Source organism: Ruegeria lacuscaerulensis, assembly GCF_013031245.1.
Taxonomy (GTDB): Bacteria; Pseudomonadota; Alphaproteobacteria; order Rhodobacterales; family Rhodobacteraceae; genus Ruegeria; species Ruegeria lacuscaerulensis_C.
In genome coordinates this window covers 227701-282275 of the sequence record NZ_WPZL01000005.1, presented here as the reverse complement: position 1 = coordinate 282275, position 54575 = coordinate 227701, and the positions used below count along the sequence as shown (strand labels likewise).

The window sequence follows — 54575 nt, the reverse complement described above, 5'->3', positions numbered from 1 at the left end:
GCGAATGGGACGGCATCGGATCGGGGCGTTGATCGTCGGCTTCGCGGGCGTTTTGATTGCCATGGCGCCGGGGCATGGCAGCTTTCAATGGGTGGCTGTGTTACCTCTTTTTTGCGCGTTGTTTTATGCAGCTTCTATGGTTCTTACGCGGCGTGTGGGCGACGGCGAAAGTAGCCTGACCATGAGCCTGTGGACCATCGGGTTTTCGGGAATGCTGATTTGGCCGATTGGCTGGTTGGTAAATACGCTGGTGCCTATTGGACCAGAGTTCCATCACTTGCGGTTTGAGTTCGTGATGCCCGAAGGGACACAATTGGTGAAATTGGCGCTTTTGGGCTTGGTGGGGATGGTTGGGTACATTTTACTGAATCGCGCATATCAAGTGGCCAGCGCCAGCCTGATTGCGCCCTTCGACTATTCGTATCTGCCTTTCGCTGCAGTGGCTGCCTGGCTTTTCTGGGGCGAGGTGCCGGAACTACGCACCTTGGCCGGTATGACGCTGATCGTCGGCGCCGGATTGTATCTTGGCTATCGCGAACTCCGCGCGACTCGACGAGCCAAAGTACCTGCGCCTGTAGCCGAAACCGTGTTCGCAACTGGCTTCCCGGCGATAGGGGAAGAAGCCGAAGACATCCGACCACGAGACCCAAGTGGGATCAGTAATCGAGCCTAACCAGTAGCGCGACCGACCCAAAGCGCACCAATCCCATTTGAATCGGATGCTGCGCCCGATATCCGGGCCTGATGAGACCATTCTCCGCCGCGATATCGGAACGAAGGCCGTGCCCTCGAGTTTCTCGCTACGCGGGAACGGGGTGCGATCATATGGTGACTGCAACCAAACGTATTACGTCATTGACGGTTGAGGCAGAAGCAATTGCCCCGTTGAAATACTTTGTATCCTACGTATCAGTTGTGGCCGCAGCAGTATTTTTGAGGGTGTCTCCGAGATCCGACAAATGAATTGGGCGGAAGTCACCAACCACTTCAGTGTCGACCAATAATCTTTCGGTCCATACTTCGATTGCATCGCTGCTGAGTTCTCAAATTCGTGAGCGTCATTCCGTGGACCCAACCAGCACTTGGGGTTAGCATCAGTAATCACACAGCACGAAGGGAGACACACATGTCGAATTTCACCAATACCACCGCCGCTCGCGGAGTCGTGGCGCTTGTAATCTGCTGTTTCGCGGCGACCGCACAGGCGCAATCGGGAAGCGAAGAGATGTCTTTCTTCATCACCAGTGTGGGCAAAGGGGACGGTGCCAATCTAGGCGGGCTCGAAGGCGCGGATGCTCATTGCAATGCGCTTGCTTCGGCCGCTGGTTCCTCCAAAACCTTTGCTGCCTACCTGAGCACCTCCATGAGCATTGACCGCAGCACCGACCCGATGACAATCACCAATGGCATTTCTGCACGCGATCGGATCGGATCGGGCCCCTGGCATAATGCCAGTGGAGAGCTCATCGCAAACAATCTCGAAGACCTGCACAGTGACGGCGTGAATATTAACCTGCAGACCGCGCTCGACGAAAACGGCAATCCCGTCAACGGGCGTGGCAGCCAGCCGAACAAACATGACATTCTGACTGGCACCGATTCCGCCGGATATTTCTCGACAGCAGGCGGCGATACGACATGCGGCAACTGGACCTCGAATAGTGAGGACGGATCCGCGATTGTCGGGCACCATGACCGTGTAGGGCTCAACGATGCCAGAAACATGGTGTCCTGGAACTCATCGCACGGCTCGCGCGGTTGCGGCGAGGAGCATCTGCCGCGTTCTGGTGGGGCAGGCCTGTTTTATTGCTTCGCAACGGACTGACTAGGCGGCCAGGGTAAGCGCGCCACCCGATTTGCGTCTTGTATTGCCGGGACAGATTTAGAAACCACGTTCCGGAAGCGGACCGATAAACACGCTGTGTGACTGGTCGCTTTCTGCCGTTGCAGCATCATTCGTTTACCCTCCGAATGAAACCCAAGATTTACCATCACGCTCGTCGCTAAGTATTCGACAAGCTGCGGATCGATTGTGCTTTACTCGCGGTAACTGCACAGCTCGCAACAATGCAGATTCCGAACTGCATTTTATCCACAGGACGCGCAGCCTTAGAGTTATGGGCACAGCCCGTTAAATAATAACAAAGTCCAGGAATTAATATCACAATCACGAACTGATTTTACTCAATTTGTTGAGGCGAATGTCCAGTAAATTAAAACCCAGCCACATTCAAAGGAGGCTTCTTAGATCTCGACAAAAGTGGGACATCGCATCAGAGAAGAAATTTACTTGCGTATCGTTTAATTTCGGATCTCGAATAGACGTTGTTGGAATAAGACGTGTCTTTGAATATTCGATCGTATGATTCTTCGTCAATTTTATAAGATGCAACGAAATTTCTATAAATTGAGGCATACCACTTCTCTGAACCTATATTTCTTTTCTTGAACCCATCTTGAATTTCCATTTCCGGAAAATAGTTGAAAAAGGCCGCACCGAAATCATCAAACCTTTCAAGTTTGTAGCCGAAGATCTCCAATTTTTTGGATGCTGCAGTGAAACCCCAGTCATTGTCACGAAGTTGAGTGCGATCTACCCCGACACTTTCCAGAAAGTTCTCGAACCACGGATTAACCACTGATTCTAAATGCGGTATCATCTTTTGATTGAAGGCATCAATTAACTCCGAAGTGGACAAATTCAACACATCAGCCTTGTCTCCCAGAAACCAATGGCTCTGTTGATTGTCTATATTGTGGAAGAAGGCGCTAATTGTCCTGGCAAGAGGTTCTCTGAATCCTGTTATCACAACAAGCTTGCACTCTGCGTTGCTAATGATGCGCCGCGCTTCAGCATGGCTATGTGTATGATAGGACACAAACTTGGAGTCCAATAGGGTATGGTATATTGTTTTCGAGCCGACCTTCCCCATTTGATAGATAAGAAAATTCATTTCCTCAGCACTTTCCCCGCTATCCTTTCCCCTATATTCGGGTGTTTTTAGAAATTGAAAAATTCGTTTCTTCAAAATTCAGCCTTTATTTGCAGTGCTTTTATCGAACAAAACCAGTTTATTCCTTGAACTTGGTTTGAGTGAAGAAGTGCGTTCTGAGCCTCCCCACCCCGAATTCACCAGAACTGGTGTGTCAAGGCACGAGCCAGCGATGTCGTGTATACGCTTCGCGGAAAGAACAGTAAATGTGTTGCAGGACTCCCGTTGCCGACCTTCCAGAGCTAGTCCTTGGGAAAGGTGCCTAAATAGTCTTCAAGCAATGCACCTGGTTCAAGCTTGTCCCAGTTTTGAACAAGCGCATACAAGCCCTGTTTGCGAAACTCGTCCAGCTTCGCTTTCGCGTCCTTCGCCGAAAAGTGGTGTTTTGCAATGACTTCGCGCTCGAGCGCGGTGGGATCAGGAATTCGCTGCACCAGTTTATGTGGCACGAGATCAATGGTTATCTGCTCTCGCGTACATACTCCGCGCAAAGTCTCTGTCCAGCACGGGAAAGTGCTGTTGCGGAACCTCAACCGGTAATCCGGAGTATCTGATCGGTCCCAGACCGTTTCAGCGGAAAGCAGTAATTCGTTAACAGAGGCCTGATCATCCTTTGTGTGTTCAACATGCTCTGCAAGTTTTCTGAGAAACTGACTGCCACCAGCTCCGGGGTTCACCCGAAACAGGCCGCAACAAAGAACAAACCCAAGTTTTTCGTGGACAGAAGCCGGATGAATAGTTCCTTGTGAAAAGATTAGATCCGCTCCGCTTCCAAACCCGTTGAGCAGTGGATCAGCCAACCAGATGCAATCACTGTCCGTGTGAACAATCGACCGCCCCTCTTCGACCAAGTCGGCCAGGATGCGCAGCCGAAGAGCCCAGAGATTCTCAAAAGAACCATCCCAATTGACCGATTCAACTCCGAGCCCGGCAGCTTTGGCGAAGTCCTCTGTCTCGCGATCAAGACAATAGATACAGATATCGAAGTTTCCGACACGGCATGCAAATGCCAGCCAGTTTGCAAGAACCGGAATGTAGCGTTTGTCGACGAAAGTGACGACCAGTGGGTTACCATCAGACTGCGAATATGGCATCTAAAACCTCGATTGAGGGAAGGTAAACATATGATCTCGCACAAACATCGTTGCCTCTTTGTCCATGTTCCCAAGACGGCTGGCAAGAGCGTCCTCGATCTTTTTGGTTTGCCTGTGCTTGGTGCCGATTACGATGGGTCCAAAGATTGGATAGAAGACCCCTACGGGCACATACCTGTGCATTCATACGAGAAGCGAAAATGGTTCAAGTCCTATTATAAGTTTGCGATAGTTCGGCATCCGCTTGACCGGTTGGTCTCAGCCTTCCACTTCCTTGACAAAGGTGGCTTGAATGAAGGCGACCGAGCCTTCGCGAAAGAGCATCTTTCGCCCTACAACGGCGACTTTCAGAAATTCGTGACCGAGGGCTTGGAAAGCGCGAAAGTCTATCCCCACTTTCGCCCTCAATCAGACTGGCTTTGCAAACGGTGGGGTCGTACCGATTTGGACTATGTCGGCAAGTTCGAAACGCTTGAAGAAAGCATGAGTGAAATTGCTGGCCAAATCGGGCTGGAATACTCTGGCATGAGGCGCCTCAACACCTCCACTCGGGCTGAATGGCCTACATATTTTGATCGACGCACGCGAAAAGCAGCGATCAAAGTCTATCGCAAGGATTTTTGGTGCTTCAACTACCGCTCAAAAGTGAGTTAACTCAGTAAGTTGTAGCCTCGACGTTTCTAAAACTCATATCCGAAAAGTTTGATGTCTTTCTCATAGAGCCGCCCGACAATGCGTCGCGACTCTGAGTCGTATTGGTCTCTGTAGTTTGCACCGCGTTCGGTTGCCCTTTGCAGATGCAGCTTGCCCAACTCTGGCAAATTCAACCTTTCGGCAACTTTGGCCAGACCCTGGTCCCGGTCCTCGAAGCGCACGATTTGGTCCACTAAAACCGTGTTATCTTTATCGAGCAAGAAGTCAGACGCGCCGTACCGATGCCCGTGAAACTTGAAGCCGGGAGTGTTTTCATCTGCTTTCTCCAGCGCATGAAGAAACTGGGCAAAGCTCCATTCCATAGGAATATTTTCACTTCTCTGCAAATAGTTGAATAGCGAGAAACACCGATCCCACGGATTGCGTACAACCGAAAAGGTGAAGACAGAATCCCAAACTTCTTCACCCAGAAACGAGCGCATTACATGGGCGGGCACATGATCGAGGAACAACTGTTCAAGGGCTTCGTCCTGTTCAAAGAGATTGCTCTTGCCGTATGCCGGCCCAAAATGTCGCCCCAACTCTGTCCGAATGGAACTTGAGGAGGTACGAGGTATATCCACGAACCAGACGCCAGACTTTTTGATTGCCGCCCGAACGGCCTCTGCGGCCTCCTCCGATATTTCCATGCCCATTATTTGTAGCGTCGCGTCAGTTGGCTCGCTTGAATCCTGGATTTCAACTTCGGGTTCTTCGGGCACAGGGGTATTGACCGGGCGTGTATCAGACTTCCCAAAAATATTTCGCAGAATTCCCCTAACGCCCATATCCCGACCCCCTGTTTCCACTTGTTTTGTTTGCAATCCAGATAGGTTTTGACGGCCTATTTCAGAACCAAGCTTCCAAGGCCCCTCTTCGACTCGTGCATGTGAGCCAGAGCAAATAACTCGTGTCAAGCTCAGACAACAGAAGCCTCGGCGTTTACAATTTCTGATGCCACTACATGCACTAGCGCCTTGTCACAATAGGTCTGGCGCAACCCCTGTCTGCGGCTCCGTGACAATCTATGAGTCCTTTAGCAGAACCAAATGTTGTGTCACATCTGGATAGCCGGACGCGGACGGCCAAAGCACGTAATCTGCAAGATTAGGCAGTTTGGTCCATCCGGAAATAACGTCCTTGGCCCTGCGACAAAGATCAATTAACTCGGCGTCAAAAGTTACACGTAACTGACCATCGCCGCCGGAGCCATCGCGGGCTCGTCCAATCGGGCTCGGCCATTCCACGAAGTCACCTGGTTCGAGATCATCGACATGGACAATGAAGTACAACGTGGGCATTGAAGGCCAGTGCCGCTGGGATGTTCCGGTCAGACCGCAGGAATCGTCAAACAACAGGTGACGGTAGCCCTTTTTTTGTGCCTCCAGAATTCGCTGCGCGGTGTTGATATGGTCATCAAAGTAGACCAGCGCTTCGGCTCCATGGGTGTTCCTTGGCGCGGCTTTGCTGAAATCCTCTTCAACCAAGGTTGCGCTCACATGATCCGGAAAACCCGGCAGCGCCAGATTGTTTGGATTTGGGTCAAAGCCATGAATCTTTCGAAGTCGCGAATTACTTAGCGCAGCAAGAAGCGATGATCCGCGGTAATACCCGGATTCCAAGTAATGCTGCGGGGCCAATAGGTCATGCAGGATACAAAGGCCAAGGAAACTCCATGGTGGCACGCCGCCTGGGCGAAGAAGACGATACTTTTCGGCAGCGGCAAACGATTCTTCTAACCGGCGAAAGGTATCCTCATCAAAAGTGTGACGAGAGACGTCAACTCCCAGGGATGAAAGCGTTTCCTGCAGTTCCAGAAAGGCCTTTTCATAACCATGTCGTCGAATGTTATCACTGACTGCGTATCGACCTTCGTCTTCCTTTGTTCGAACGACGATGTCTGAATATTCCATTCCCGCCAAAAATATTCTCCGTTTTGAAAGACCGTTGCCGTTCCTTTGGCCAGTTTGAGCGCGCATCTATCGGAAATCGAAACTTGCGCAATCAGCTCTAAATTTTTCAACCTCTCCGACGTTTTACGTGTTTCTTCCACAAGCGATAGGGTACTCTCCAAATACTGGCCTCTCGTTTTGCGATTATCCGGTCGTACTCTTGGGCTTTACCTTCGTTCAAAACTCGCAGTTTTTCTTTTTCAACTTCCTGCGCCTTTCTTACAGCTTCCTGCTCTTTTCGTGCAGCTTCTTGCGCCTTTCTGGCCGCTTCTTGCGCCTTTCTGGCCGCTTCTTGCTCAGCTTCCATAGCCTTTTGTTCAGCAATCTCTTGCTGATAATCATTCAGGCGTTCCGGGACTTTTCTGGAAGCTAAGTATAATAAGCTAAAAGATGTTTCAGGTCGCTGACTCCTTCGGAATTCACCTCCGTTTCCACCAAACTCGAGGGTTGGAGTATGGAGATTATCACTTTGCAAAAGAGTTCTGTGGCGCTCGATCCTTTCGGACCGCCCAACTATACTGTCGATTTCGCGAGTGTAACCTTCCCGACCTTGACTCAGTTGTCCGTTGACTCGCGAAAAACGTCCAGTCGCCATATTGTTTAACTGATACAAAGGTGCATGAGCCGCCATTAGACGCCAAAGGTTCCAGTCTCCTGCGAAACGCAACTCGCCGAAGGCTTGAGTCTTGTCCACTGAATCCCAAAGCCATCGCCTGAAGAAGGTACCTTCTTGTTGAACAGTCGGCGCCAGCAAACCATCAGCGACACCATTTGCTATAATTTCTCGAGGTAACGGCGCAGCCCATAATGGGGTGGGGCAACCATCAAGATGAGCGGTATTGTGCATGCCGGTAAACCACGCAACTTCGCGCTTTTCAAACTGCTCATCCAACGTTGCGGCCAGAGCGCATGCGCCGGGCAATAGGATGTCGTCGTAGTTTATCCATGTCAAAAACGCGTCAGCGGGTGCGTCACCAAAGACGTTAAATCCTTTTTCCAGAGCATCGTACATGGATGCGTCTTTTTCTGAAGAAAACGAAAACTCTATGTCACAGCAAGATATTGGAATTGAGCGGTTTTTAACTCGCTTCTTCCATGCTTCCAGTGATTCAACCGTGCCGTCGTTGGAACCCCCATCCTGTACATGATAGCGGATACGAAAAGCACCGGATTGGGATAGCACACTTTGTATACAACGGTCTATGAATGTCGCGCCGTTGAAAACGGGAGTAACGATGTAAACTGTTTGCATCGGGCGATTCTGCTGGGGGTCTTTTTCAATTTAATGGGCTGTTCCGAATTACACGGGTTCTCGGCGTTCCTATGTATCACCATGTTAGCGTGTTACAAGCTCAAGTGAAGCGAAAGATCGTCTGGTGGAGTTTGATCCTCGCCTACTGAAGTGGTCCACCGGGTGTTATCACGTTAACCGCTGTTCGGTTACCCATGATGGAATTTGGACGTAGGTGACTGTCGCCTCGTTAGAATCCGGTTCGATCTCGACCAGGACACCCGCCGCTGCTACGGTCGAGCCGTCTTTGAAATTGATGGGTTTCACATATCCGGGGACGCGCGCAATCAGGGCGACACGGATCACCGCCTCGACCCTGCCAGTGAACACTTCAGATAACGATACTGGCTTCATTTCTGCCGCCGTCACGGTCACTTTGGCCTACGTTTGGCTTTGCCGTGCCATGACAATGGAAGGTGTCAGACCGGAGTGCAGAAACAATGCGGCGACTAACAGCCTTACTGGCAAGGTTCATCCTCCTGTGAAATTTTGACAGTATGCGCTTTGATTACACGATAACGTAATGCAGTTGAAATTCCAGTAACTGACTTTGAGTGTCTTGCCCGCCACTTCAACCAGGTGATAGTTGGCGCGGGTAAAGCAATACTGTTTTGTCTCGCTCTGCCGTCTTTCACATTTCAAAATTGTTGCGCGTTTCATCAGGACCCGGTTTGACGGATTGCATCGTAGAATCGAGATGTAGTAGCCGTCGGCAGGTGTGTGCCGGATCCGAGGTCCGGGATGCGCCTAACCTGTGAGTTCGATTTTCTCGCTGCGTGAGCTCGCTGCGGGAAACTTTCTTCGAATATGCAGCTTTCGGTTCTGCCTGGCAGCGTGAGTATCGGCCAATGCTGCAGAGTACAGCGAAGTTTCGACGGTCAACTCACAAATTGCGGACTTAGCTGCCATGTCCCCCCCTTGCCCTTAAATCTCAGCTGATGCAAACTTGTTTGCGGATGAGGGATGTCTTTTTCACCGCTGGATCTAATGGCAGACGGACCAGCGCTGTGCCATGCTTTTGGAGGAGTGTGTCATGACGTCCAAGACCGAAGGTTCCACACCACCGGACAATCTGACGCCGCAGCAGCAGGCCATGCCCAAGGTCAGAAAGGTGACTGCTGATGATATCACCGCGTCGCTGAAGGCCGGGTTTTCCGACTTTCTGGCTCGTCCCTTCATGAGCGGCTTCTTCGGCCTGTTCTATGCGGTTTTCGGAATCCTGTTTGTTTGGAGCCTGATCTGGCTCGGCAAGATATGGATGATCATTCCCGCCGTTGTAGGATTTCCACTGGTCGCGCCTTTCGCCGCCGCCGGGCTTTACGAAATGTCCCGCCGGTTGCAGGCGGGTGAGAGTTTCGGCTGGTCTGAAATCCTCACCGTCATGGCCAATCAGCGCAAGCGGGAACTGGGCTGGATGGCCTTTGTCACCCTGTTCATTTTCTGGGTGTGGATTTACCAGGTTCGGCTTTGGCTGGCGATCACCCTGCAGAATGCATCTTTCTCGGATATTGACGGGTTTTTAAACACCGTATTCTTCACACCGCAGGGCTGGACCTTCCTTGCTATTGGCACCTGCGTAGGCGCATTTCTGTCGGCTGTTCTGTTCTCGGTGACTGTCGTCGCCATGCCCATGCTGCTCGACCGGGAAACAAATTTTGTTTCCGCCATGTTAACTTCATTACGTGTCGTCTCGGAAAGCCCTTTGGTCATGCTCACCTGGGCGGCGATCATCTCGGTCACCATGCTGTTGTCTTTGGTTCCGGCGTTTCTGGGCCTGATCTTCACCCTGCCGATCCTTGGCCACACCACATGGCATCTCTATCAGCGGGCTGTGCTACCAGCGGAGGGGCAATCTACTCGGCCATCACCTTGAGCTGCTGCGTGCTTTTTCGTCCGCAGGGAAAAAAGCCCAATTTTCAGGTCATCAAGGAGCATGTCCTCGGGCGTACCGAATTGAGCAATGGTCGCAAACAGCGACGAGTCTATATCGCCGATCCTGAAGATGGCCGGAGCATCCGGACCGAACGATTCAAAAGATCCCATTATTCTGGCTGGTCGGGGAAGGTTGATTCTCTGTACGATTGGCTCGAGAAGCCTGCCCGCCGCAGAATTTACTTTGCTCTTATTGGCCGATTGGTTTTGCTCTGGATCACCGACACTCGTTCACGAACGCGGTTATCTCTGACAAGATCGGACACAGCAGCCCGATCATTCCCTTAGGTCCCATCGATCATGACGGTCTTCTATTCGCCGTGTTCGGCAGCCAGACCCACCATGATCCGCGCAAAGATGCACCTATCGCTTCATCGCATCCAACGGTTGAGGGACCGGGAGAGACATTGTTGATGTTGGGCCGTTCCGCCTGCCCCATCAGCACCTCAACCTGCCGTAACTTAGAGACAATCTCTTCGGGCTTCGGTCGCTTGTTTGCCATTCTTGGTCCTCCGTTTCCTAAACATAGGCGTGGACCAACTCAGTTGCGGAGGTTCAGACCAAGTGGCACCAGAATGGGTGCTCTTTTCCATGGCGGGTAGTGTTTCTGGCTCTCAACGGATGACGTGCGCAAGTGGGCGGTGCGTAGGCAAAGAAGAAGCGCCTGCCAATGGCGACTAAAAATGCGATCACAAATATCAATGTCACCTGTCGTTCCCTTTGAAAAGAACTTCGCTTTTTGCGCTAGGAGAGTATCTGGTGGACGATAGCTGGTCGAAAGTTTCAAAGTCAAAGTCGCGGTTGTGGCTTCGAATTCAGGACTGGACCTAGAGGATTTCAATTAATTTATTTTGGAAGCGTGCAGCAATTTTTTTGAAACCTTCATCAGTTCCGTGAATCTCATCATTCCAGTCATTGAGGTCCGTCAGCGTGTTTCGACAATCGATCACATGTACGGGAGAACTGCCGGGATCATTCGCGACGTCATTCAACATGCCGTAGAGTCGGTTGATCATCACCTTTAGTATGTCGCGCTTGAGTGTGAAATGCGCTTGGGTCTCCTTCGGGAAATGCCGCTGATCGAAGGGTTCTCCGAGCCATTCATTGTTGTTGGCATAAATCGGGTTCCGGTGGTCATTGGGCCAGGCCGGATAGGGGAAGGGGTAGTCGTAGCCATGCACGAAGATGGGAAGTTGTTTGAGTTCCGGCACTGAACGGATGTTCGAGATCACCTTCTTGTACGCGGTTTTCAACTCATCCAGCCGGTTCTCTAGTTCGTCGATATCAATGTGACCATCGACATCGCTGATATTGCCGTTGAAGTCCCTCAGGATGCCGTAGAGCGCGGATTTTTTCGTCTGGGGGTCCTCACCGATAATGTCGTTGCCGGCTGCTGAGAACAGGAACGCCTTTACGTGCTTCTTTTGAGCCTTCAGGTTTTCCAGATATTCGGATTTCCGCGGCGCCAGGTCTCCGTGAACCATGTTCGCGGCCGTGTCGCCCGCTGCACCGAGAGAGAGGACGGCGTAGTGAGGGCTCAGATGATCGATGATCTCGTCGATCAGGAAGGGGAATTGGTGCCAGCTGTCGCCCTCTTCGACAATCACAGGCTTCGATGGGCTGGTAATTCTATCAATAATAAAGTCGAACCTGCGCGCAGCACGTTCGGCATTGTTTCCGATCTGCATAGCATTTTCCAACTCATAGTCGGCAGCGCCCATTTCGACTTTTTCCGGATCCGGTATGATCCGGAAATCGAACCCGCCTTCCCCCTTCTGAACCGTTGAAAACTCCTTAAAAATACTGCGTTTGCTGGGATCGGAAGCGAGCTTTACCCATTCCTCAAAGCTGATCTTCGCCATTCGTTTCTCCTAAATTGCTTGATTGGACTCACCTCTGAAATAGACTGTCAGGGTACCAATTTTGCACGTTTTTAGCGAGAATTATGATGGCCGTTACTCTTAATGACATTGGTTTACCCGTAACTGAGGGCAGCATTGCGCGCACCCATGCGCGCCTGGAGAAGATCCGACAAGCCGAACAGTTGATCGCCAAACGCATGGGGCACGAAGCCGAAAGTGAGCTTCGCCGACTGCGGGCCAGGCTACGCGAAGACGATCTGGCCGCACATGAATCCCATGAGGAACCGCGCCTGATTGTTGCAAGGGAATTGGGGCAAGAGGCATATATCGGACCGCGTACCAATATCCTCTCTGGCGAGTTCTTGGAAATAGGCCTGCTGACGTCGCGTGCAGTTTGCAAGATTACAGATGGGGGTGTCGAAACAGGAACTGGATTTTTGGTGGGTGATGGTATCGTTTTGACAAATCACCACGTCATCTCTGACATTCCTGATCTTGACGATGTGTTTTTCGAGTTTCTCTTCGACGACAACACCATAGGCACCCCGGTCAATCCAGAATACTATGTCGCCGATCCCGACCGGTTTTTCGTGACGGACGAAACACTCGATGTCACCTTTGTTGCTCTTCAGGAAAATGGAATTCAGCTTCTTTCCTCTTTGGGATGGCTGCCGCTACTCGGCCGCGAAGGCAAGATCCTTATCGGGGATCCAGTGAATATCATTCAGCACCCTGAAGGAGAGCAGAAGCGGGTAGTGGTCCATGACAGCACTTTCCTGCTGGTGGAAAACAACACAGACGCAGATGCATTCTGTTGGTACAGCGGGGACACTCAAAAAGGCAGCTCAGGCTCACCTGTCCTAAATTCCCGCTGGGAGGTTGTCGCACTTCATCATGCGGCCGTCCCGGCAACGGACAAAAACGGTAATGTCCTCGACGTGAACGGCAAGACGATCTCGCTCGATAGGCTCGGCGATGCGGACACAAGGATCAAATGGATTGCCAACGAAGGAGTCCGAGTTTCCCGCATGGTCCGACACATCGAAGAGGCAAGTCTCACCGCCGCGCACGATGCCGTCCGTCAGAGCCTTCTAAAACTTTGGGATACCCCGCTGGCCACAAGAACGGCCCGACTGGCTGCTCTACACGGTATGACATAGGCACCGCTTATACAGCATCTTCTGACAGTTAGGTTTTGTAGGTTTTCAGAAATTCGCTGATATGAGATGCAAGTTTCTCTGAAAAACTGTCGATATCCGAACTTGCCATTTTGGGCATACTTTCTTCAAAGTTCTCTGCTTGCTTCGATTTGATTAATTCACGCAGATGATCGCCGACTTCAATCGGATGGCCGGGTTTCACCATGCCTGGAAGCCAAGTGATATCCCACTTTCCTTTCTGTTTTACGTCGTGTGTGATTTCGACTTCTGCATGAGACAAGATAGTCTCTCTGGTAATGTCAATGTTGTAAGTATCGGCGTATTCGGCAACCATTTCAACAAACACGTTGAGTTGAACGGGCGTAATAGGATACTTGCCTTTTTTAAAAGGTCTTTCCTTTGCTCCGCTCATCGCGGCCATTGAAAGACCAATCGCGCCAGTATTGAAGGCCCTGGTGTGCGCCGCATAGCGGCCGTCCGCGGTCGAATTATTGGCTTCAGGCAGATGATCACCTTCAACGCGATTACCATCCCCTTCAACGATTTCATGGTAGTGTCTTTTGTCTGAGGAGTTTGCCGTATGGCCTCCAGCCGACCAATGCATCACAATTCTTCTTAACGACATGATGGAACCTCGATAACTGAAATATGAGTTCAGCATAACACAAATTCAATTTAACAAAGACGGGAGCGTGCAGCGAACGCTGAGACAGGGTTTGATCCTGATCCGCCCCGCCAGAGTGGTCCAATTTGAATGTTAGTGCATGATCGGCCTCGGCTCCATCGGGACAATGGTTTCCGGAGCCACTAGGCGTCCTCCCCAAACACAATCCTATTAAAGAATTGGTGTTTATGACTGCTCTTCATCCACAGGCCGATGGAGAGTTTTCTGAATCTGTGACGCAAGCCAGTGGCCTCCCCTGGCTGTTGGTACGCCAGAAGTATTCAGCACGTCAGCAATAGCCCTCAGACTGAACCCTTGGCGTCTCAGAGGCAGGATTATCTCGGAAACCTACGGCCCTTCTTGGCAGCATCCGTGAGACTCTTGGTCTTGAGAGAAAAATATTAATCACCGCGCTTGCTAAGGCTCGGATAGTGCTTCCGCAATTCCTCCGGAACTCGCTTCCGAAAGTAGTAAACACCACCCTCTTTCTTCCGCGTGACGTGCTTTGCCAAGACCATGATCGCTCCAAATTCAGCGATGACTAGAGGCATGGCGTCACCTCTTGTGTCACCTTCGAATCAAGCGAATGCGCTTTAACGCATTGATATTTAAAGAATTTCATGAGTTTTGTGGTGCCCACACGGAATACAAAAATAGTAAGGGTATGTTTTTAAATCAAAAAATATAAATTCAAACCCAATGATACCCCGACTGGTACCCCAGTGGCGAAATTGCCTCGCTTGCACCTGCAGCGAACTTACCGCGATTATTCACCATGTAGAGGCCAATTTTGGCCTCGAATACAACTACGCCCTCAAAAACTAGTCGTTCGTATGATCCGAGCATTGCGATCAATCTGACAACGAGCCAGCTTCATAGATTTGAACATTAAAGGCAAAAATCTGGCCATTCGCTGATGCATGCTTAAGTGACCGCTTTGTCCGCACAGCCGCCTTTGGTCAGGTCGGGACAGGTCGCAAGCCAGACAAAATGCTTCGGATGACCGGCGTGAGCTCGAGCCAACGGATCGGCTGCACATTGCAAATCGGTACCGCAGTCGATGCAAAGGTTGGGGACTATCTCAAGCGTTGTCAGCACTGGGATGGGGTATAGGAGGCACGCTAGCGACATATGATTTTGGCCAAATCTGTGGCACGCTTCCCAAACTGTGAACAGGGGGAATAAGATGGCAATCCGAAACACAAAGGGGCGTGGGCGCCTATTCGACAGCGTTCTTGATACGGTAGGCGATACGCCATGTATCCGCATTACCAGGATCGCGCCGACGCATGTGAAAGTTTACGTCAAGTTCGAAGCGTTTAACCCGGCTGGGTCTGTCAAAGATCGCTTGGCGCTTAACATCATCGAGGCAGCTGAGCGCGAGGGTCGACTGAAGCCGGGTCAAACCGTCGTCGAGGCGACTTCGGGTAACACCGGGATCGGCCTCGCTATGGTATGCGCGGCCAAAGGATACCCGCTCGTGGTTACCATGGCCGACAGTTTCTCGGTGGAACGAAGGAAGTTGATGCGATTTCTAGGCGCGAAGGTCGTGTTAACGCCGCGGGCCCAGAAAGGTTTCGGCATGTATACCAAGGCAAAAGAACTGGCGGAAGAGAATGGATGGTTCCTCGCCAGCCAGTTCGAGACGCCCGCAAATGCCGATATTCACGAGAACACAACCGCCCAAGAAATCCTGGGCGACTTCAAAGGGGAACAACTCGACTACTGGATCACCGGCTACGGGACCGGCGGAACTGTTTCGGGCGTGGCACGTGTTCTACGAAGAGAGCGTCCCGACACCAAGATCATTCTGACTGAACCGGACAATGCGGCTATTGTTAGCTCGGGCTACGTAAATACCCGCAACGAGGCCCATCAGCCGACCGAGAGCCATCCAAATTTCGAGCCGCATCCGATCCAGGGTTGGACGCCGGATTTCATCCCCTGGGTGATGCAAGAGGCCATTGATCTGGCTTACTTTGACGAATTGATCCCAATACCAGGCAATGAAGGCATAGAGTGGTCTCGCCGCCTCGCTGCTGAGGAAGGCATCTTTACTGGGATTTCCGGGGGCTCCACTTTTGCGGTTGCGATGAAAGTCGCGGAAAAAGCGCCCGAAGGATCCGTCATGTTGATGATGCTGCCTGACACAGGCGAGCGCTATCTCTCGACACCTCTCTTCGAGGGAATAGAAGAGGAAATGACAGGAGAGGAACTGGCGATTTCAATGTCCACGCCCTCTGCGCAGATGGTTGCTGAGTAGCTCGGAAATATTCCGGTGTGATATACCCGGTAACTGAGAATACCCACGTGTGTTTCACGCGCAACTTTATTGACCGGCATGCTGCTCGACACTTGCCTGTATTCCATTTGGGCACTTAGTCGAAACAATGCAAAAACGATGATAACGAGCTTCGCGGCAAAAAGCGCGAGGCCGACCTGTAGAGTGCAATTCAACATCTACCCAAAGAAAGTGAAACAGCCTGATGTTTTGGTTCCTTCTGATCGTCGCAACCCTCATTGGCTACACCGTAGCTGGCCTGTTGGGTGCCACTCTACTTGCTGTTGGGTTCGTCTTTTTCTGGGGTGTCTGTCTTGCCTTGGCGTCACTTCTGCAACTCCTGCTTGGCGAACCCCGTGAATAAATGCCCAACGTAAATTGTACGTGTTTGGTCATTAGGGGAATTGTTCTATTCATGCCAAATTAATGAACAGTTGACCGCTGCGAGCCTAAAGCAGCTGCAATATTTTCACCGAAAGCTTGGGCGGGGGAGGCATAAGTTGTTAAGTTGTTTCGAATATGCAACCGGCCAGTCCTGCTTTTGCGTACTTCCGCAATTCAACATTATTCAACGCCAGCTTTTGCCAACCTTACGATTCCTTAACATGCGCCAAACAGTCAAGCAGCGCGCAAGCAAGGGTGGATTAATGGGTGGATAGTAAGAGAGGTAAAATCGAAAATATCAAATAAATCAAAATGTTGTTTTAATTTAATGGTGCCCCCACACTGATTTTTTCCAACTTTTAATTCTCCATAAGTATCTGTTTTTTATTGCGTTATCAAGATTACAACTCCCCTCAGCGGCCCCGTTTATGTCACCTCTTCTCAAGCGTTGTCTCTGAGGCCGTCGACAACATAAGCGATCAGAAGAGCCTCAATTTCCTCACTTTGGCACAGGTCCCAAACTGGCAAAGAAGGAGCGCCTGCCCACAACCGGCTCACGTGAATTTCTGATACAGGGCCTGTGGAACCATCGGTTTGATTTGGTCCGGTGGCTGCGGTATTTTCGAGCAAATGCGCAAAGCCTCCTGTGGTTTCTGGCCGTGCGCCGTCCGTCATAGGTAGAACTTCTTACTGTGGTGTGAATTTCGCAGGCTATAGGACACTGGGTCAGTTTCCTGCATGGTACTTAACTGACGTTCTTTACTGGACTGGATAAAATTTCTTACCATCCTGCAATAGATTTGGCATACGCTCTCTCTAGGGAGCAACAGATCGTAATCTCGTGGATGAAAACTACCTAAAACGGCTGATGAAATTTGTCGCAGAGTTGGCTGCGATAGCCATAACTGTCGTTCTGCTCCAACTATTTGTCGAATGGGTCGGATTTGAAACTGCGTGGCCTGTATTATTGGGTGTTCTGATCATTTTGGTCATCGTCATCGCTTCCATGCGAAAGCAATAATTCTGCTTGTTCTGCGTTCTGTCTCCAACCATGTACTTGAACTACAGCAAATGAATTGTTGTGCCAAAGGCCACCCCTTTTCACCTGTGTGGTTTCAAGGGTAACGTCCAGAATTACACCGCCAGCAAGCTTGAGGTCTGTCGTTCCCTCCAAGACTTGCTGCTTGAAGTGTTCGTCGAGCATTTTCGCCCCTTTCTCCTGACCATTCCAGAAGAAGCGCCATTGCCTGTTGCTTTCTATCAAAGGGGGTTGGACCAAGACGACTTCCGTCCGTTCCGACACAACACGTTGAGATTCTATTTCTTCGATCAACGTTTCGATGGCTGGCCCAGCACGGTCATTGAACTCAGCGCGGGGAACCACCACTGCAGGCGGAGCAGCCTTTTCCGAGGGCGCAGCGCCGATACCGGTGATAGCTTTGTCCGGCTCCACAGCGCGATAGAATTCGCGACGCGGCTGAGTTACGGTTTCGGACCGCTCAACACTTCGCACTGCTTCAGCAATCCGTTTGATGTCTTCATCTGTTAGCGTGTTTGCTTCTGCGCCAGCGACGGCTCTAATGGCTTCATCCATTGCTTTGCCTTGAATATGCGATAAGCCGTTATTCACAAGAGTCGTTGCGATGATTATCGCGAGCGTTGACAATCTTTCCTTAGTTACCAATCCACGTAAGCCAGCGATAATCCGAAGGCTACCGGGCGCGGAATACTGGTAGACCAGCGAAAATTCTATGCCGGGTTCCATCAGGAAAACAGTTTCCCCAGCCATACGCTCGAATTGCACCATTGCCTCACCTACGGCACCGATTGTCGGGCGCGCATCCGGGGACAGATCGAAGTAAATTGTAAGTGGTTGTTCAATCATAGTTTCTTTAGGAAATCTACCTGTAGGCTGCCGTTGTGCCAATAGGACCACTTCAACCAAGAATTGCAATCAAAATCACTGATCAAACCAATTGAAAGGACAACACACGTTCGCGGAATGTGATCGTATTTCGTGACGCTCTTTAAAGCCAACGAGTCAAAAATACTGTGAACGGATCACGACTAGGAAGGGTAACTTTGATCTTGAAGGTAAAGCCTGACTATGCCAACCTCGCTAGCGGTCCACCCAGACCACCTCCCTCCAATCGGGAAAGCACTGAGCGTGTAGGGTTAATCGATCATCGAATTTGCCATGTGGGCATTCGCATAAGGAGGGATTGTGAATTCGGCTCACTTGGAGGTTCGATATGAAACTTTCTAAACCTATTCCGGTCCTCAAAAGCGAGGCCAAGCAACTGGCGAAAGCTGACAACATCACTCGCACTGAAGCGCTGAACCGCATTGCTGTTCGAGAAGGCTTTCAAGCGTGGAGTGACCTATCCGCAAACGCGGAATCCAAGCCGGACGAAGAACTGCCTCCTGAAATCACAGCAGTGCCGTTAACGGGTGCATTGCGCCGCGAGGCAATCAGGATAGCAAATCATGCCTTCGAACGAGCACTTTGGCGCATGGAAGCCGAAAATCCAAAGCTTGCAATGAAACTCTGGGACGTAGAATCTTACGTGAATAACACCATCACAGAAGACATGCTTCCCATTGAAACAGACTATGGTCTGTCATTACTGGAAGCTTTCATGATCCATACGGCCTTGGACATAGCTATGGAAGCTGATCATCAAGCGGAAAACGAACTTGGTTAATGCATCTTGCCTTTCTATCGCCATGACCGGCCAGCGCTGGTAATACAGTGTCATCAGAAAGTTAAGCGAAACAGTAGCCAAACTGCTGTTTCGCGCTTTTCTGGTTGATGCCGAGTTTCGAGCATACCAATGCCGTTGCGCCTGTCTCATTATTTGCCGTGAGCGGGTAGATTTCGATCCAGCCCCCAGCCGAACTAGCAGTACCCGGCCCACACTTCCTTGCTCTGGCTTCAGGCGTTTCCAGACGGCAGTAGCGGCCCTCTGAGCACCGGCGGCAATTGGCAAGCAAAGGTAGTAAGTTGTGCCCTCACTTATGAACCAAAAGAAAGCGTGGCTAACTAGTGTTGTTCAAACGCACCATGTACGTTCCAGTTCATTGACAATCCTGCCGAAATCTAAACTGTACACATATCCCTAAACGCGCGTTTGAGTCAGCCCAATAATACCTATGCGAGAGTAAGCGTTGAATAAACCGATACTAAGAACCGACACTTCCATCGGAAGTGTACAGGCAGAAGAAGACACAACATTTCTAATAAACTGTTATGTCGACAACGAAGCACTTGCCACCGTACGAGACCTCAGCAACTCAAAGATGTTCGTGCTGGGGAGTACGGGTTGCGGAAAGTCAGCCTTGCTCCAAATGATTGAGCATCACGAAGAAAAAGCTACATTTCTTGATCTAGACGATATGGCTATGAATTACATAGCCAATAGCGACAACATTATGTTTCTCAAGAAGATTGGCGTCGATCTTTCTTTCTTTTTTAGATACCTTTGGATGCACGTCATGTGCATAGAGCTACTAAAAATGGCGAAGAATTTTGACGAACATGACGACCGGCAGAGTACTTTTTTCTCTCGGCTGTTCCAAGGAAACTCTGGAAACCAAAAAATATTTGAAGACTTCGTTGGCTCTCATAAAAATCAATTTTGGAATACAATTGACAGAACGATAATCGAGGAAACGGAAAAACTAGAAAAGAAGGTTGAAGCAGAATTCGGTGGTGAAATTCATAAAGCCAAAACGCGAGCGGCATACGCCAAGAACCTTGGAAAAGATAAAACAGAGCATTTTCAAGAGCGAGCGAAGAAGTTTGTAAACTCCGCGCTTTTGTCAGACTTGGCAAGAATTATCTCAGCTATTTCAAGCGAGTTATCGAACCAGTCTCGAAAGTACTTTTTGCTTATTGATAGGATCGATGAACATTGGGTGGACCCGGAACTTAAGAACGTGTTGATCCACTCACTATTCGAAGCTTCCAAAAAGATGAGGAAGATCAGAAACTTCAAACCCGTGATCGCGTTGCGCAATGACGTGTATGAAAAAATGAACTTGGAGCATCCTCCCTCAAAGACACAGCTAGAGAAAAACGAGGACTATATTGTTCGCATCCGGTGGAGCAAGGATCAGCTTTGGCAATTGGTGGACACAAGAATAAACTACCTTTTCAGATGGAAATACACTTCTGAAAATGTTCACTTCTTCGATGTTTTTAAGAAGTCGTATTCAGGGAAAGAATCCTCTTGGAATTACATCTTTGAAAGAACTTTGATGCGCCCTAGAGACGCGATTAAGTTTGTTAACGCGTGTTTTGGCGTGGCAACTGGGAAGACCGAAATAAGCAAGTCCGATTTCTCGACAGCGGAAGGCGTTTACTCTGAAGACAGATACGAAGCATTGATCCATGAGTGGGAGAAAGTGTTTCCAAGCGCTGAAGTAATACTTTCTCTTCTCAAAGGAAGGCCAAAGCATTTTTCCGCTTCTGAATTAATGACCTCCCAATTAACTGAGCACTTATTCTACCAAGTTGGCTACACTGAAAAAACGCAAAGTGACCCGCTTTGGGTGAAAATAAACTCTTTGGTGGACGGTGATAACGGCGATGCACACTTTGCCTTGGGTCAGGAAGTTCTTCATCGTCTTCACTTGATGAGCGCAGTTGGGATAAAGCCCGACTCATCAACGTCTTGGCAATGGTTTCACAGGTCCCAAAAACCTATTTCTGTCGACGCGATTGACTTGCAAACAAAAGTAAATGTTCACCCTATGCTTTGGAGGAAACTGAGTTCGGCTTAATTCAGCGCAAGTTTGCGAACTAGCAATGCCTGCCGTCTAACTTGAGATATAGAAGATGGCAGGTAGTGTCTTGTGTTTTTATCGATGGTACAACGCTCAGCTTTAAATTCTTTTGTTTTTGAACGCTTTTCTATATTAACGCCGCACCATTACGGTTTCATGAGTCCACAACTCTCTTCAAAGTTCTCTGAACCTGTGAGGCCTGCCAGGCACCTCCCCTTGCCGTTGGCACCCCAGAATTGTTCAGAACGTCAGCAATGGCCCTCAGGCTGAACCCTTGGCGTCTCAGAGGCAGTATTATCTCGGAAACCCTCTCGGCCCTCTCTCTGGCCCTTCTCTGAACTTCTGCATTCCGATTGTTTGTCTTGTCCCTCAAGCCACCAAGTTTGACGCCCTTAGCCTTGGCCTCAGCCAAAGCAGCCTTGGTGCGGATGGAGATAAATTCCCGTTCCTGCTCTGCCAGAGCGGCATAGATGTGAAGTTGGAACTTATCGGCGCTGGGCATCGAGGCCACCCTGAGCCTGACCTTGGGGTCATCCATCAGTGTAGCTACGAACGAAACCTTCCTGCTCAGTCGATCCAGTTTGGCTACCAACAATTCAGCACCAGTCTTCTGGACCAGTCTCAAGGCCTCCTGAAGTTCCGGCCTATTGGCATCTTTGCCTGTCTGAACGTCGATGTATTCCCCGATGACCTCAAATGGTTCCTCTGAATAGGTTTCAAGGAATATCCCAATGTCCCTGTCCTGAGCGGCAAGACCCAAGCCTGAGCGTCCCTGTTCCTCTGTGCTGACCCTTTTGTAGACGACATATCGCTTCATAGGATTCCCCTTCAGGTGGCCTCTGATACCGACATATCAGGCGTCGTTGCTAAGGACAACGTTGGTTGTGAGTGTTACAAAAGTTCAATTCATTTCATTGCAACGCCTTTGCGGTTCCTTCTTAGGTGTTTCTGCCTCACCAAGAAGGGGGCGTGGGTTTGAGAAACCGACTTCAAAAAACAGGGGATTTACTACTATTCTTATTGTTCTTCTTGTTGGGGTCTCTCCCCTCAACCCTAGATGGCTCGGAGAACGCCGAAATCCCCCTCATTATGCCTCTAGCGCCACGCAATGGTGCTTCATGACGCTAAGCACCCAACGGAAGCATTGAGGTTAAAAGACGGCCATTACGCCCAGAACTCAGCCCCCCCTGAGAGCCACGGAGGACTCCACAGAGGGCCTTTAGGTGACTTCAGAGGGTATACCACCCAAGAGGTCATTAGGTGCGCTCTTGAGAGTCCAATTTGCTTTAGATCGATCCAACAGACAAAGCATCCAGAACCGGAACCATCAGAACCAAAGCCATTCCTTAGCGTTCATAGTAACCCGATAGGTAGGCATATGATATATCCCTAGGTAGCAGGTACATATGCCCCCCAAGGAACCTTAGGTATTACATATGTATGCTTATCAGCGGTGATGCTTAAACAGTCATGTATATGGGTATCTATGTATAGCCCTAGACATCCCTGAAACTGCCCCCCATCACCGCTCCACCGTCATGGTCGGTCTCACATCTGAATGTTCATAGAATACGTCACCAAAGACTTCCTGAGCGCTATCAATGTCTCTGATACGGACGATGAGGCAGTCATGAACCGGAAGGGCGGGAATGTTGTATTCCCGTTTCAGTGTTAGAAGGGTTTGGTTCATGATAGTGGAGTCGATTGCTTGAAGCCGTAGAGAGTTCAGACCTCTATCCTCTAGGTCGTATAGAAAAGGGTAGCGGTCCAGAACCTTATCTTGGACGGGATCGCTCCGACTGCTGACCCTGCCATTTCCGACGATGACATTGATTGTCTGCTTAACGTCGTCCCGGTCAGTTCCTTCGATTTGGTATAAATCGGTTCCGACTTCATAACCGACACCAAACAGACCATGCAGCAAAGTAAGTTGACAAGCTTGAATGTCGATTTCAGCGGTTGCTTCACCGCCTATCTGTATGCCCTTTCTGCCTTCAGATTTCCAGTTGAGGTAGGTTGACGCAGAGCCATAAAACCGGCCTCCCATATCCCACTGATAATCCGCTGTATCCCCGTTGTTGAATAGCCGGTACAACACAGGCGGAGCGCCGAAGCTGTATTCCCACTCACTCAGAAACGCATTGATTTCCGTAACATCGGCTTCAAGCGCCTCGGACACCGCCGTTTTGGGGTATTGGATAACTCTAGCCTTGGCTTGACCCTTTAGCTTTGTTGCTCTGAGGGTGAGCGGTTTGGACTTCTTCAAGTCCTGTCTGAAATGCAGCGTTACCGTTTGGGGGGTGATACCGTGTTCAGCAAGCACGTTCAGCAACAGGGGGGTAGCTCTGAGGCGTGTGGCCCACCGTTTGTGCGGCATGTCCGGATAGTATTTCACACCATCCCAATCGGAACTGCCCCTGAAGCCGGGAACAACATCCATCAGCCCCATCAGGTGCCATTCTTCCTTTAGGGTCTCATAGTGCCGACTGGTCGCTAAGGTGTTTTTGAACTTTCCCTTGTCACTTTCTCGCCAACAGTAACCATTTGCCTCAGTATTCAGGGCTGCATCCAGCAGGTCGCCAAGCAGGGCGGCGATGGTGGCTTTTAGAGACCGGGCTGAACTAGCTGTCAGCCCTCTTTCCCTTCTCCCCTGTTTACGTTGAAACGAAATGGTTTGGCGGAGAATGGCCTCCACCACCGAATGGGCGTCTTCCGAAAAGGGCAGCATCACCAAGGACGCCATGTTCGCCACCCTCAATTCTTCGGGTTCAAAGTCTGGTTTAACAGTTGCCATGTTTTGCCTGTCATCTTGCATTTTCTGATTTCATCGCCGCCGGATAAGTTCAGGACCTAGGGCGGTTGGTTAGAGAACAGGCCGGCATGGACAATTTTCTGTAGGTGTTCAGCCAGAACACTAGCCGAGTAACCCTGACCGTAGTTCGCCCCCATTCCCTTGGTTTGCCAGCCGCAGATTGCGTCTTGGATTTCCTTTGGTACTTGGGCGTCCCTCAGCCTGTCTTGAACGGTGTGGCGGAACGAATGCGCCGACTTTTGATCCTTCCTGTCCAGCGAGAAAGACCTCAACCACTTGTTGATTGTGTTTGAAGCGTAAGTGGCCTTGTTCGCGTATGGTGAAACTCGAAAATCGATGTAGCGTGGGAACAAAAAACCGTTCTGGGCATGGTCTATGGCCCTTTTCACAGCCCACAGCCCAGCGCCGACGAGCGGCACCAGTCTTTCTGACCCTTTTGTCTTCAGGCTCCGTGCCTCATTTGGGCGCAACATCAGATAAGGGGCGGGTTCGTTCAAGAAAACGTCTTCGGCCCTCAAACCTACTGCCTCGGCACAACGCATTCCGGTGTCAGAAAGCAGGGCAATAATCCACCTAATGTCGTCATCTGCTTTGAGGCATTCGGACTGGATCAGGCTTAATTCTTCGGCGGAGAAAGGAAGCCTGTCCTTGCTGTCTTCACCTAAGTTTGGGATGTTGATGGCGTCGAAAATTCCCCGGTTCTCGATTTCATGTTCCCGACTGATGGTATTGAAGATCGGCCTTATGTCATTCAATCGCCTCTTTACGGTATCGGTCTTGTTTTTCTTCTGAAGTAAGTGGTCTCTGAACTGGTTGGCGTGGGAGCGTTTGTACTGGTCAATTGGCAGGTCACCACAGATGGAAATGAACTCCATAACCACAGTGGCACGGGTTTTTCCCTTCTTTGCCTCCGGGTCTTCCCCCTTCAGTTCCTGAAACTGTTTCAGGGCCTGAGAGAGAAATACAGGTTCCTTCGCCCCATAAAAAAACTCAGCGGCCAGTCGGTGAACAGGTGGCAAGTGTTCCCGCCAGTCAGGCGTTAGGTCTTCCGATCCAAACACACCGGCTTGGAAGAAAATTTCATCCAGAAAGGAGTCAGGCTCCAAACCGTGTTTTTTGTACTCGTCATGCTGCCCGGGTTTCAGCCCGAAAGAATCTAGAAGAGCGATGGCAGCAGAAACTGTCTCTGGCCCCGCTGTAACTTCCCCACTCCGAAGGCTTTTCCACAAGGCATCCTGTTGCATTGCCAGCCTGTGAGCCTTTGTGGCGGCCTCTTTGAGACTCTTAGTCTCCAGAGACTTGAATACTTCACCCCGTTTACTGAGGCTTGGATAGTGCTTCCGCATATCCTCCGGAACTCGCCGTCGAAAGTAGTAAACACCACCCTCTTTCTTCTGAGTAACGTACTTCGCTGAGATCATAATCGCTCCAAATTCAGCGATGACTAGAGGCATAGCGTCACCTCGTGTGTCACCTTCGAATCCAGCGAATGCGATTTAACACTTTGATATTTAAGAGATTTCATGAGTTTCGTGGTGCCCCCACACGGACTCGAACCGCGGACCTACTGATTACAAATCAGTTGCTCTACCAGCTGAGCTATAGGGGCACTTTGTGTCGATTACTGTCTCTTGTTCGCGACTGCAAGCCCATATTTTTATCTTCCTGTGGGGTTTCCAGAGTTTTCTCTCCAAACAAAGACCCGCCTCTGCATGGAGGTGCGGATTTGACTGTTCAGGTTCCAGACTGTAACCCGGCGTGTATGGCAAGAAGCAAGGACAAGGGCCGAAAATGCAGGTTGCTATCCACGCGGGGGCGGCTTTTGCCGACGAAGGGCGACTGCTCAAGTCGCTGCAGATAAACTCAAGGGCGCTGGAAAAAAACGGTGTCGCGCTTATAGGCCCACGGCGATACAGACAGGTGTTCAAACCAGCATTTGATGAGCTGGTACACGAACCTGCAGTCACTGGCTCGCATGAACGGTTGAGGGACGTTTTACCAACAGGACCGAATACCCGGCGCGTCATATTCTCAAGTGGAAATTTTGCGGGTGAAACGACCACTGCACTTCAGGAAGGGCAGTTGTATCCGCTGGCAGGTCGTCGAATGGCACTGCTGGAACAGGTATATCACGACCATGAAGTCGAACTGTTCATGGGCCTGAGAAACCTGGGAGGCTTTATCCCCAAGATTTTGATGTCATTGCCGGAAGAGACGCGGGAAAAGATTATTCAAGATACTGACCTCAGCTGCCTCAGTTGGATCGGCATGATAGAAGACATCCGAGATCTTGCGCCGGGGGTGCAGATCACACTTTGGAGCAGCGAAAACACCCCATTCATTTGGGGCGATATTGTTCGCGCCCTGGGCGATCTGCCCGAGGATACTGATCTCGCGGACGAATATGATCTGCTTTTATCTTTGCTTGACGAAACAGGGCAGGAGAAGGTGCAGACGCTGGTCAAAGAGGACGAGAGACAGGACAAAGGGGACCTGCGAAACTATCTTGCCCAAGTTTTCGAAGATCATGCCCAGCAGGACAAAATCGAAGAAGAACTGGACCTTCCCGGTTGGAACACCGAAATTGTCGACGCGTTTTCCGAGCTGCACGAGCAGGATCTGGCAAGGCTTGCTACTACGCCCGGCGTTCGGATATTGACGCCCTGAACTCTGCGCGTTTGGCGAGCGTGAAAAATTGCACCGTGTCGATTCTGACTATTCCGAAAATCGTGGTCTCGCGCCCTGCCCGGCTGAAAGACAACTACCTGCCTTCGTAGTACTGGAATAAGAGCACTTTTTTCAGGTAGGACCCAAGGCAGGCTGGCACACCTATGGGATCGAGGAGAGATTTGGGGCCAGCCTGGATCGGACGGTTGTTCCTAGTTCATTCCCAGCGCTTCTTTGTACATTTCCAGTACTGCTTCTTCTTCGGCGATATCGTCCTTGTCGCGTTTGCGCAGAGCGATCACCTTGCGCATAACTTTGGTGTCGTAGCCTCGGGCCTTGGCTTCGGCCATCACTTCCTTCTGCTGTTCCGCCAGGTCTTTCTTTTCGGCATCCAGACGTTCAATCCGTTCAACGAACTGGCGCAGTTCACCAGCAGTGACACGGTAATTGGCAGAGGCCTGATCTTCGGTCATGTCATCCATTTTTTGTCTCTCCCAGAGGTGGATTACTGATGCTTTGGCAGCGGGCAATATGCCGGATACATCGCCAGCGCACGGGCCGCAAGCGCCCATTCCCGGCCAGACTTGTGCGAACAGGGTCTATCCGTTAAGCGCAGGTAAAAATGCCAATCAATGTGAGGATTCATGTTCGAACTCATCACCTGGGGCGGAGCCGCCCTGTCGCTTGCCGGACTTGCGGGTCTGGTCTGGTGTATTCTACGAGTGATGAGGGCGCGCAAATCCGGCCTGTCGGACGACGAATTGCGCGCGGTTGTTCAAGGCGTTCTGCCGTGGAACCTTGCCTCGCTTTTTCTGTCAGTGATCGGTCTGATGGTTGTTATCCTCGGGATTTCCTTCGGATAACTACCAGCTTTAAATCGGCAGGTTGTCGAAACGCGCTTCCATGGCGTCTTCGCACAATGCCGCATCCAGCCGACGAAGGCGCGACGGTACATGCATGCCCTCTTGCCGCATGCGCTCAATCACTTTGGTCACGCTCGGCTGAAGTTCCAGCCGTCTATCGAGACACGCACCCTTTAGCTTTTTTTCCAGTTGTTCGGCTTCGGAATATAAATTTATTGCTGACATCGCCATCCTCCCTAATGCCATCACTTTTTCAGAAATAGGTAACTGTTTTAAGACCCTCAGAGATTAACCCGAATTCACGCGGAAATCCGCCTGCCTTTTGACCGCCTTTTGGGCTGTCAAACGCGATATGATGAAATTTTACTCTGATTACGATTATCCTGCATTGACCAGTATCAAATCACGCAGTGTTGATTCTGTCATATTCCGTAATTAATATATGAAATGACTGCACCGGCGGAGGGCCTGATGACACCAAAAGTGAAAGCATTTTTCGACCCCGAGACCTTTACGGTTTCTTACCTGGTGCAGGAACCCGAAGGCGTTGCGTGCGCGATCATCGACAGCGTTCTGGATTTCGATCACGCGTCAGGCCGCACAGGCACAAGTTCGGCGGATCAGATCGTTGACTACGTACGTTCAAATGGGCTGAGGGCCGAATGGATATTGGAAAGCCATGTCCACGCCGACCACCTGTCCGCAGCCCCGTACCTGCAACAGGAACTTGGCGGCAAGATCGGAATCGGTGATCAGATCGTCACCATTCAGGAAACCTTCGGCAAAATCTTCAACGAAGGCACTGAGTTTCGACGTGATGGCAGCCAGTTCGATGCCCTGTTCCGAGAGGGGGACAGTTTTCACGTCGGCCAGATGCGCGGCGACGTCCTGCACACACCCGGGCACACTCCGGCGTGCCTGACCTATGTGATCGGCGATGCCGCGTTTGTTGGTGATACGCTGTTCATGCCGGATTTCGGCACTGCGCGCTGCGACTTTCCGGGCGGGTCGTCCGAAATGCTTTACACGTCGATCCAGAAGATTCTGTCTCTGCCGGACGAAACCCGTATATTCGTCGGCCACGACTACAAGGCACCGGGGCGCGACGAGTACGCCTGGGAAACAACTGTAGGAGAACAAAAAGCGCTGAACGTTCATATCGGTCAGGGCCGTTCCATTGAGGAATTCGTTGAAATGCGCGATGCCCGGGATGCTACGCTGGCGATGCCACGACTGATCCTGCCGTCTCTGCAAGTCAATATGCGCGCGGGTCAGATGCCGCCAGCCGACGAAAAAGGCGATGTTTTCCTAAAACTTCCCGTAAACAAACTTTGAAAAGCCGAACCCGGTTCGGCAAAGGACAAAACATGCAAACAGAATACCTGTGGGGGCTGGCCGGAGGCCTGCTGATCGGTCTGGGCGCTGCCGTCTACCTATTGGGGAACGGGCGCATCATGGGGGCCAGCGGCATTTTGGGCGGGTTGGTCGACAAAAGCGACAGAACAGTTGAACGGCTGAGTTTTCTGGCAGGCGTGATTGGAATGCCGTTCTTGCTTCGACCCCTGCTCTCACCACAACCCGAAACACATCTGACCAGTAATATTGCTGTCGTGATCGCCGCGGGGCTGTTGGTCGGTGTCGGGACACGCGTTGCCAACGGATGCACTTCGGGCCACGGGGTTTGCGGAATATCCCGCTTTTCCATGCGCGGCATTGTGGCCACCATCGTTTACATCGCTGCAGGAGGGGTAACGATTGCCCTGCTTCGCCATGTCTGGGGGTTGATCTGATGCGCATCTTCATCTCTCTGTTTGCGGGGTCTTTGTTCGGTGCGGGATTGCTGATCTCAGGCATAACGGACACCACCAAAGTGCAGGGCTGGCTGGACGTGTTCGGGAATTGGGATCCAACCCTTGCCTTTGTGATGGGCGGAGCGATCCTGCCCATGCTGATCGCCTGGCGGCTGACAGGCAATCGCCAGCCTCTGACCGGGGGACAGTTTCCGACGATGTCGCAGTCCGATCCGGACCGTCGCCTCATCCTCGGCTCTGTCATGTTCGGAATGGGTTGGGGATTGGCCGGGTTGTGCCCCGGACCCGCCATCGCCTCTTTGACCTATGGCGGATATGGCGGGGTCGTTTTTCTGATCGCCATGATCGCCGGAATGTATGCAGCCCCGACCCTGGGCGCGAAACTGGACAGAACCGCAAACGCGGCCTAAGCAATTGCCATGGAGATTCGACCAATTACCCCCCGCTACGCCGTCTCGCCCCAAATCACGGTCGAGGACGTGCCGGCCATTGCCCAAGCCGGTTTTGTCAAAGTCATCTGCAACCGCCCGAATACCGAGGTCCCGGCAGACATGCAGTCGGATGCGATCGGCGAGGCCGTGCGCGCAGCGGGAATGGAATACGAAGTTCTGGAACTTACGCACCAGACCATGACGCCCGAAAACGTAGCACACCAGCGTAATCTGGCGGAAAGCTGCAGCGGACCGGTTCTGGCTTATTGCGCCTCCGGCACGCGCTGCTCGGTCGTTTGGGCCTTAGGTCAATGCGACAGGATGAGTACCGACGACATTCTGGATGCGACTACAAAGGCGGGCTATGCGCTGGAAAACCTGCGTCCAACTCTCGATCAGATTCGGGACACCGCCGACTAACTTACGCGGAATTAACTGATACTGTTCGTGTCATCGTCCTGGGGCGTTAGACCGGCCAATTGCGAAATCTCGGCCACAATCTGATCTGAATCGGAGAAATTCAGGTCCGTCGTTATCTCGTCTGTCGCGTTTGGATCGAATGGGGATGCCGCCAGAGAAATTTCCGTCGGTGCGGGCGTGCCCGATGTGCCATGCGACGAGGCAGGTGAACGAGCTTCAAGAAACTCCTCTTCCGCAGGATGGGATAGCGCTGGCAGCGGTGTGTCTTCATTTAACCGCACCGCCCGCATACCGCCGCATTGGCCCAGACGACCAATCGCAGCGCGGGTCCGGTCAATCGCCAGAATTTCCGCTCGATCCAGTCGTGACCCGGTTAATGGCAGAACGTCTCCAACGCCCAAATGGGACAACGAGGCCAACGGCAACGACATCCGGCAAATCACCGTGTTCAGTTCAGCACGTAAAACACCGGACGCCTGTTCAAGATTAGGTCCGATATCCTCCTGCCTTAGATCGGTGTCATCACTCTCAACTGGTCGATCCGGCAAGAAAACCGAAATAAGCCCCTGCCGCAATCCACCACCCAATTCCACGGTCAGGTCAAAAGCCCGATACGCGTCTTCGACCATCGCCAGAGACAGGGTCCGCAGATCAGCAAGGCGAGCAGTAAACTCATAGCCTGACATGTTGGACTGATCCCCCGGCGCATCCACCAGCGACGCGGCACGCGCCAATGCGTCTTCAGCCAACGGCGCCACCATTGCGGCATCTGTGTCCGTAAAGGCGCGAGGTGCAGGGGGCTCTGGCATCAACTCACCAATGGTCTGCACCTGAACCACCGCCGATACAACGCTCAGATCCATGCAAATAGCTGCTGATGCTCCATCACTGTTCGAAAACTGCAACAGGAGCCGCTCTTCCCCAACATTTCTCGTCAGGGCGTCCGGCGTTTGACACGATTGCTTTGCGCCAATGATGGCCAGCGGCAATTGCAACTCATCCCCGGCCGCCCGGGCAAAGGCAAGTCGCAGCGCGCGCAGGACGGAACGCGGCTTGTCGCTCTGCTCGTCCTGTCCTGCTGAAAGCTTGCGCACCAAAGCTGCGCTGACACTCTGCGTCATGCCCGAAACCGTTATTCGTTGCTGAACCTGATACCCGGTCTAACCCACCGCAGGTTACGAATGTCTTTACATCCGCGTCACTGAGCGGCCTGCTGATACGCCAGCGGTAACCTGACACGGAACGCGCCGCCGCCCTGGCCAGGCAGATAGCTGATCTCGCCACCCAGGCGTTGCATGATCTCGCGGCAGATCGCCAGGCCCAGCCCTGCACCACCCGCCTTGTCCACCCCGACGCGAGCAAACTTTTCGAACACCATAGAGCGGGCCTCGGGCGGGATGCCGCTGCCATTGTCGGCAAAATCGATCACGACCTGCCCGCCGACATCATGCGCGGAAATCGTCAATACCGGGTCGTCGGCATCGCAATACTTCTGCGCGTTCGAAATCAGATTTATGAACACCTGGCCCAGCCGATCCAAATCCGTGCGCAGCGGAATGCGTTCCGATGCCTTTGACCGGCGCACTGTAAGTGTCTGACTGGTTCCGGCCAACGCACTTGAGACCGCCCTGTCCAGAACCGAGCGCAGCGTGTCTCCGCCCATATTCAGGCTGACCCGACCGCTTTCCAGTACGCTCAGGTCAAGAAGATCGTCCAGCAATCGGGTCAGGCGCAGTGCCTCGTCATGGATGATCGCTGCATAGCGGGTTTGCTCCTCGCTGCTCAACCCGTCCGTGTCGCGCATAATCTCGGAAAAGGCACGGATCGAGGTCATGGGTGTACGTAATTCATGGCTGACCTGACTGAGAAAGCTATCCTTCTGCTCTGAAATCTGCGTCAGCTTGGTGTTTGCCTCACGCAGTTGTCGCGCGGTCCGGCTGAGCTCGGCGGATTTCACCTCCAACTGGCTGGAATACTCCAGCATTTGGGCAGATTCGTCGGCCACAGCTAACAGGTCCTCGACCGAGACCGAGGACCCTCCAACGATCTGGCCAATCATCGCGTGGGCCGTAGCCGCGCCGACCGAGCCGCTCAGTTCGCGTTCCAGTCGTTCCAGAAACGCGGGCGTCGGTTCAGGCAGGCTGGAGCGACCGCCCTGCTGTTCGGCTTCGGCCTGAAAGAATTCCTGCGCCGGGCCCGCGCCCAGAATGCGCTGTGTCATGATCATGAGGTCTTCGCTCTGCGCCACTGAGCCGGTCCAGCCACGCAGCGCAACCGAGTGGTCGAATACGTTGACAAATTGCGCCCCCTGCAGGCGCTCCAGCGGGCTGGGAAAGCTCAGCAGCGACGCGACGCAAAAGGCCACCGTGTTCAGGGACAGCGACCACATCACGGTGTGCACCATCGGGTCCATCCCTTCGATCCCGAACAGTGCTTGCGGGCGCAGCCAGCCCCAGCCAAACGGGCCGTTTTGCAGGACGGAATCGGGCATTAGGGCACCACCCATCCCCGGCAGCAAGAGTGTATAAATCCAAAGCAGGAACCCGACCGTCAGCCCGACAAGCGCGCCGGTTCGCGTGGCACCCCGCCAGAACAATCCGCCGACCAGCGCCGGCAGAATCTGGGAAATCCCGGCAAAGGCCACCAGCCCGATCGAGGTTAATGCGGCCCCACCCCCGGACAGGCGATAGTAAAAGAACCCCAGCGCCATGATGACCGCAATCGACACGCGGCGCGCCATCAGAACGACGTTCCGGACGTCGCCTGAAACCGAGCCGGACCCCTCTTGTGTGCTCAGCCAGATCGGCATGACCAAATGGTTGGAAACCATAGTCGACAGCGCCATCGCCGTTACGATGACCATCGACGTAGCCGAGGAAAACCCACCGATAAAGGACAACATTGCCAGCCAGTCATTGCCCTGAGACAAGGGCACGGTCAGAACGAACAGATCCGGGTTCGACCCCTCTGGCATAAGATCCAGACCGACAACCGCGATCGGAACCACGAAGAGGCTTATTAGCAGAAGGTAAAGCGGGAAAGCCCAGGCAGCTGTTCTCAAATGGCCTTCATCCGCGTTTTCCACTACCATCACCTGAAACATGCGTGGCAGGCAGATGAAGGCCGCAGCAGACAGAAAGATCAACGTCGTCCAACGCCCTGCATTCACGTTCCATTGGCCGATCTCCGACGCGTCGATGCGATCCATCATCGGAGCGACGCCACCGGCGATACCCCAAACCACGAAGATGCCGACGGCGAGCAAAGCAAACAGTTTTACAACCGATTCCAACGCAATGGCGGTTACTACTCCATGATGGCGCTCATTGGCGTCCAGATTGCGCGTTCCAAACAGAATGGCAAAAACGGCAAGTCCTGCGGCCACCCAAAACACGCTGGACCCTTCGCGGTAAAAGCCCGACGGATCGGCCTCGGCAAAGATGGAAAATGACAAGGTGATGGATTGCAATTGCAACGCAATGTACGGGGTTCCACCAAGCACTGCCAGAATGGTCACACAAATCGCCAATGTGTTGGACTTTCCATACCGCGATGAGATCAGGTCGGCGATAGACGTCACGCGTTGACTGCGCCCAACCCGCACGAGTTTGCGCAGACCCCACCACCAACTGATCATTACCAGGGTTGGCCCCAGATAGATCGTTACGAACTCCAGCCCCGACCGAGCAGCGTTACCTACGGCACCATAGAAGGTCCAGGCCGTGCAATAGATCGACAGAGAAAGCGTATAGATCAGCGGCGACCGCAGCCACGCCCCCCGCCCTGCCGCAGCTATTCGATCCGCGGCGAATGCCACCCCGAACAGCAACACCACATAACCAAGGCAAACCAGGATCAGGACGTTCAGCGTTGCCATCGGTCCGACTCCGCCTCGGAATCGTCACGTGCCACCATACGTCTGGCGGCAATCCCAAAAATGAGGCTGGCCACGATCATCGCCGCCCAGCAAGTGAAAATATAAAAGATCGCCGACGACAGAGGAACGCCGTCCTGCGTGTCTTGACCACCCGGCCACAGGAGCGGAAGCGCAAGCAGGGCAGCACCAAGAAACGGAAGCAGGCGCGCAGCGTCGGTCAACCTGCGCCGACGATAGCTCTGCCGCTCAAGAAACAGCGAAGGCCGGGCGCCCGATGGCTGGTGGTCTTCGTCCGGACTCATGACTGCGTCGCCTGCGCGTGCAGGTCACGTACCGCAGTCAGCATCTCAGTATTCGAAAAGGGTTTGGTCATGAAACGACTGACCCCAGCGTTTTCGGCCATTTCCCGGTCCCGCGACTGGCCACGGGCCGTCAGCATCAGAACCGGCAGCCCCTGCATGTCTTCCAGTTCACGCAGATCACGCAGAATCTCCATGCCGCTTTTGCCCGGCAACATCACATCCAAAATGACAAGATCAGGGTTCGCTCCCTGAATGACCTGAACCGCGTCCGTTCCATCGGCATGCGTGTCGACCTGCCATCCTTCGCGCGTCAACAGGAACCGAATGGCCTCGGCTATGTTCGGCTCATCCTCGATTAACAGAACCCTACGGCTCATGATTTTAAGTCCTCCCCGTGACGGGTTGCATACCCACCAACCTGTCGCCTCCAGCTTACGCGCACTGTCAGGAAACTGTCAAAAACCTTCGCTTAGAATCGATGGCTCGCGGCGCGACTCACAGTCGCTGTTGGGGCACACCCGACAACTGGGGCCGACCCGGGATACAGCCTGATCGTCCTGCGCGACATCCTCGACCGAGCGCACCAGCATGACCGAGCGATAGACAGGCCCCTCATCATAGCCGGATATGGCCTGAGGCCAAGCGTGCGCGTAGCAGTCGAACACTGCCGCCGTTCGGCCGAGCTGCACAACGCGCTTGCGGATGGGCACCAGAGGCCTGTTCAGCGCCTGGAACAACGGCCACAGTGGACAGGCTTCGCCAAAGCGGGGCATGGCGAAACCTGAAACGGATTTGCTGAACAATATACTGCCAGAGGCATCACAGACCACCAACCCGGTCGGCCGACCCAGATACCCATCCGGCAGCGCAGCAAGACGCCTGAGCACCGTCGCCAAATCCACCGAGAATTTTGCCGCCAACTGTAAAGGGTCAAGCCCCGCGCCATCCAACGCCGCCTTCACTTCAATCAGAGGCATTGCCCTTGCGTCAGAGGCATAAACGTCCAGAAAATCCCGGGTCAATGTCTTTGCGGCACTCGAATCCAGTTCTCCCAGATCGATATCCGCACCATCCCCGCCCTCTTCGATTTGGGGAAAATGGTGGCCATTGGAGTCAAAAAAGGCTTCGACATCCTCCAGCGGAACACCGCGGCGGTCCTCGGCAGAATCGCTGTCATCCAAATAAGCCACCAGTGACTTGGAGCTGTCCGCCAGCCGTTCTGCATCCTGATGCAGGTTGCGGTGGAACTTGTCCTGCCACTCGGGCTCGATTTCTTCCGTATCCGCAAGGATCGCCGCCGTCGAGCGAATCGCAGCTGCAGTCGACAGCACCTCATGCATGGATGCCGCCAGATGCGGATCGTGGGTCAAACGGTCGGATAATGTCTCAACGGTGCGCTCCAATGACACCACACGGCGGTGCATCTGTGCCAGCACGCCGGCCCATCCGGGAAACCGCCCGGCAAATTCCTCAAGCCCGTCCAGTTCTGCTTGCTGTCCGACCGCATCCGCGGCGGCCTCACGCAATGCGGATATCAGTGTGGCCTCGATCCCTTGCGTCAGCACCGAAGGCTCAACGACCAGCGCCGCCGCAATATCGACCAGCAACTTACCCCCAATCCGACGGCGGTTGTGTTCGATCAGGTTCAGGTAAGACGCGGAAATTCCCACCTGACGCGCAAGTTCCGCTTGCCTCAGACCGGCAATCTGGCGCCTTTCCCGAATTCGGCTGCCTGTCAACGTATCGCGCATGTCCTCGCCCCTCCCAAGGCGGAACCTTCTTAGTGAAAGTTCTTCCTATTTTCAGAACTTCTGATGTATTTCTATTAGTTAAGTCAGAATTTTCAAAGGCTGTTTACAAACTTAACAACAAAAAACCGCCCGGCGCATTGCAGGCGTAACCAGAATCTGTCCATCACCCCTTCTAATTTCGCTTAAATCCCGGCACGATAGCCGGATGAGCGACCCCGCGTTTGAATATGCACCAATTGGCCTGGTCGAATTGGAAAACCGGATCATCCGGCGCTGCAATCTGCAGTTCGCCCGCACGTTTGGCGGTGGCGAAGAAGACTACCGGAACATGCCGCTTTTGCATCTTTATCCTTCAGTGGCCGATTGGGAGAGGATTGGCGCGCGAGGTTTGCAGGTGATGCGGGCGACCGGGTATTACACGGACGAACGCGTCATGCGTCGGCGGGACGGTGATCTGTTCTGGTGCCGTGCGCGTGGCCGCTCGCTGACTCCGGACGACCCTTTCCGGCACGGAATCTGGAGCTTTTCGGATATTTCCGAGGAACGCCCCCTGGTCGAACTGACCGCACGTGAGCGCGAAGTGGCGATCCTGTCGTGTCGCGGCCTGTCCGCAAAGGAAATTGGCGTGGAACTGGGCCTCAGCTATCGCACGATCGAGGCCTACCGTGCGCGCCTGTTAGAGAAATTCGGGGCACGAAAATTGCCCGAACTGGTGGCGAAACTTTCTGGAATGCCGCTGTAAACCCCTTTCCCCCTCGTAATCTCGGGTAAAACCCCCATCTGACAGGCCGAGACGCGCTTTTCATGACCGGGCGCATGGCTTATAACGCTGCGTAATCAGACCAAAGCCCGCGCGATACAGACGGGCCAAAGGGGAACCGTCGAGGACACTCATGACAGACACCAAACACGAAGCGGATGTGGCATTCATCAAAGCATTGGCTGAATTGCTGCGCGACAACGACCTGACCGAGCTGCAGGTCAAACGCGAATATGGCGAGGAAGACAGTCTGAATGTGCGCGTCAGCCGCATGAACCAGGCTGCGCCCGCCCCCGTGCAGGTCGCCGTTCCAACCGCAGCTCCGGTTGCACCTGCCGCCGCCGCTGCCGCCCCTGCCGCCGCCGAGGCACCTGCTGCTGCAGAAGATCCTGCCAGCCATCCCGGTGCGGTGACTTCGCCCATGGTCGGTACCGTCTACATGCAGCCGGAACCAGGCGCGCCCTCTTTCATTTCGGTCGGTGCTTCAGTGTCCGAAGGCGACACGCTGCTGATCGTTGAAGCAATGAAAACCATGAACCACATTCACGCACCCAAATCGGGCACCATCAAACGCATCCTTGTGGGCGATGGCGACGCAGTGGAATTCGGCACACCTCTGGTCATTGTTGAGTAAGGCGGGCCCATGTTCGACAAGATCCTGATTGCCAACCGAGGTGAGATCGCGCTGCGCGTGATCCGCGCTGCGCGCGAGATGGGGGTCAAGACGGTCGCCGTCCATTCCACCGCCGACAGTGACGCAATGCATGTGCGCATGGCGGACGAATCGGTGTGCATTGGCCCTCCACCCAGCCCGCAAAGCTATCTGTCTGTACCCGCGATCATCTCGGCCTGTGAAATTACCGGCGCGCAGGCGATCCATCCGGGTTATGGCTTTTTGTCCGAGAATGCCGAGTTTGTGCAGATCGTCGAGGACCACGGCATCACCTTCATTGGCCCCACCGCGGAACATATCCGCATCATGGGCGACAAGATCACCGCCAAGGACACGATGAAAGCGCTGGGTGTGCCTTGCGTTCCGGGTTCGGACGGTGGCGTGCCAGATCTGGCAACTGCCAAAAAAATTGGTGAGGAATTCGGCTATCCCGTCATCATCAAAGCCACCGCAGGTGGCGGCGGTCGCGGCATGAAGGTCGCGATGAACGCCAATGAGATGGAAAGCGCCTTTATGACCGCGCGCGCCGAGGGCAAGGCCGCCTTTGGCAATGACGAGGTCTATATAGAGAAATACCTGACCACGCCGCGCCATATCGAGATTCAGGTCTTTGGCGATGGCAAAGGAAAGGCCGTCCATCTGGGCGAGCGCGACTGCTCTTTGCAGCGTCGCCACCAGAAAGTGTTTGAAGAGGCCCCTGGCCCCTGCATCACCCCTGAAGAGCGTGCAAAGATCGGCAAGGTCTGCGCCGACGCCGTAGCCAAGATCAACTATATCGGCGCGGGCACCATCGAGTTCCTGTATGAAAACGGCGAGTTCTACTTCATCGAGATGAACACCCGCCTGCAGGTGGAACACCCGGTGACCGAGGGCATATTCGGCGTCGATCTGGTTCGCGAACAAATCCTCGTCGCGGCGGGCGAGCCGATGTCATTCGGTCAGGATGATCTGGTAATCAATGGCCATGCCATCGAGGTTCGGATCAACGCCGAAAAGCTGCCAAACTTCTCGCCCTGCCCAGGCAAGATTACGGCCTACCACGCGCCGGGCGGTCTGGGAGTGCGTATGGATTCGGCGCTCTATGACGGATACTCGATTCCCCCGTATTATGACTCGCTGATCGCCAAGCTCATCGTTCAGGGCCGCGACCGCGACGAGGCCCTGGCCCGTCTGAACCGCGCATTGGGAGAGTTGATCGTGGACGGCATCGACACCACCGTACCCTTGTTCCATGCCCTGTTGCAGGAGCCCGACATCCACAGCGGCGACTACAACATCCACTGGCTGGAGCGCTGGCTTGCGGAGAACATGGCTGAATAAAACAGAAAGGTCGAAGGGCCCACGCCCTTCGACCTTCGGGCATTCTGCATGAGCTTATCTCCGGAACTCTTACTCCACGGCTATTCCATCGGCATCTTTCCGATGGCCGAGCACCGAGACGACCCGGAATTGTTCTGGGTCGATCCCAAATTTCGTGGTGTGTTCCCTCTGGACGGCTTCCACGTTTCCCGCAGTTTGGCGCGCCGCATCCGAAATTGTGGGTTCTCCGTCACCATCAACCGGGACTTTAGCGGCGTAGTCGATGGCTGCGCCGATCGTGCGGACACGTGGATCAACGCCGAACTACGAGACCTCTATCGACAAATCCACCACACTGGCCACGCGCATTCGCTGGAAATCTGGGACGGCAATACACTGGTCGGAGGGGTATATGGTGTAACACTGGGCGCTGCGTTTTTCGGCGAAAGCATGTTCTCGCGCCGGACGGACGCCTCGAAAATCGCCTTAGCGTATCTGGTGGATCGCCTGCGTCAAACCGGATTTCAGCTGTTTGACACACAGTTTCTGACGGCACATCTGGCCTCGCTGGGGGCCATAGAAATTCCACGCGCACAATATCGGCAGGAGCTTACAGAGGCGATCGACGCCAGCGCAGATTTCACCGCCGAGGTGGCTCAGTCGCCGGAAGGCGTGATACAGCGGATCACCCAGACATCATAGCGGGCGTGATCCAGCGCGTTCAACGCCGGAGATGTAGCGATCATCCATCCGTCAAACAGTTGATCTGACTTGCCTTTTTCCCAAATCGTCAAATATGCAAAGGCATCACCTGTCGGGTTGTCTGCCGGGTAGCGGCAATCCCCCAGCGCGACGTCCAGCCCGAAAATCTCTTCGGTCTGCCCGTTTTGCATTTCGATATCAACGGTCTGGCCGCTGACCTTGTCCAGCCCCCTTATCATCGCTCCGGGACCGGAATGGACTTTTTGCTGGGCCGCGGCCCCCGTGGCAGCCAGCAGCGCTGCAATCAGGGCGAAACGCTTCATTCGCCGCCATCCCCGGCCACGAATTTGACCAACAGCGAGATCAGGCTGACTGCGCCCTGTGTGTCTTCGACCTGATCTCCTGCCTCAAAGAAAAACGGAGAACCGCCCGGCATAACCTCGACGAAGTTTCCACCCAGCAATCCTTCGGAAGAGATCACGATGGCGCTGTCATCGGGAACCAGAATACCGTCCGCGATCGAAAAGGTGGTATCGGCGCGATAGGTTTCAGGGTTCAGTGTTACACCCGTTACAGTGCCGATCTTGACCCCAGCCAAGCGCACATCCGTGCCCACGCCAACGCCTTCGAGCGAACGGAAAGACGCCTCCAACTCATAGCCCGCGCCACCTTGCGACAGGCCGGTGGATTGGCTCGCATAGACGCCAAAAGCAACGGCACAGGCCAGAACGGCCCCACCGACGAGAACTTCGGTCACGTTATAGGTCGACATTACTCGCCTCGTTTATTCCGGGCTCCAGGCCTCATAGTCCGTGCGCTCAACCGGAACTGGTCGGCGCAACGATCCCGCAGGCGTGTAAGCCAACGCAGTACCTGTCAGGTTTTCCTGGTGCGGTTTTTCCCAGGTCTTGTGCTGCAACGGCTTGTCGGTCGGCGGCTCATCCCAAGTACGGTGCAGCCAGCCATGCCAGTCGGGGTCGATCCTGCTGGCCTCGGCCTCGCCGTTGAAAATCACCCAGCGTTTGCTGTCGTCGGCATTGCGATAGAATACGTTGCCTTCGTCATCTTCACCGACCTTCACACCTTTACGTGCGGTATAAATCTGTGTGTTCAGAGTGGCCCCATTCCACCAGGTTACGGCCCGCAAAAGACTGTTCAAAATTCCCATCGGCTGTCTCCGGCATTTCTATTCCCGCAGATATGGACCAAAGGCACGCCAAGGTCCAGTGTCACAAGGACCGCACCCTCTATTCCGGCAGATAAGCCGTCACTTCTATCTCGATCCGGAATTTCGGATCGATCAAACCACATTCGATCATTGTCGTCACCGGAGGGTTGGCACCGAATGCCTCACGCAGAATAGGCCAGCAGGGTTCAAACTCGTTCCGGTCCGGCAGCATGTATGTCACGCGCACAACATCGGCAAAGCTGGCCCCGGCCTCGGCCAGAGCCTTTTCAATCGTGCCCAACGCTGTACGGCATTGTTCGGTGACATCGTCACCCTGTCCAACTGTGCCCGCAACGTGAACCCAGCCCCCGGCAACAACGGCGCGGCAATATCCGATCTTTGCCTCGAATTCTCCGCCCAATGAGATACGTTTGAACGCCATGCTTCCCTTCACAAGAAAACGGCGCGGTGGATGCCGCGCCGTATCTGCTAAATCGTTTTGGTCTTACCCGGCCGAGGCCGACTCTGCCGCATCCGCGTAGATGATCAACGGCTGTTTGTCGGACGACACCGCCTCTTCGTTCACCACCACTTCGGTCACGTTTTTCATGCCCGGAAGTTCGAACATGGTATCCAGCAGGATGTCCTCAAGGATCGAACGCAACCCGCGCGCGCCAGTCTTTCGCTCGATGGCTTTCTTGGCAATCGCCTTCAGCGCGTCGTCGGTAAAGGCCAGTTCGGCATCTTCCAGTTCGAACAGGCGCTGGTATTGCTTGACCAGAGCATTCTTTGGCTTGGTCAGGATGGTGACCAGCGCGTCTTCGTCGAGATCTTCCAGCGTCGCCAAAACCGGCAGGCGACCGACGAATTCCGGAATCAGGCCGAATTTCAACAGGTCTTCGGGTTCGAGATCCTTAAATATCTCTCCCACGCCGCGCTCATCATTGTCGCGCACGTCGGCACCAAAGCCCATCGCAGAGCCCTTACCGCGCTGTGCAATAATCTTGTCCAGACCAGCAAACGCACCGCCACAAATGAACAGGATATTAGTAGTATCGACCTGCAGGAACTCCTGCTGTGGGTGCTTGCGGCCACCTTGTGGCGGAACGCTGGCAACTGTGCCTTCCATCAGTTTCAGCAGCGCCTGCTGCACGCCCTCACCCGAGACATCACGGGTGATCGACGGGTTCTCGGATTTGCGCGTGATCTTGTCGACCTCGTCGATATAGACGATGCCGCGCTGCGCGCGTTCGACGTTGTACTCGCTGGCCTGCAACAGCTTGAGAATGATGTTCTCAACATCCTCACCCACATACCCCGCTTCAGTCAGCGTGGTCGCATCGGCCATCGTGAACGGCACGTCCAGAATCCGTGCCAGCGTTTGCGCCAGCAAGGTTTTTCCGCAACCAGTCGGACCGATTAGCAGGATGTTCGACTTGGCCAGCTCAATATCGCTGCCCGCTTTCTGCGCGTGGTTCAGACGTTTGTAGTGGTTGTGAACAGCGACCGACAAAACCCGCTTGGCGGTGGCCTGACCGATCACATAATCGTCCAGAACCTCGCAAATGTCCTTTGGCGTGGGCACACCGTCCGAGGACTTCAGGCCGCTGGCTTTCGTCTCTTCTCGGATGATGTCCATACACAGTTCGACGCACTCGTCGCAGATGAACACGGTCGGGCCGGCAATCAGCTTGCGCACCTCATGCTGGCTCTTGCCGCAGAAGCTGCAGTAGAGCGTGTTCTTGCCGTCACCGCCTGAATTCGTCGCCATGTTCTACCTTTCGGGCTTCGTTCCTACGGTCCGCTCCGAACCGCGCTTGCCGTCTGTTGGTGCAGCTTAGGCCAGCACCGAAGCGGCTACAATCTCAAAATGCGCCCCGCGCCCTTGACGCGGGGGCTAAAAATCAGGCCTCGTCGTCGTCCATTTTGGCACGGTTTTCAACGATTTCGTCGATGTGACCCCAATCCTTCGCCTCTTCCGGGCTCATGAAATTGTCACGGTCCAGTGCCTTTTCAACCGACTTTTTGGTCTGACCGGTATGACGCACATAAATGTCATACAGTCGATCCTTCAGTTTTTGCGTCTCGGCCGCGTGAATCATGATGTCGCTGGCCTGACCCTGATATCCGCCGCTGGGCTGGTGCACCATGATCCGGCTGTTAGGTAGCGAAAAGCGCATCCCATTCTCGCCACCGGCCAGCAAAACCGACCCCATCGAGGCTGCCTGACCGATAACCAAAGTCGAACATTTCGGCTTGATATACTGCATTGTATCGTAAATCGACAAACCGCTGGTCACGACGCCGCCGGGCGAGTTGATGTAGATCGAGATTTCCTTGTTTGGGTTTTCCGCTTCCAGGTGCAGCAGCTGTGCAACCACAAGATGGCTCATTCCATCATGGATCGGACCGTTGATGAAAATGATCCGCTCTTTCAAAAGGCGCGAGAAAATATCGTATGCCCGCTCGCCCCGACTGGTCTGTTCGACGACCATGGGGACAAGTGTATTCATATAGGTATCAACGGGATCGAACATGGGAAACCTGCCTGCTTTGCGATGGATCGGGACATTACCCGAAGAAACGTTACCCGAGTCTTAGTGTCGCCACAGGGGGGCTGCAAGGGGGGCCGAGTACTTCGCGTTACGCAAGTGCGCTTTGACGCGCAGCGCCATGTGGTCGCCGACCGGTATCCGGCGATTTGCGCCCAAAAGGTTCAATTGGGCCCAGTTCATCACACATCTCTTTTCTCATCACGCTATTTTGATTCATGCATATGGCGTTACATGATCAAATTATATACCTATGCGGCTCTCTGTAATGAACCCGCTCAAGAAGCACCCGCCCGGCTCCGGGCTAGCAAGGAAAAGAACGATGGCCCTCCCCCAGCTTTCGCAAGATATGTCCCCCGAGCAATTCGACAAAATGGTTGGAAATGCGACACGTGCATCGAATTTCCTGAAGGCCATCAGCCACGAAGGGCGGCTGATGATCCTGTGCCACCTTGTTTCCGGTGAAAAGTCGGTAACCGAACTGGAAGAATTGTTGTCTGCCCGTCAGGCTGCTGTTTCTCAGCAACTGTCCCGTTTGCGTCTGGAAGGCCTGGTGACGCCCCGCCGCGAAGGCAAAGCGATTTATTATCGTCTGGCCGATGACCGCCCGCGCCGCATGCTCGAAGTGGTTTACGAGCTATTCTGCAGCGATGAAGCAAGCTGACATACTCATCCTTCACGGTTCCTTATGTTCTGCTTGGGTAGCTCTTATGCTGTTGCTCAACCACGTCGCGGTCATGACTTCTCCCAACAGGACCGTCGTACCGGCATGATGGTTACTATCATGCCCACACTGATGATCTGGAAATAGTTTGTCGTGCTGGCAGCCCTTTGAAACAGGGCCAGGTCTACGGGTCGGGCCGGAAACCATAAGCGCTATGAAATTGGACCAGCGCTTGCACTGACGTTGGCGGTTTCAGTTGCATCCAGGTCATCGGCTCCATCTGATTGACGCGCTGCTAGTCAATCAGGCAGCGGCCGGCTCGCCGATCAAGCCCCTGGAAAGCGCGGCGATATTTGCGAAGGGCACAAAATCACCGGCCGCTTTAAGTGGGTTCGGAAGTGCCTCAAATCTCTGGTTCCCCTTGAGGAAAACTGCTAGGCAACAGGTGACTTTTACAAATGGAGACACCGATGATCCGCGCAATTCTGATAGGACTGGCCCTGTTTACCCTCACCGCTTGCGAAACCGCAAAAGGCGCCGGGAAAGACATCGAAAATGCGGGTGATGCTATTCAGGACGCAGCATCGGACGTTCAAGAAAACCTCTAACTACACCTGAATATTGCGGCAATGAAACAACTACACTCAACATGTAGTTGATGCCCGCGCGCATCCACGGTAATATGTGGGCACAGGTGCATAGACGCGGCATTGCATTTCTGACACGACTACGGGGTTCCTGTGCACGCACAAGAACCCCGTTCCCGTTTAAAAGGGGGGTGAGTGGCAGCCTGTATGTACCCTGGGTTGGGCAAAAAAAAGGAAAAGGCGTCAGGTGCGCAGACGCGGTCTATGCATGCATCCTTGCGGATACTCCTGACGCCTTGCCGGGCCAGCACGACCAGAGGACGTACTGATCCAGTTGCTCCGGCCCCCTAAAGGACCGCAGCTGCCGCGTGGGGCCCGAAGGTCCCTCACAGCACGCTCTGGCCTTCTGAGAGTCTGACCAACCGATCCGGAACCGAGGCCCGTTTCAGCCAGCCATCCACCGGTAAGTCTTTGCGGTTGAACACAAATCCTAAGACCTATGTCAATCGCCCCGACCCCCTTGGCCTGTGCGTCCCACTCAGGTTCCTAAGAACCCTTGCGGTGATCAGACTGTTACACCGGCGGTATAAACCGGCAAGAAAATAGCACTGCAGCATGAAAATTAGACGGGGATAAAATGTTGATATCCGCCGGGAGAGTTATGTGGATAACTCCAGAAATCGCGGCACTGTGTTGGTTTGAGGGTGGAAAAGTCCGGACAATGCCAAAACGTCCGTTTACTTGGCGTTTCTGCGGGTGCAAAGGGCGCATACGCAGGAACAACGCTGCTCTCACAACCTGCCACGCCGAATCTCTCGAATCGCGAAAACGGGGAATCGCCAAGACGTTTCGCCCTTTACGATGCCATTTCCTGTCGATGATTTGGAATATTCGAGAAAAGGAACCAAGGCCGGACGGCGTTTTCATCACCGCGCTCGAGGTCGCGCTGAAGGTCCACGAGATCCAGATGTCCGGTGCCGGGGAACACCGCGTTCCGGCCCGCAGGGGTCTGGATCAGGTCGAAGGCGGTGAATTGGCCGCCCGGCCCATCTCCTTCCTGAGGAGATGTTGGTTCCTTTTCTGAGAAGCGTTCCGACCCGGTCGGGATTACCTATTACGCGCTGCAACACGTTGCAGCCAGTACCCCCTACAGCCGGCCGGGCCGGAAACACTTCAGTTCACCTGACGTTCCAGAACGGTGCTGTAGGTCGTTCCATTACGCAGGCTACGGAAATCCGCATAGATCTTTCCGTCTTCATACCGGGCATCTATCAACGCGTTCGCGCCGATCACCAGCGGGGCGGTTTCAACAATGCCGATCACGCCCGAGCCATCGAGACTGATGGTTCCGGTGGCCTCGTATTCATTCCAGTCAGTGTCGCCTTCCCTGCGCCATTTGCTGGGCCCCCAAAAGACATTTTCCTCTTGCATCTGGACATCCAGCATCCATTCGGCCTGATTGAACCGGGGATCCTCGCCCCTGTGGAAGTGGCTGGGTGAAACAGTCGTGTAAGACCCTACCCACGTGCCGCGCAGGTCCGGCGTTGTTTCGGCCAGTGCGGCGGTTCCAAGGGTGAGGGTCGTGGCCAAAGCGGCTGCTCCGACAGTCATGTATCTGGTCATGGGCTCTCCTCCTGAATGCGACCATTTAGCGTTCAAAAACGAACATCCTTGCTGTGGCATACAGATTGGGCGGAGGTGAGCCGATTACAACTTACCTAAGGGAAACTTCATGAAGGATTTAGGTGGGCGTTAGGTGACAGGCATTTCAAGGCGCGGGACGGGCCAGAAGACCCATCCTACCACCAGATATTTAAGCAAAAATCGCGATGAGCTCCGCCAATCCGATCAGGCCGAGCAGAATATTGGACGTCAGGATCAACCCCTTCATATTGCGGGTCTTGAGCCCTCTGGCGAAATTGGTCTGCGCAAATTCCTCATCCATATCGTCCCGCAGGTTCTCAACATCCTCAAGCCCGGTTTTACCCGCCAGAATGCCATAGGCGGCGGTAGAGATGACCAGAACGATCAGAACCAGAGAAATACCCTCGGGACCGAATCCGATGATCGCGGCAATGGCCACATAAGAAAAGATCGTTGTGCGCATGACGTCATAGTAATGGTCCAGACGACCCATTGAGAGTTCGGAACGCAAATGCGGGTCCATTGCACTTCCCCCTTCGAAATTATTGTTTGCAATGAAGGGAGTGTATCACCGTTCGCAGGTTTTCCGAAATCTGGCCGCACGATTGACGGGCGCTCGGAACCGATCCGGATCCGAGCGCCGCTCTCATAGTTCAGGCCGCAATCATTCGATGGTGATGCTGCCCGCAATCGTATTTACGAATTTCTTGGTGTCCGGGTCGGTGAGCGACGAAAAGGTTCCGCCCCCCGTTGCGCTGGCCCAGCCTCCGGTACCGCCGGACACGGTCCAGTCCCCCGTCAGCGCACCATCCGCACCAAGGCCGGTGGCGACCCAGCTCATCACCGCCTTGTCGCCGGACGATGTATCGAACACGCAGTTGCCGGTGCCCGAGACCCCTGCCCCGTTAATCAGAACCGCACCAAAACATGCCCCGCTCGCGCCTTCCAGCGGATGGCCCGAGGCGACCTCGAAACTGTCATAATCGGTCTGCGTCTTCACCACGGCCTGGCCGTCCGCGATACCATAGACCTCGTTCGCATTCACCCCCATGCCCTTGCCTGTTGCATCATAGGTTTCAGCATGGACAAAGGTGGCGGACAGGCCGATGGAAAAGACTGCGACGGCGGTTGTCTGAAAGAATTTGTGCATAATACCCTCTCTTTTCTGAGGTCCGGGCGTTGCAGGCGTCTGGACAAGCGCCAGAATTACCCGAACGCGATCCCCCGCGGGTTCATAACATATTCCGATATGATGAGTCCAAAACGCGCCGCCCGGCAGTACCGCCGGTCGGTTGGATCGAGTGATGGGTTAGGAATCCATCACTCGTTATTCAATTCACTGCTTCGTGGTGGGGTTCAGCTTTCGAGCTTGCGGGCCACCAGATATGAGACCGGGAACGCCGCGACAAAGCCTGCGGCAGCGGCAAGAACAATGGCCGTCGCTGACGTGTAACCCATTGATAAAACCGCAATCACTGCGGTCCCCGCAAGGGTGGAACCAAGAAAGATGTGAAGGATCAGCATCAGGGTCAACATGAGGGCCTCATTTCACCAGTCTGTTTCCGCGGAGACTAGAACCAAAGCCGGAAGTGGTCCTTGATCTGGGTCAGAATGTGTGGAGATCTCAAGCCAAGTTTTGACGTTTGATCAGCAGAACTGAGGGCAACGCCGCCCCGAAGGAAGGCGCAAACGCGCCACCCCATTACCAAACCGGATCCAGCAATATGGTGTCAGTTCAGGCCAAGCAGTTCTTTGGCCTGGGCCAGAGTTGCAACCGACGCGTCATGATCACCTGCATCGTGCAGCGCGGCACCTTCGTCGCGCCATGCCTCGACCTGTGCGATCTGTTCGTCAGACAGGTCGGGGCCCGCAGCCAGAGCGGTATCGATGGCGGCAATGTCGGTGGGGCATTGCCCGGCAAAGGCGGACGCGGCGAACAGGCAGACGGCAGCGGCCAGAGTCAGATGTTTCATCGATTCATCCTCCCGTTTTTTGGGTGTGATGAGAATACCATGAAACGGGTCAGGCCCGGAGGGCGTCAGCACCCGACGCGGCGGATCGGCGAGGGATGGCTGACGGCGGGACAGTTTCGCATTCGTACGTGTGGAGCCCTGAGAGCAAACGCGCCGCCCGTTTTGCCGGAGGCAAACCTACGGTTTGACGGGGCGGGTCATGCCGGAGGCATGCTTTCAGCATGACGCGACCCAGCGATGCCGCTGGGCGGGTGGGTTGGTAAGTTCAGGCCCGAAATTTGCGTAGAGATGCCCCTCTCTCCTCAAGTTATCCACAGAATTAAGCACAATAGTTGTTGACAGGGGCTAATATTTAGGAGTAAATGCTAACAACCGACAAGATGTAGATAGGTGAACTATATCTTGTGGATGCTTGACAGCACCTTACCCCTATCGCAGTATCAACGTGACAGCCGGAATCAGACGCGCTGCCAAGGCGTAGCAGGCCAAGGCAGCGCTTCACTCCGGTTCCGCTACCTCATACGAAGGTCGCGGCGGTTGTTCGGTGTGCAATATGAGTGAATCAACTCATACTGAATGAGTCAAGCGGCCTTCATTGCAACTGCATTGGAGGCTGATTAATGCCCAGCTACTACGTAAATAGAAATCAACAGCCAGACGGGTTCCACGAAGTCCATATTGATGACCATTCGTGCCCGTTTCCACCTGAGTATGCGAACCGCGCACCACTTGGGCAGCACCCGAACTGCCAAAGCGCAGTTGCAGCTGCGAAGCGACAATATCCTAAATCGGATGGTTGTGCCTACTGCGTGCCCAACTGCCACACAAGGTAAGGAGGCTCAGATGGCTACCAACCCACCCTCAGGTGATGGTCGCAGGAAAGGAATGGTCAGAGGCCGTTCCCAAACTAAAACCCCGTCAGGCCACTACGTGAAGCGCGACACATCAACTGGCCGCTTCATGGATGTCAAAACATCCGACAAAAAGCCATTCAAAGGCGTTCGGAATGAAAAGTAGTGGGTTGAGCGGCTTCGGTCGCTCTCCCCCCACCGAGTGGGCACGCAGCTGGCTGCACCAACCACATTCGCCCACCGCCACATCAGATTGACAGCCTTAGCTGTCCATCTTCAACGCTGAAATAAACGCCTCCTGCGGGATATCCACCTTCCCGAACTGGCGCATCTTTTTCTTACCGGCCTTCTGCTTGTCCAGCAGTTTGCGTTTTCGCGTGGCGTCGCCTCCGTAGCACTTCGCGGTCACGTCCTTGCGCAGCGCCGAGAGGGTCTCGCGGGCGATGACTTTGCCTCCGATAGCGGCCTGGATCGGGATTTTGAACATGTGGCGCGGGATCAGGTCCTTGAGCTTTTCGCACATCGCCCGGCCCCGCATCTCGGCCCGGTCGCGGTGAACCATGGTCGACAGCGCATCCACCGGCTCGTCATTCACCAGCACCGACATTTTGACCAGATTATCCTCGCGGTACCCGGTCATCTGATAGTCGAACGAGGCATAGCCCTTGGTCACCGATTTCAGACGGTCGTAGAAGTCGAAGACGACCTCGTTCAGCGGCAGGTCATAAACGACCATGGCGCGGCTGCCCGCATAGGTCAGGTCCATCTGGATGCCGCGGCGGTCCTGACAGAGTTTCAGCACGTCGCCGAGGTATTCGTCGGGCACCAGAATGGTCGCCTTGATGCGCGGTTCCTCGATATGATCGACCTTGGACGGGTCGGGCATGTCGGCGGGGTTGTGCAGCTCGATCATCTCGCCGTCTTTCATGTAGACGTGATAGATCACCGACGGCGCGGTGGTGATGAGCTCGATATCGTATTCGCGTTCGATGCGGTCGCGGATGACCTCAAGGTGCAGAAGGCCGAGGAAGCCGCAGCGGAAGCCAAAGCCAAGAGCTGCCGAGGTTTCCATTTCAAAGCTGAAACTGGCGTCGTTGAGCGCCAGTTTGTCGATCGCATCGCGCAGGTCTTCGAATTCGGAACTGTCGACGGGGAAGAGGCCGCAGAACACCACCGGTTGCGCGGGTTTGAAACCTGTCAGCGCCTCTTCGGTGCCGTTGCGGTCATTGGTGATCGTGTCACCGACGCGGGTGTCGCGGACCTGTTTGATCGAGGCCGTCAGGAAGCCGATTTCACCGGGGCCAAGCGAGTCCACCATCTCCATCTCAGGGCGGAAGACGCCGACGCGGTCGACATGGTGCAGGGTGTTGTTCGACATGAACTTGACCCGCATGCCCTTTTTCAGCGTGCCGTCCATGATGCGGACCAGCACGATGACGCCCAGATAGGCGTCGTACCACGAATCCACCAGCATCGCCTTGAGCGGCGCGTCCAGATTGCCCTGCGGTGCGGGCAGTTGCTGCACGATGGCCTCTAACGTTTCGTGGATGCCCTGCCCCGTCTTGGCGCTGACCTGAATGGCGTCGGTCGCGTCGATGCCGATCACGTCCTCGATCTGTTCGGCCACACGGTCACAATCGGACGCGGGCAGGTCGATCTTGTTGAGCACCGGCACGATCTCATGATCGGCGTCGATGGCCTGATAGACGTTCGCCAGCGTCTGCGCTTCAACGCCTTGGGTGGAGTCGACGACCAGCAGAGAGCCTTCGACCGCGCGCATGGACCGGCTGACCTCATAGGCAAAGTCCACGTGGCCGGGGGTGTCGATCAGGTTCAGCACGTATGCCTCGCCATTGTCAGCGGTGTAGTCGATGCGGACGGTGTTGGCCTTGATGGTGATGCCGCGTTCCCGCTCGATATCCATGCTGTCGAGCAGCTGTTCCTTCATGTCGCGATCCTTGACCGTTCCGGTCTCTTGGATGAGCCGGTCAGCAAGGGTGGATTTGCCATGGTCGATATGCGCGACGATGGAGAAATTGCGGATATGAGCGAGGTCTGTCATGGGTTGGGGATATGTAGAGGAATCGTGGGTTGGTCAAGGTGGGTTCGCAGTTCAAAAGTGACCGCTCAACGATCAGAAGCGGTAAATAATTTCTCCGTCAAAAAAAACCACGCGATAGTTATGAAATAGGTTCGCAGTCCGAAGCCACCTTGTAGTCCGCTTCTCTGTTTATTGTACTTTTCCAATCCGGCTTCAAAATGAGGTCGCTCAGGAACGGGCTGTGGCACATGGTATCCCTTGCATAAAATTGGCGACGATCAATCACATAGACTGGAAACGGTGTTTCATCGCCTTCGAACTCGACTGAAAGGACGACAATGAACGGATGCTCACCGTTACTCGGAAGTGTTTCGCTGCCCAATCCCATCTGCGTGAGCAAATCGACATCAAACGCGTCTTGATATTCATCGACTAGAATTACGAGCATATCAAAGTCTGATAACTTGCTAGAAGGGTAGCTGAAATCTATTCTTTCATCGGTGTCTGTTGCCCTGACTTCTTGGATCAGTTGGTCAGTTATTCCCGAAACGAGCACTCTAATCGGCCTCTTCAACTCGTCAGACCGATTTTTCGCGACGGCATCTTCCAGTTGACAAACCAACAGGGCAATTGTCGCGAAGAAGAATGCTCCAATCATCCTAATGGTCATAATCTCTTCCGCTTTCTAAATGAGTTTTATCGTACTCTACCTCGTGTGAACCAACAATCAATTGGGACTGGAATCTACCAACACGTTTGTGTTGCATTCGGTAACTGTTTAACTGGTGTTACCGCTATGATCGGGAGAAAGCCGCATATCTGACATAAAACATCACGTTTTCTCAACGCATGATTGATCCCGAATCCAGTTTGATTCATACTCACGCGCAGAACGAGAGGGACGTCAGATCCCTCCGGGCAGGCAAAAACGAGGCTCGAGCATGAAACAGTTCCTCTTAATCGCATTTTGTGTCACGTCGATTTCGGCAATGGCGCCGCAAGCTGTAGACGCAGCACAGATAAAACGGGCATGTCTGGCATCTGACCGGACGGCAGCAACGCGGACGCGATGCAGCTGCATTCAACGTGTCGCCAACCAAGCTTTGACGCGCAGCGATCAGAAAACCGTCGCGAAATGGTTTACCAATCCCCATCAGGCGCAAGAGTTGAAGATGTCACAGACGGCGCGCGATGATGCGCTGTGGGATCGGTATCAGGCTTTTGGCCAAATGGCGCAGGCGATCTGCAGCTAACCCAATCTCAATCCTTGACCTGAATCCCGACGGCCCTCAGAAAAGGCGCAGAGAAAGGTGTGTCTAATGGTTATGAAAGGGCTGACCCTGCGCGGGCTCGAAGTGTTCGAGGCTCTGGCGCGTACGGGATCGGTGGCGCAAGCCGCCGAAATCACCGGACTCAGCCAGCCATCGGTGTCTCAGCAGCTGCGCAATCTGGAAAACGCCCTGGGCACCGAGTTGGTAGACCATGGGCGGCGCCCAATGCGGCTGACGCAGGCCGGGCGCAGCTTTCAGGCGCGAACCGAGGCGGTTCTGGCCGAACTGCAGATGGCCCAAAGCGAGCTTACGGTCATGGATCTGGGGCATCTGACCACCTTGTCCATCGGGCTGATTGACGATTTCGACAACGACCTGACGCCGCGACTGGCAACTTTGCTGGCTGATAACCTGACCCGGTCGAATTTCAAACTGATCACTCTGCCCAGCCTGGATCTGTTCGCGGAACTTGAGGCGCAACGCCTGCATCTGGTGATCTCGGCCCATAGCGGGGAAGTGTTTGAAGGGGTGGTCGAATACCCTCTGGTGCAGGACCCGTTCATTCTGGTTACTCCCAAAGGCGCGGAAAACGCACTGCAGGACCTGCCCTTTCTCCGCTATGCCCGCGAGCAGCTGATCAGCCGTCAGATTGAAAGCCATCTGGCACGGCAGCAGATGGAATTCGAGGAACGGTTCGAGATCGGCTCGCATCTGGCGCTGATGGCGATGGTCGCGCGCGGTTTGGGCTGGGCCATAACCACGCCGCTGGGTTATATGCGGGCGGCGCGGTTCCATGACGGTTTACTGGCGCATCCTGCCCCGTTCGGAGAATTCTCACGGACGATATCTCTGTTTACCCGTACCGACTGGTCTGATCAGGTCCCGCAAGAGGTCGCGGATATGATCCGCCGATTGATGCGCAGCCAGATTGTCGACCCCGCGCTGACGCAACTGCCGTGGCTGAAAGATCGGCTGAAGGTGATGAGTTAACCCTTCAGGTGGGCATCGAGGCCCTCGACAGCGGATTCAATCAGGTCCAGCGCACCGTCGAAATCACGCGTGTAATACGGATCGGGCACTTGATCCGCTCCGACATGGGGTGCGAAATCGGTTAACAGGCGGACCGGAGTGTCGTTACCGTATGGGCGAAGGTTCTCGATATCAGCGATGTTGTTTGCATCCATTCCGATGATCAGATCGAACCTGTCAAAATCTGCGGCCACGAACTGCCTTGCACGCAGATCGCCCAGGTCTATTCCCCGCGCCCGCGCTGCTTTTTGCATGGGTCCGTAAGGTGCGTCGCCGATATGCCAGCCCGAAGTCCCGGCACTGTCGGTGGTGTATTGGGGCGCCCGGGCGCGAAAGACGCCCTCGGCGGCGGGGGAACGGCAGATATTGCCCAGACAGACAAAGAGGATACGGTGGGTCATGAACCGATGTGTAACGCGTGGGGCAAAGATGGAAAAGATCGTCATTTTGACCGGGGCCGGGATTTCCGCCGAAAGCGGGCTTAGCACATTCCGCGACGAAGGCGGTCTGTGGGCGCAACACCGGATCGAAGACGTCGCCACACCCGAGGGGTTCGCCCGCGATCCTGCGCTGGTACAGGGGTTCTACAACGCCCGCCGGGTGAAAGCAGCAAAGGCACAACCCAATGCAGCGCATGAGGCTTTGGCCCGATTGCAGCGGGACTGGTCCGGCGAGGTTGTGATTGTCACACAGAATGTGGACAGCCTGCATGAGGACGGCGGGGCGGACAGCGTGATTCACATGCACGGCGCTCTGTCCGGGGCGCTCTGCGCGGCCTGCGGTCACCGCTGGACCTCGCCGCCGGAGATGGCCGTTGGTGAGCGTTGCCCTGCCTGCGCCGCACCTAGCGCCCGCCCCGACGTGGTCTGGTTCGGCGAGATGCCCTATCACATGAATACGATTTACGACCATCTGTCCGAGGCCTCGATCTTCGCCGCCATAGGCACCTCGGGTCAGGTCTACCCGGCCGCTGCCTTTGTGCATGAGGCCAGCCTGTCGGGCGCGCGGACAGTTGAACTGAACCTTGACCCTTCAACGGGCGCGTCCAGTTTTGACCAAGTCATCCTGGGGCCTGCGACAGAAACTGTCCCGCGTTGGGTGGACGGTCTGTTGGCGCAGCGCTGACGTTGGAAGCCGCAGACTCCGGCCAAATTTTTCGTTTATAGTGAAGGTGCAACAAGCCAGGAGGGCCCCATGACAGAGCCTCGGACCCCACGCGGAGAAATCCTTGATGACGGCAGCCTGGACGGCCGCGACGTGCTAGGCGATCAGCTCGCCGATCTATGGTGGACATTCCTGCTGAGGGGCGTACTGGCCGGGGCGCTTGGGATCG

Annotated in this window: 62 protein-coding genes and 1 tRNA gene (2 of these 63 only partly in view); 26 read left to right on the top strand and 37 right to left on the bottom strand. The window is 54.0% G+C overall.

All coding sequences use genetic code 11. The features are described 5' to 3' along the window. Both GOX66_RS09590 and GOX66_RS09585 read left to right on the top strand, forming a co-directional pair. Positions 1 to 673: the 3' portion of a DMT family transporter gene (locus GOX66_RS09590; RefSeq protein WP_170761982.1), read on the top strand. Its footprint begins 383 nt before the window's first position; 673 of the gene's 1056 nt are visible here — the last part of the coding sequence; its start codon lies off the left edge, out of view; it ends in the stop codon at positions 671 to 673. 453 nt (positions 674 to 1126) lie between these two features. Continuing rightward, on the top strand, positions 1127 to 1825 hold the full coding sequence (locus GOX66_RS09585) for a hypothetical protein (protein WP_170761980.1): 699 nt from the start codon (positions 1127 to 1129) through the stop codon (positions 1823 to 1825). 448 nt (positions 1826 to 2273) lie between these two features. On the opposite strand, the gene GOX66_RS09580 is transcribed toward GOX66_RS09585, so the two are convergent. Together GOX66_RS09580 and GOX66_RS09575 are read right to left on the bottom strand one after the other, a co-directional pair. Beyond that, entirely contained in the window at positions 2274 to 3029 is a 756-nt protein-coding gene (locus GOX66_RS09580; RefSeq protein ID WP_170761978.1) for a hypothetical protein, read from the bottom strand. 206 nt (positions 3030 to 3235) lie between these two features. Continuing rightward, the gene (locus GOX66_RS09575; RefSeq protein ID WP_170761976.1) at positions 3236 to 4087 is read right to left on the bottom strand and encodes a putative nucleotide-diphospho-sugar transferase; all 852 of its coding nucleotides are present in this window, start codon (positions 4085 to 4087) and stop codon (positions 3236 to 3238) included. 30 nt (positions 4088 to 4117) lie between these two features. Here GOX66_RS09575 and GOX66_RS09570 point away from each other — a divergent pair, with 30 nt between their 5' ends. After that, the gene (locus GOX66_RS09570; protein ID WP_170761974.1) at positions 4118 to 4741 is read left to right on the top strand and encodes a sulfotransferase family 2 domain-containing protein; all 624 of its coding nucleotides are present in this window, start codon (positions 4118 to 4120) and stop codon (positions 4739 to 4741) included. Between the two features lie 26 nt (positions 4742 to 4767). On the opposite strand, the gene GOX66_RS09565 is transcribed toward GOX66_RS09570, so the two are convergent. From GOX66_RS09565 to GOX66_RS09550, 4 genes are all read right to left on the bottom strand, one after another. Then, complete coding sequence (locus GOX66_RS09565; protein WP_170761972.1) at positions 4768 to 5568, bottom strand: sulfotransferase family 2 domain-containing protein; 801 nt, start codon at positions 5566 to 5568, stop codon at positions 4768 to 4770. A 237-nt stretch (positions 5569 to 5805) separates the two neighbouring features. Continuing rightward, complete coding sequence (locus GOX66_RS09560; RefSeq protein WP_170761970.1) at positions 5806 to 6702, bottom strand: hypothetical protein; 897 nt, start codon at positions 6700 to 6702, stop codon at positions 5806 to 5808. A 97-nt stretch (positions 6703 to 6799) separates the two neighbouring features. After that, positions 6800 to 7984, bottom strand: coding sequence for a glycosyltransferase (locus GOX66_RS09555; RefSeq protein WP_170761968.1), 1185 nt, complete (start codon positions 7982 to 7984; stop codon positions 6800 to 6802). A 168-nt stretch (positions 7985 to 8152) separates the two neighbouring features. Further along, positions 8153 to 8377 (bottom strand): hypothetical protein, encoded by a 225-nt coding sequence (locus GOX66_RS09550; protein WP_170761966.1) that lies wholly within the window; start codon positions 8375 to 8377, stop codon positions 8153 to 8155. Between the two features lie 679 nt (positions 8378 to 9056). On the opposite strand from GOX66_RS09550, the gene GOX66_RS09545 reads away from it, so the two are divergent. Then, positions 9057 to 9896, top strand: coding sequence for a DUF2189 domain-containing protein (locus tag GOX66_RS09545; protein WP_170761964.1), 840 nt, complete (start codon positions 9057 to 9059; stop codon positions 9894 to 9896). Positions 9897 to 10253: 357 nt separating this feature from the next. Here the strand turns inward: GOX66_RS09545 and GOX66_RS09540 are convergent, their stop codons facing one another. Next, positions 10254 to 10457 carry a hypothetical protein gene (locus GOX66_RS09540; RefSeq protein WP_170761962.1) on the bottom strand — a complete coding sequence of 68 codons (204 nt, stop codon included), beginning with the start codon at positions 10455 to 10457 and terminating at the stop codon, positions 10254 to 10256. A gap of 325 nt (positions 10458 to 10782) precedes the next feature. Then, a complete protein-coding gene (locus GOX66_RS09535) occupies positions 10783 to 11817 on the bottom strand; it encodes a hypothetical protein (protein WP_170761959.1) in 1035 nt (344 codons plus the stop codon). An 86-nt stretch (positions 11818 to 11903) separates the two neighbouring features. Here GOX66_RS09535 and GOX66_RS09530 point away from each other — a divergent pair, with 86 nt between their 5' ends. Then, entirely contained in the window at positions 11904 to 12977 is a 1074-nt protein-coding gene (locus GOX66_RS09530) for a trypsin-like serine peptidase (RefSeq protein ID WP_170761957.1), read from the top strand. Between the two features lie 28 nt (positions 12978 to 13005). Here GOX66_RS09530 and GOX66_RS09525 read toward each other — a convergent pair whose 3' ends face one another. The 3 genes from GOX66_RS09525 to GOX66_RS26295 all read right to left on the bottom strand — a co-directional run bounded on the left by GOX66_RS09525 (position 13006) and on the right by GOX66_RS26295 (position 14159). Then, positions 13006 to 13602 carry a peptidoglycan recognition protein family protein gene (locus GOX66_RS09525; RefSeq protein WP_272871506.1) on the bottom strand — a complete coding sequence of 199 codons (597 nt, stop codon included), beginning with the start codon at positions 13600 to 13602 and terminating at the stop codon, positions 13006 to 13008. Between the two features lie 225 nt (positions 13603 to 13827). Then, entirely contained in the window at positions 13828 to 13947 is a 120-nt protein-coding gene (locus GOX66_RS26300; protein WP_419555556.1) for a hypothetical protein, read from the bottom strand. A 95-nt stretch (positions 13948 to 14042) separates the two neighbouring features. Beyond that, positions 14043 to 14159, bottom strand: coding sequence for a DUF6538 domain-containing protein (locus GOX66_RS26295; RefSeq protein ID WP_419555555.1), 117 nt, complete (start codon positions 14157 to 14159; stop codon positions 14043 to 14045). 668 nt (positions 14160 to 14827) lie between these two features. Here GOX66_RS26295 and GOX66_RS09515 point away from each other — a divergent pair. Continuing rightward, positions 14828 to 15904 carry a PLP-dependent cysteine synthase family protein gene (locus GOX66_RS09515; RefSeq protein ID WP_170761953.1) on the top strand — a complete coding sequence of 359 codons (1077 nt, stop codon included), beginning with the start codon at positions 14828 to 14830 and terminating at the stop codon, positions 15902 to 15904. A gap of 223 nt (positions 15905 to 16127) precedes the next feature. Continuing rightward, positions 16128 to 16286 carry a hypothetical protein gene (locus GOX66_RS09510; RefSeq protein ID WP_170761951.1) on the top strand — a complete coding sequence of 53 codons (159 nt, stop codon included), beginning with the start codon at positions 16128 to 16130 and terminating at the stop codon, positions 16284 to 16286. 984 nt (positions 16287 to 17270) lie between these two features. Here GOX66_RS09510 and GOX66_RS09505 read toward each other — a convergent pair. Next, positions 17271 to 18191, bottom strand: a complete 921-nt coding sequence (locus tag GOX66_RS09505) for a hypothetical protein (RefSeq protein WP_170761949.1) — start codon at positions 18189 to 18191, stop codon at positions 17271 to 17273. A gap of 367 nt (positions 18192 to 18558) precedes the next feature. Between GOX66_RS09505 and GOX66_RS09500 the strand changes: the two genes are divergently transcribed. After that, positions 18559 to 19011: a P-loop NTPase family protein gene (locus GOX66_RS09500; protein WP_170761947.1), complete on the top strand. Its 453-nt coding sequence runs from the start codon at positions 18559 to 18561 to the stop codon at positions 19009 to 19011. A 463-nt stretch (positions 19012 to 19474) separates the two neighbouring features. Continuing rightward, positions 19475 to 21091, top strand: a complete 1617-nt coding sequence (locus tag GOX66_RS09495; protein WP_170761945.1) for a P-loop ATPase, Sll1717 family — start codon at positions 19475 to 19477, stop codon at positions 21089 to 21091. Positions 21092 to 21248: 157 nt separating this feature from the next. On the opposite strand, the gene GOX66_RS09490 is transcribed toward GOX66_RS09495, so the two are convergent. The 4 genes from GOX66_RS09490 to GOX66_RS09475 all read right to left on the bottom strand — a co-directional run bounded on the left by GOX66_RS09490 (position 21249) and on the right by GOX66_RS09475 (position 25515). Further along, complete coding sequence (locus tag GOX66_RS09490) at positions 21249 to 21911, bottom strand: recombinase family protein (RefSeq protein WP_170761942.1); 663 nt, start codon at positions 21909 to 21911, stop codon at positions 21249 to 21251. A gap of 705 nt (positions 21912 to 22616) precedes the next feature. Then, positions 22617 to 23909, bottom strand: a complete 1293-nt coding sequence (locus GOX66_RS09485) for a hypothetical protein (protein ID WP_170761941.1) — start codon at positions 23907 to 23909, stop codon at positions 22617 to 22619. 35 nt (positions 23910 to 23944) lie between these two features. Further along, positions 23945 to 25360, bottom strand: a complete 1416-nt coding sequence (locus GOX66_RS09480) for a DUF6538 domain-containing protein (protein WP_170761939.1) — start codon at positions 25358 to 25360, stop codon at positions 23945 to 23947. A gap of 79 nt (positions 25361 to 25439) precedes the next feature. Beyond that, a tRNA-Thr gene (locus GOX66_RS09475) sits at positions 25440 to 25515 on the bottom strand. Positions 25516 to 25697: 182 nt separating this feature from the next. On the opposite strand from GOX66_RS09475, the gene GOX66_RS09470 reads away from it, so the two are divergent. Then, positions 25698 to 26573: a hypothetical protein gene (locus tag GOX66_RS09470; RefSeq protein ID WP_170761937.1), complete on the top strand. Its 876-nt coding sequence runs from the start codon at positions 25698 to 25700 to the stop codon at positions 26571 to 26573. A 212-nt stretch (positions 26574 to 26785) separates the two neighbouring features. On the opposite strand, the gene GOX66_RS09465 is transcribed toward GOX66_RS09470, so the two are convergent. Next, positions 26786 to 27055 (bottom strand): DUF2312 domain-containing protein, encoded by a 270-nt coding sequence (locus tag GOX66_RS09465; RefSeq protein ID WP_170761935.1) that lies wholly within the window; start codon positions 27053 to 27055, stop codon positions 26786 to 26788. A gap of 162 nt (positions 27056 to 27217) precedes the next feature. Between GOX66_RS09465 and GOX66_RS09460 the strand changes: the two genes are divergently transcribed. Next, positions 27218 to 27436: a hypothetical protein gene (locus GOX66_RS09460; RefSeq protein ID WP_170761933.1), complete on the top strand. Its 219-nt coding sequence runs from the start codon at positions 27218 to 27220 to the stop codon at positions 27434 to 27436. Positions 27437 to 27445: 9 nt separating this feature from the next. On the opposite strand, the gene GOX66_RS09455 is transcribed toward GOX66_RS09460, so the two are convergent. Then, positions 27446 to 27661, bottom strand: coding sequence for a hypothetical protein (locus tag GOX66_RS09455; RefSeq protein WP_170761931.1), 216 nt, complete (start codon positions 27659 to 27661; stop codon positions 27446 to 27448). 246 nt (positions 27662 to 27907) lie between these two features. Here GOX66_RS09455 and GOX66_RS09450 point away from each other — a divergent pair, with 246 nt between their 5' ends. From GOX66_RS09450 to GOX66_RS09435, 4 genes are read left to right on the top strand one after another with little or no spacing between them, the layout of a single operon-like run. Next, positions 27908 to 28771 (top strand): MBL fold metallo-hydrolase, encoded by an 864-nt coding sequence (locus GOX66_RS09450; protein WP_170761929.1) that lies wholly within the window; start codon positions 27908 to 27910, stop codon positions 28769 to 28771. Between the two features lie 32 nt (positions 28772 to 28803). Beyond that, positions 28804 to 29226 (top strand): YeeE/YedE family protein, encoded by a 423-nt coding sequence (locus tag GOX66_RS09445; protein WP_170761927.1) that lies wholly within the window; start codon positions 28804 to 28806, stop codon positions 29224 to 29226. Beyond that, positions 29226 to 29657, top strand: coding sequence for a DUF6691 family protein (locus tag GOX66_RS09440; RefSeq protein WP_170761925.1), 432 nt, complete (start codon positions 29226 to 29228; stop codon positions 29655 to 29657). Before GOX66_RS09445 ends, GOX66_RS09440 begins: the two co-directional genes overlap by 1 nt. 9 nt (positions 29658 to 29666) lie before the next feature. Continuing rightward, positions 29667 to 30098 carry a protein tyrosine phosphatase family protein gene (locus tag GOX66_RS09435; RefSeq protein WP_170761923.1) on the top strand — a complete coding sequence of 144 codons (432 nt, stop codon included), beginning with the start codon at positions 29667 to 29669 and terminating at the stop codon, positions 30096 to 30098. A gap of 11 nt (positions 30099 to 30109) precedes the next feature. On the opposite strand, the gene GOX66_RS09430 is transcribed toward GOX66_RS09435, so the two are convergent. The 5 genes from GOX66_RS09430 to GOX66_RS09410 all read right to left on the bottom strand — a co-directional run bounded on the left by GOX66_RS09430 (position 30110) and on the right by GOX66_RS09410 (position 36028). Then, the gene (locus tag GOX66_RS09430) at positions 30110 to 31219 is read right to left on the bottom strand and encodes a FliM/FliN family flagellar motor switch protein (protein ID WP_170761922.1); all 1110 of its coding nucleotides are present in this window, start codon (positions 31217 to 31219) and stop codon (positions 30110 to 30112) included. Between the two features lie 77 nt (positions 31220 to 31296). Then, on the bottom strand, positions 31297 to 33975 hold the full coding sequence (locus GOX66_RS09425; protein WP_170761921.1) for a sensor histidine kinase: 2679 nt from the start codon (positions 33973 to 33975) through the stop codon (positions 31297 to 31299). Then, on the bottom strand, positions 33963 to 34277 hold the full coding sequence (locus tag GOX66_RS09420) for a hypothetical protein (protein WP_170761920.1): 315 nt from the start codon (positions 34275 to 34277) through the stop codon (positions 33963 to 33965). The genes GOX66_RS09425 and GOX66_RS09420 overlap by 13 nt, the downstream gene beginning before the upstream one ends. Further along, entirely contained in the window at positions 34274 to 34654 is a 381-nt protein-coding gene (locus GOX66_RS09415; RefSeq protein WP_170761919.1) for a response regulator transcription factor, read from the bottom strand. The genes GOX66_RS09420 and GOX66_RS09415 overlap by 4 nt, the downstream gene beginning before the upstream one ends. A 78-nt stretch (positions 34655 to 34732) precedes the next feature. Further along, a complete protein-coding gene (locus GOX66_RS09410) occupies positions 34733 to 36028 on the bottom strand; it encodes a helix-turn-helix domain-containing protein (protein ID WP_170761918.1) in 1296 nt (431 codons plus the stop codon). A 205-nt stretch (positions 36029 to 36233) separates the two neighbouring features. Between GOX66_RS09410 and GOX66_RS09405 the strand changes: the two genes are divergently transcribed. The 4 genes from GOX66_RS09405 to aat all read left to right on the top strand — a co-directional run bounded on the left by GOX66_RS09405 (position 36234) and on the right by aat (position 39462). Then, on the top strand, positions 36234 to 36770 hold the full coding sequence (locus GOX66_RS09405) for a helix-turn-helix domain-containing protein (RefSeq protein WP_170761916.1): 537 nt from the start codon (positions 36234 to 36236) through the stop codon (positions 36768 to 36770). Positions 36771 to 36921: 151 nt separating this feature from the next. After that, positions 36922 to 37422 carry an acetyl-CoA carboxylase biotin carboxyl carrier protein gene (accB, locus tag GOX66_RS09400; protein ID WP_170761913.1) on the top strand — a complete coding sequence of 167 codons (501 nt, stop codon included), beginning with the start codon at positions 36922 to 36924 and terminating at the stop codon, positions 37420 to 37422. Between the two features lie 9 nt (positions 37423 to 37431). Next, complete coding sequence (accC, locus tag GOX66_RS09395; RefSeq protein WP_170761911.1) at positions 37432 to 38781, top strand: acetyl-CoA carboxylase biotin carboxylase subunit; 1350 nt, start codon at positions 37432 to 37434, stop codon at positions 38779 to 38781. Between the two features lie 48 nt (positions 38782 to 38829). Continuing rightward, positions 38830 to 39462 (top strand): leucyl/phenylalanyl-tRNA--protein transferase, encoded by a 633-nt coding sequence (aat, locus tag GOX66_RS09390; RefSeq protein ID WP_170761909.1) that lies wholly within the window; start codon positions 38830 to 38832, stop codon positions 39460 to 39462. On the opposite strand, the gene GOX66_RS09385 is transcribed toward aat, so the two are convergent. The 6 genes from GOX66_RS09385 to GOX66_RS09360 all read right to left on the bottom strand — a co-directional run bounded on the left by GOX66_RS09385 (position 39417) and on the right by GOX66_RS09360 (position 43167). After that, the gene (locus tag GOX66_RS09385) at positions 39417 to 39785 is read right to left on the bottom strand and encodes a DUF2155 domain-containing protein (protein WP_170761907.1); all 369 of its coding nucleotides are present in this window, start codon (positions 39783 to 39785) and stop codon (positions 39417 to 39419) included. The two genes, aat and GOX66_RS09385, sit on opposite strands and share 46 nt — an antisense overlap. Then, positions 39782 to 40234, bottom strand: a complete 453-nt coding sequence (mlaD, locus tag GOX66_RS09380) for an outer membrane lipid asymmetry maintenance protein MlaD (RefSeq protein WP_170761906.1) — start codon at positions 40232 to 40234, stop codon at positions 39782 to 39784. Before mlaD ends, GOX66_RS09385 begins: the two co-directional genes overlap by 4 nt. Before the next feature lie 12 nt (positions 40235 to 40246). Further along, positions 40247 to 40630 (bottom strand): NADH:ubiquinone oxidoreductase subunit NDUFA12, encoded by a 384-nt coding sequence (locus GOX66_RS09375; RefSeq protein ID WP_170761904.1) that lies wholly within the window; start codon positions 40628 to 40630, stop codon positions 40247 to 40249. Between the two features lie 79 nt (positions 40631 to 40709). Then, a complete protein-coding gene (locus tag GOX66_RS09370) occupies positions 40710 to 41072 on the bottom strand; it encodes a RidA family protein (protein ID WP_170761902.1) in 363 nt (120 codons plus the stop codon). Positions 41073 to 41135: 63 nt separating this feature from the next. After that, positions 41136 to 42401, bottom strand: a complete 1266-nt coding sequence (gene clpX, locus GOX66_RS09365) for an ATP-dependent Clp protease ATP-binding subunit ClpX (protein WP_170332602.1) — start codon at positions 42399 to 42401, stop codon at positions 41136 to 41138. 133 nt (positions 42402 to 42534) lie between these two features. Continuing rightward, positions 42535 to 43167, bottom strand: coding sequence for an ATP-dependent Clp protease proteolytic subunit (locus tag GOX66_RS09360; RefSeq protein WP_170761900.1), 633 nt, complete (start codon positions 43165 to 43167; stop codon positions 42535 to 42537). A 337-nt stretch (positions 43168 to 43504) separates the two neighbouring features. On the opposite strand from GOX66_RS09360, the gene GOX66_RS09355 reads away from it, so the two are divergent. The 3 genes from GOX66_RS09355 (at position 43505) to GOX66_RS09345 (ending at position 45517) form a co-directional block, all read left to right on the top strand. Next, complete coding sequence (locus GOX66_RS09355) at positions 43505 to 43846, top strand: ArsR/SmtB family transcription factor (RefSeq protein WP_170761898.1); 342 nt, start codon at positions 43505 to 43507, stop codon at positions 43844 to 43846. 470 nt (positions 43847 to 44316) lie between these two features. Continuing rightward, positions 44317 to 44454, top strand: coding sequence for an entericidin A/B family lipoprotein (locus GOX66_RS09350; protein WP_170761896.1), 138 nt, complete (start codon positions 44317 to 44319; stop codon positions 44452 to 44454). A gap of 856 nt (positions 44455 to 45310) precedes the next feature. Then, complete coding sequence (locus GOX66_RS09345; protein ID WP_170761894.1) at positions 45311 to 45517, top strand: hypothetical protein; 207 nt, start codon at positions 45311 to 45313, stop codon at positions 45515 to 45517. A gap of 89 nt (positions 45518 to 45606) precedes the next feature. Here GOX66_RS09345 and GOX66_RS09340 read toward each other — a convergent pair whose 3' ends face one another. The 7 genes from GOX66_RS09340 to GOX66_RS09310 form a co-directional block, all read right to left on the bottom strand. Continuing rightward, positions 45607 to 46056: a hypothetical protein gene (locus tag GOX66_RS09340; RefSeq protein ID WP_170761892.1), complete on the bottom strand. Its 450-nt coding sequence runs from the start codon at positions 46054 to 46056 to the stop codon at positions 45607 to 45609. 190 nt (positions 46057 to 46246) lie between these two features. Next, the gene (locus tag GOX66_RS09335) at positions 46247 to 46600 is read right to left on the bottom strand and encodes a hypothetical protein (protein ID WP_170761875.1); all 354 of its coding nucleotides are present in this window, start codon (positions 46598 to 46600) and stop codon (positions 46247 to 46249) included. Positions 46601 to 46741: 141 nt separating this feature from the next. Next, positions 46742 to 47227, bottom strand: a complete 486-nt coding sequence (locus tag GOX66_RS09330; RefSeq protein ID WP_170761873.1) for a hypothetical protein — start codon at positions 47225 to 47227, stop codon at positions 46742 to 46744. Between the two features lie 206 nt (positions 47228 to 47433). After that, positions 47434 to 47613, bottom strand: coding sequence for a CTP synthetase (locus GOX66_RS09325; RefSeq protein WP_170761871.1), 180 nt, complete (start codon positions 47611 to 47613; stop codon positions 47434 to 47436). Between the two features lie 194 nt (positions 47614 to 47807). Continuing rightward, complete coding sequence (locus GOX66_RS09320; RefSeq protein WP_170761869.1) at positions 47808 to 48050, bottom strand: hypothetical protein; 243 nt, start codon at positions 48048 to 48050, stop codon at positions 47808 to 47810. A 1113-nt stretch (positions 48051 to 49163) separates the two neighbouring features. Beyond that, positions 49164 to 50963, bottom strand: a complete 1800-nt coding sequence (lepA, locus tag GOX66_RS09315) for a translation elongation factor 4 (RefSeq protein WP_170761867.1) — start codon at positions 50961 to 50963, stop codon at positions 49164 to 49166. A gap of 118 nt (positions 50964 to 51081) precedes the next feature. Next, entirely contained in the window at positions 51082 to 51612 is a 531-nt protein-coding gene (locus GOX66_RS09310) for a hypothetical protein (protein WP_170761865.1), read from the bottom strand. Between the two features lie 271 nt (positions 51613 to 51883). On the opposite strand from GOX66_RS09310, the gene GOX66_RS09305 reads away from it, so the two are divergent. Together GOX66_RS09305 and GOX66_RS09300 are read left to right on the top strand one after the other, a co-directional pair. Continuing rightward, on the top strand, positions 51884 to 52195 hold the full coding sequence (locus GOX66_RS09305; RefSeq protein ID WP_170761863.1) for a hypothetical protein: 312 nt from the start codon (positions 51884 to 51886) through the stop codon (positions 52193 to 52195). Positions 52196 to 52261: 66 nt separating this feature from the next. Beyond that, positions 52262 to 53203 carry a LysR family transcriptional regulator gene (locus GOX66_RS09300; RefSeq protein ID WP_170761861.1) on the top strand — a complete coding sequence of 314 codons (942 nt, stop codon included), beginning with the start codon at positions 52262 to 52264 and terminating at the stop codon, positions 53201 to 53203. Here GOX66_RS09300 and GOX66_RS09295 read toward each other — a convergent pair. Next, positions 53200 to 53643, bottom strand: a complete 444-nt coding sequence (locus GOX66_RS09295) for a low molecular weight protein-tyrosine-phosphatase (RefSeq protein ID WP_170762030.1) — start codon at positions 53641 to 53643, stop codon at positions 53200 to 53202. The two genes, GOX66_RS09300 and GOX66_RS09295, sit on opposite strands and share 4 nt — an antisense overlap. Before the next feature lie 28 nt (positions 53644 to 53671). Between GOX66_RS09295 and GOX66_RS09290 the strand changes: the two genes are divergently transcribed. Further along, the gene (locus GOX66_RS09290) at positions 53672 to 54367 is read left to right on the top strand and encodes an NAD-dependent deacylase (protein WP_170761859.1); all 696 of its coding nucleotides are present in this window, start codon (positions 53672 to 53674) and stop codon (positions 54365 to 54367) included. A gap of 69 nt (positions 54368 to 54436) precedes the next feature. After that, positions 54437 to 54575, top strand: partial view of an HdeD family acid-resistance protein gene (locus tag GOX66_RS09285; RefSeq protein ID WP_170761857.1) — the start only. It continues 470 nt past the right edge of the window; the window shows 139 of its 609 coding nt (coding positions 1-139); the start codon lies at positions 54437 to 54439; its stop codon lies beyond the right edge, outside the window.

Excerpts from the sequence above, each read along its gene's own strand:
- GOX66_RS09585 (WP_170761980.1), top strand. The coding sequence starts at position 1,127 with ATGTCGAATTTCACCAATACCACCGCCGCTCGCGGAGTCGTGGCGCTT.
- GOX66_RS09575 (WP_170761976.1), bottom strand. The coding sequence starts at position 4,087 with ATGCCATATTCGCAGTCTGATGGTAACCCACTGGTCGTCACTTTCGTC.
- GOX66_RS09570 (WP_170761974.1), top strand. The coding sequence starts at position 4,118 with ATGATCTCGCACAAACATCGTTGCCTCTTTGTCCATGTTCCCAAGACG.
- GOX66_RS09565 (WP_170761972.1), bottom strand. The coding sequence starts at position 5,568 with ATGGGCGTTAGGGGAATTCTGCGAAATATTTTTGGGAAGTCTGATACA.
- GOX66_RS09555 (WP_170761968.1), bottom strand. The coding sequence starts at position 7,984 with ATGCAAACAGTTTACATCGTTACTCCCGTTTTCAACGGCGCGACATTC.
- GOX66_RS09550 (WP_170761966.1), bottom strand. The coding sequence starts at position 8,377 with ATGAAGCCAGTATCGTTATCTGAAGTGTTCACTGGCAGGGTCGAGGCG.
- GOX66_RS09545 (WP_170761964.1), top strand. The coding sequence starts at position 9,057 with ATGACGTCCAAGACCGAAGGTTCCACACCACCGGACAATCTGACGCCG.
- GOX66_RS09540 (WP_170761962.1), bottom strand. The coding sequence starts at position 10,457 with ATGGCAAACAAGCGACCGAAGCCCGAAGAGATTGTCTCTAAGTTACGG.
- GOX66_RS09535 (WP_170761959.1), bottom strand. The coding sequence starts at position 11,817 with ATGGCGAAGATCAGCTTTGAGGAATGGGTAAAGCTCGCTTCCGATCCC.
- GOX66_RS09530 (WP_170761957.1), top strand. The coding sequence starts at position 11,904 with ATGGCCGTTACTCTTAATGACATTGGTTTACCCGTAACTGAGGGCAGC.
- GOX66_RS09525 (WP_272871506.1), bottom strand. The coding sequence starts at position 13,602 with ATGTCGTTAAGAAGAATTGTGATGCATTGGTCGGCTGGAGGCCATACG.
- GOX66_RS26295 (WP_419555555.1), bottom strand. The coding sequence starts at position 14,159 with ATGGTCTTGGCAAAGCACGTCACGCGGAAGAAAGAGGGTGGTGTTTAC.
- GOX66_RS09515 (WP_170761953.1), top strand. The coding sequence starts at position 14,828 with ATGGCAATCCGAAACACAAAGGGGCGTGGGCGCCTATTCGACAGCGTT.
- GOX66_RS09510 (WP_170761951.1), top strand. The coding sequence starts at position 16,128 with ATGTTTTGGTTCCTTCTGATCGTCGCAACCCTCATTGGCTACACCGTA.
- GOX66_RS09505 (WP_170761949.1), bottom strand. The coding sequence starts at position 18,191 with ATGATTGAACAACCACTTACAATTTACTTCGATCTGTCCCCGGATGCG.
- GOX66_RS09500 (WP_170761947.1), top strand. The coding sequence starts at position 18,559 with ATGAAACTTTCTAAACCTATTCCGGTCCTCAAAAGCGAGGCCAAGCAA.
- GOX66_RS09490 (WP_170761942.1), bottom strand. The coding sequence starts at position 21,911 with ATGAAGCGATATGTCGTCTACAAAAGGGTCAGCACAGAGGAACAGGGA.
- GOX66_RS09485 (WP_170761941.1), bottom strand. The coding sequence starts at position 23,909 with ATGCAAGATGACAGGCAAAACATGGCAACTGTTAAACCAGACTTTGAA.
- GOX66_RS09480 (WP_170761939.1), bottom strand. The coding sequence starts at position 25,360 with ATGCCTCTAGTCATCGCTGAATTTGGAGCGATTATGATCTCAGCGAAG.
- GOX66_RS09470 (WP_170761937.1), top strand. The coding sequence starts at position 25,698 with ATGCAGGTTGCTATCCACGCGGGGGCGGCTTTTGCCGACGAAGGGCGA.
- GOX66_RS09465 (WP_170761935.1), bottom strand. The coding sequence starts at position 27,055 with ATGGATGACATGACCGAAGATCAGGCCTCTGCCAATTACCGTGTCACT.
- GOX66_RS09460 (WP_170761933.1), top strand. The coding sequence starts at position 27,218 with ATGTTCGAACTCATCACCTGGGGCGGAGCCGCCCTGTCGCTTGCCGGA.
- GOX66_RS09455 (WP_170761931.1), bottom strand. The coding sequence starts at position 27,661 with ATGTCAGCAATAAATTTATATTCCGAAGCCGAACAACTGGAAAAAAAG.
- GOX66_RS09450 (WP_170761929.1), top strand. The coding sequence starts at position 27,908 with ATGACACCAAAAGTGAAAGCATTTTTCGACCCCGAGACCTTTACGGTT.
- GOX66_RS09445 (WP_170761927.1), top strand. The coding sequence starts at position 28,804 with ATGCAAACAGAATACCTGTGGGGGCTGGCCGGAGGCCTGCTGATCGGT.
- GOX66_RS09440 (WP_170761925.1), top strand. The coding sequence starts at position 29,226 with ATGCGCATCTTCATCTCTCTGTTTGCGGGGTCTTTGTTCGGTGCGGGA.
- GOX66_RS09435 (WP_170761923.1), top strand. The coding sequence starts at position 29,667 with ATGGAGATTCGACCAATTACCCCCCGCTACGCCGTCTCGCCCCAAATC.
- GOX66_RS09430 (WP_170761922.1), bottom strand. The coding sequence starts at position 31,219 with ATGACGCAGAGTGTCAGCGCAGCTTTGGTGCGCAAGCTTTCAGCAGGA.
- GOX66_RS09425 (WP_170761921.1), bottom strand. The coding sequence starts at position 33,975 with ATGGCAACGCTGAACGTCCTGATCCTGGTTTGCCTTGGTTATGTGGTG.
- GOX66_RS09420 (WP_170761920.1), bottom strand. The coding sequence starts at position 34,277 with ATGAGTCCGGACGAAGACCACCAGCCATCGGGCGCCCGGCCTTCGCTG.
- GOX66_RS09415 (WP_170761919.1), bottom strand. The coding sequence starts at position 34,654 with ATGAGCCGTAGGGTTCTGTTAATCGAGGATGAGCCGAACATAGCCGAG.
- GOX66_RS09410 (WP_170761918.1), bottom strand. The coding sequence starts at position 36,028 with ATGCGCGATACGTTGACAGGCAGCCGAATTCGGGAAAGGCGCCAGATT.
- GOX66_RS09405 (WP_170761916.1), top strand. The coding sequence starts at position 36,234 with ATGAGCGACCCCGCGTTTGAATATGCACCAATTGGCCTGGTCGAATTG.
- accB (WP_170761913.1), top strand. The coding sequence starts at position 36,922 with ATGACAGACACCAAACACGAAGCGGATGTGGCATTCATCAAAGCATTG.
- accC (WP_170761911.1), top strand. The coding sequence starts at position 37,432 with ATGTTCGACAAGATCCTGATTGCCAACCGAGGTGAGATCGCGCTGCGC.
- aat (WP_170761909.1), top strand. The coding sequence starts at position 38,830 with ATGAGCTTATCTCCGGAACTCTTACTCCACGGCTATTCCATCGGCATC.
- GOX66_RS09385 (WP_170761907.1), bottom strand. The coding sequence starts at position 39,785 with ATGAAGCGTTTCGCCCTGATTGCAGCGCTGCTGGCTGCCACGGGGGCC.
- mlaD (WP_170761906.1), bottom strand. The coding sequence starts at position 40,234 with ATGTCGACCTATAACGTGACCGAAGTTCTCGTCGGTGGGGCCGTTCTG.
- GOX66_RS09375 (WP_170761904.1), bottom strand. The coding sequence starts at position 40,630 with ATGGGAATTTTGAACAGTCTTTTGCGGGCCGTAACCTGGTGGAATGGG.
- GOX66_RS09370 (WP_170761902.1), bottom strand. The coding sequence starts at position 41,072 with ATGGCGTTCAAACGTATCTCATTGGGCGGAGAATTCGAGGCAAAGATC.
- clpX (WP_170332602.1), bottom strand. The coding sequence starts at position 42,401 with ATGGCGACGAATTCAGGCGGTGACGGCAAGAACACGCTCTACTGCAGC.
- GOX66_RS09360 (WP_170761900.1), bottom strand. The coding sequence starts at position 43,167 with ATGTTCGATCCCGTTGATACCTATATGAATACACTTGTCCCCATGGTC.
- GOX66_RS09355 (WP_170761898.1), top strand. The coding sequence starts at position 43,505 with ATGGCCCTCCCCCAGCTTTCGCAAGATATGTCCCCCGAGCAATTCGAC.
- GOX66_RS09350 (WP_170761896.1), top strand. The coding sequence starts at position 44,317 with ATGATCCGCGCAATTCTGATAGGACTGGCCCTGTTTACCCTCACCGCT.
- GOX66_RS09345 (WP_170761894.1), top strand. The coding sequence starts at position 45,311 with ATGATTTGGAATATTCGAGAAAAGGAACCAAGGCCGGACGGCGTTTTC.
- GOX66_RS09340 (WP_170761892.1), bottom strand. The coding sequence starts at position 46,056 with ATGACCAGATACATGACTGTCGGAGCAGCCGCTTTGGCCACGACCCTC.
- GOX66_RS09335 (WP_170761875.1), bottom strand. The coding sequence starts at position 46,600 with ATGGACCCGCATTTGCGTTCCGAACTCTCAATGGGTCGTCTGGACCAT.
- GOX66_RS09330 (WP_170761873.1), bottom strand. The coding sequence starts at position 47,227 with ATGCACAAATTCTTTCAGACAACCGCCGTCGCAGTCTTTTCCATCGGC.
- GOX66_RS09325 (WP_170761871.1), bottom strand. The coding sequence starts at position 47,613 with ATGTTGACCCTGATGCTGATCCTTCACATCTTTCTTGGTTCCACCCTT.
- GOX66_RS09320 (WP_170761869.1), bottom strand. The coding sequence starts at position 48,050 with ATGAAACATCTGACTCTGGCCGCTGCCGTCTGCCTGTTCGCCGCGTCC.
- lepA (WP_170761867.1), bottom strand. The coding sequence starts at position 50,963 with ATGACAGACCTCGCTCATATCCGCAATTTCTCCATCGTCGCGCATATC.
- GOX66_RS09310 (WP_170761865.1), bottom strand. The coding sequence starts at position 51,612 with ATGACCATTAGGATGATTGGAGCATTCTTCTTCGCGACAATTGCCCTG.
- GOX66_RS09305 (WP_170761863.1), top strand. The coding sequence starts at position 51,884 with ATGAAACAGTTCCTCTTAATCGCATTTTGTGTCACGTCGATTTCGGCA.
- GOX66_RS09300 (WP_170761861.1), top strand. The coding sequence starts at position 52,262 with ATGGTTATGAAAGGGCTGACCCTGCGCGGGCTCGAAGTGTTCGAGGCT.
- GOX66_RS09295 (WP_170762030.1), bottom strand. The coding sequence starts at position 53,643 with ATGACCCACCGTATCCTCTTTGTCTGTCTGGGCAATATCTGCCGTTCC.
- GOX66_RS09290 (WP_170761859.1), top strand. The coding sequence starts at position 53,672 with ATGGAAAAGATCGTCATTTTGACCGGGGCCGGGATTTCCGCCGAAAGC.